Genomic DNA, 54,507 nt, shown 5'->3' with positions numbered 1-54,507 from the left:
GGTATAACCTGGCCAGAAGGAGGCAATATCAATATGATGCACGGCGACAGCAGGGTGATGGTGGTGGTGTGTTTGGAGACAGCCAGTTTACCAGCACCCTGTCTGTCAACTTCCACTTCCCCAAGATCCCGCGAAGAACCTTTTTTCATGGTGTGTCTGGCGAGAAGAGGGCCATGTCGGGGGTCGCCATCGGCCCTTCCTGCTCGTAAGATGAGGCAAACGATCCTGTGCCGCGCGCATTCTCAACAAGAGCCTTCATCATATGTCATCAACTGAACAGGCCTTCTGGTTCGTGCTGGGGGGCGATCACCTCGTCCTGCTGGATGAACAGGGGCGCATTCCACAAGGGCCCCGCGCCGTTTTGCCCACCCATCTGCACACCGCCCCCTTCGAGCGCTTCGACGAGTGGGACGGCCTGCCTTGCCATCTGCTGGATCTGGGGGGCGAGGCGGAGACCGGGGCCATGGCCCCGCTGCGCCAGCTCATGGTGGCGGGGGACGAAGAGGGCTTTCGCCTCGCAGGACGGGCCTGGCAGCTCGCCACTTTTCGCCGAACCCATCGTTTCTGCGGTGAGTGCGGCGCCCCCATGACCCCGAGGGAAGGAGAGTGGGCCCAGGGGTGTCATCACGGCCATGTCGTCTATCCGCGCATCTCCCCTTGCATCATCGTCGCGGTGCGCAAGGGGCCGGCCATCTTGCTGGCAGCCCACCGCCGTCACTATCAGGCGGATGATCCCATGTATACCGTGCTGGCCGGCTTCGTGGAGGCAGGGGAGAATCTGGAGCAGTGCGTGGCGCGGGAGGTGTTCGAGGAGAGCGGCATCCGGGTGACCAATGTGCGTTACGTGGCGAGCCAGCCCTGGCCCTTCCCCCACAGCCTGATGATGGGCTTCACCGCCGACTACGAGAGCGGCGAGATCCGGGTGCAGGATGACGAACTGGTGGCGGCCGATTTCTTTGCCGCCGACCGGCTGCCGCGCTTGCCCCCTCATGGCACCATAGCGCGCCGGCTCATCGAACAGTGCCTCGCCGAGGCGCGTTGAGGGAAAACGGGGGCGCTTGTATGCGCCCCCTCACATCTTTGCACTCCTGCGGCGAAGTGCGGCGTCAGGGTCGCCCTCAGCCTTGCACAAAGTGGTATCATGTCCGCCATTTTATGCGTGACATGACTCAGGAACTGGGATGAAAGAGCTGAAAAACGATCGATACCTGCGTGCCCTGCTGCGCCAGGAAGTGGACATGACCCCGGTATGGATGATGCGTCAGGCTGGCCGTTATCTGCCGGAATACAAGGCGACCCGCGCCGTTGCGGGGGATTTCATGTCCCTGTGTCGCAACGCCGAGCTGGCCTGTGAAGTCACCTTGCAGCCCCTGCGCCGCTATCCGCTCGATGCCGCCATTCTCTTCTCCGACATCCTGACCGTGCCCGATGCCATGGGGCTGGGCCTCTACTTCGAACAGGGGGAAGGCCCGCGCTTCGAGCGCCCGATCACCTCCATGGCCGACGTGCAGGCCCTGCCCATCCCGGATCCGGAAGACGAGCTCGGCTACGTGATGAATGCGGTACGCACTATCCGCCGCGAGCTCAAGGGCGACGTGCCGCTCATCGGCTTCTCCGGCAGCCCCTGGACCCTGGCCACCTACATGGTGGAGGGGGGCAGCTCCAAGGCCTTCACCAAGATCAAGAAGATGATGTATGCAGAGCCGCAGACCCTGCATCTGCTGCTCGACAAGCTGGCGGACAGCGTGATCAGCTATCTCAACGCCCAGATCAGGGCGGGTGCCCAGGCGGTCATGGTATTCGACACCTGGGGCGGCGTGCTCACCCCGCGCGATTACCGCGACTTCTCCCTGCAGTACATGCACAAGATCGTCGATGGCCTGATCCGTGAACATGAGGGCCGCCGTGTGCCGGTCACCCTGTTCACCAAGAACGGCGGCCAGTGGCTGGAGCAGATCGCCGCCACCGGCTGTGATGCCCTGGGGCTGGACTGGACCACCGACATCGCGGACGCCAAACGCCGGGTCGGCGACAAGGTGGCGCTGCAAGGCAACATGGACCCCTCCATGCTCTACGCCACCCCGGAGCGGATCCGCGAAGAGGTCGCCACCATTCTGGCCGGTTTCGGTCATGGCAACGGTCATGTCTTCAACCTGGGGCACGGCATCCATCAGGATGTGGACCCGGAACATGCCGGCGTGTTCGTCAACGCGGTGCATGAGCTCTCCGCCCGGTACCACGGTCGCTGAGCGCGGCAAACAGCGTGATGAACGGGGCCTGCGGGCCCCGTTTTGCTGTCCGTGACACAGGGGGCTGCATCCTGGTTGCGGCTCGGGTTACACTGCACCCCCATGTTGGCAGTTGTGGCCGGGATGGGGTCGTTGAGGGGCAGGAGGCTGGATGGAGAAGCAGGCGTGGGATTGGGGGATCGACCTTGGCGGGACCAAGTGCGAGTGCGTGGTGCTCGATGGCGACGAGGTGTTGCTGCGCCACCGCATTCCCACTGAACGGCACGGCGGCTACCAGCACATGCTGGGCCAGATCGCCAAACTGGTGGACGAGTGTGCCGCCAAACTCGGTCAGCGTCCTGCACTCATCGGCATGGGGACGCCGGGGGCCCGGGACCCCCAGACCGGGCTGCTGAAAAACAGCAACACCACCGAGTTCAACGGCAAGCCGCTCAAGGAAGATCTGGAGCGCAGGCTGGGCGTCCCCGTGCTCATCGCCAACGACGCCAACTGTTTCGCCCTGGCGGAAACCCATCTGGGGGCGGTGCGCCAGCATCATCCCGATGCAAAAGTGGTGTTCGGCATCATCATGGGCACCGGGGTCGGGGCCGGCATCGTCATCAACGGCCAGATCCTCAACGGTCACCACGGCATCGCCGGGGAGTGGGGGCACAACGTCCTGTTGCCGGAGGGGCCAGAGTGCTACTGCGGCAAGCGCGGCTGCGTCGAAACCCTCATCAGCGGCCCGGCGCTGGAGGCCTGGTACGAGGCCAGGACCAAACGCCGTCTCTCGCTCGCCCAGATTGCTGCGGCCAGTGCCCATGATCATGTCGCCAGGCTCACCATGGACAGGTTGCACCTGTTGTTCGGCCAGGCCCTCGCCAACGTGATCAATATTCTCGATCCGGACGTCATCGTCATCGGTGGCGGCGTGGGCAATGTGCAGAGCCTCTATCGCGCCGGGCGCGAAACGGTATTGCCCTTCCTGTTCAACCCCCGCTTCGCCACCCCCATGGTAGCGCCGGCTCTGGGGGACAGCGCCGGGGTATTCGGTGCCGCACTGCTGGCCCGCGGCGTCTTTCGCGAGGCACTGCTCTCGTGAGTCGCCCCTTCCTCCCATCCCTTTGTCGCAGCTAAGGACACAACGTTTCCATGATCAAGATTGCCATCAACGGCTATGGCCGCATCGGCCGCAACGTGCTGCGGGCCCTCTACGAGAGCGGCCGCGACAAGACCATCAAGATAGTGGCCATCAACGAGCTGGCGGCCCCCGAGGCCATGGTGCACCTGACCCGCTTCGACACCAGCCACGGCCGGTTCCGCTATCCGGTGCAACTGGCGGGCAACAGCATGCAGGTGGGGGAGGATCTCATCGCCCTGTTTGCCGAGCGGGATCCGTCGAACTTGCCGTGGCGGGCGCTGGGGGTGGACGTGGTGCTGGACTGCACCGGGGTGTTCGGCTCCCGGGCCGATGCCGAGCTGCATCTGGGGGCGGGAGCGGGCAAGGTGCTCTTCTCCCATCCGGCGGACGCGGATGTGGACGCCACCATCGTCTACGGGGTCAACCACCAGGTGCTGACCGGGCGGGAGCGGATTGTCTCCAACGCCTCCTGCACCACCAACTGCGTGGTCCCCGTCATCGAAACATTGCATCGAGAATTTGAGATAAATTGTGGTACTATTACGACAATTCATTCGGCCATGCACGATCAGCAAGTCATCGATGCCTATCACGGCGACTTGCGCAGAACCCGGGCAGCCAGCCAGTCCATCATCCCGGTGGACACCAAGCTGGCAAAGGGGTTGGAACGTATCCTTCCCCACTTTGCCGGCAAGTTCGAGGCGATTGCGGTGCGGGTACCGACCATCAATGTAACCGCCATGGATCTGAGCATTACTGTTCGTAAAAAAGTGACAGTTAGTGACGTAAATCAAGCCCTGCAACGGGCATCCAGAGGTACATTACACGGTATTCTGGACTACACGGAAGAGCCACTGGTCTCCGTAGACTTTAATCATGATGCACACTCCTGCATCATTGATGGTACCCAGACCCGGGTCAGCGATGCCAACCTCGTCAAGATGTTGATGTGGTGCGATAACGAATGGGGCTTCGCCAACCGCATGCTGGATACTACCCGGGCCATGATGGCCGCAGGCTGAAAGTCTGCACCGGGCGCAAGGTTACTGTTTTTTTAACATTACCTGAAAATATATAGAGGACTGAATATGTCTGTTATCAAGATGACCGACCTGGATCTGGCGGGCAAACGCGTTCTGATCCGTGCTGACCTGAACGTGCCGGTAAAAGACGGCAAGGTCACTTCCGATGCACGTATCGTTGCGACTCTGCCGACCATCAAGCTGGCTCTGGAAAAGGGCGCCAAGCTGATGATCACCTCCCACCTGGGTCGTCCGACCGAGGGTGAATACAACGAAGAATTCTCCCTGGCTCCGGTTGTCAACTATCTGAAAGACGCACTGTCCTGCCCGGTTCGTCTGGCCAAAGACTACCTGGATGGCGTAGACGTCGCCGCCGGTGAGCTGGTTGTGCTGGAAAACTGCCGCTTCAACAAAGGCGAGAAGAAGAACACCGAAGAGCTGGCCAAAAAATACGCCGCCCTGTGTGACGTCTTTGTAATGGATGCGTTCGGTACTGCTCACCGCGCCGAAGGTTCTACCTACGGTGTGGCCCAGTTCGCGCCGGTTGCCTGTGCAGGCCCCCTGCTGGCCGGTGAACTGGAAGCCCTGGGCAAAGCCATGCTGAAGCCCGAGCGCCCCATGGTTGCCATCGTGGGCGGCTCCAAGGTCTCCACCAAGCTGACCGTACTCGAATCCCTCTCCAAGATCGCTGACCAGCTGGTGGTCGGTGGTGGCATCGCCAACACCTTCATCGCTGCTGCCGGTCACAACGTCGGCAAGTCCCTGTGCGAGCACGATCTGATCGACACCGCCAAGAAACTGGCTGCCGAAACCAACATTCCGGTGACCACCGACGTGGTTGTGGGTGCCGAGTTCTCCGAATCCACCCCGGCCACCATCAAGTCCGTGTCCGACGTGACTGACGGCGACATGATCTTCGACATCGGTCCGGATTCCGCCAAGGCCCTGGCCGACATCATCATGAACGCCAAGACCATCCTGTGGAACGGCCCGGTCGGCGTGTTCGAGTTCGACCAGTTCGCTGAAGGCACCAAGGTGATCGCCGAAGCCATCGCCGCTTCCCCGGCCTTCTCCATCGCTGGCGGTGGTGACACCCTGGCTGCCATCGACAAGTTCGGCATCGCCGACAAGGTCTCCTACATCTCCACCGGCGGCGGCGCCTTCCTGGAGTTCGTAGAAGGCAAGGTACTGCCGGCTGTCGCGATTCTCGAAGAGCGCGCCAAAGCCTAATTGACCCGGGACGGGGGGCAAAAGCCTCCCGTTTCGTTTATCATGTGGCCGCTGTGCCGGTTCATGATGAACCCCCCACTTTTTATTAACGGCATACGAGACAGGACGATTAAACATGTCTAAGAAAATTTTCGACTTCGTAAAACCCGGCGTGATCACTGGTGATGACGTTCAGAAAGTGTTCGCCATCGCCAAGGAAAACGGCTTCGCTCTGCCGGCCGTCAACTGCGTCGGTACCGACTCCGTGAACGCCGTGCTGGAAGCTGCTGCCAAGGTCAAAGCCCCGGTTATCGTACAGTTCTCCAACGGTGGTGCCGTGTTCACCGCCGGCAAGGGTCTGAAGCTGGAAGGCCAGCAAGCTGCCATCCTGGGTGCCATCTCCGGTGCCAAGCACGTGCACGCCGTTGCCGAAGCCTACGGTGTACCGGTGATCCTGCACACCGACCACGCCGCCAAGAAGCTGCTGCCGTGGATCGACGGTCTGCTGGATGCCGGTGAGAAGCACTTTGCCGAAACCGGCAAGCCGCTGTTCTCCTCCCACATGCTGGATCTGTCCGAAGAGTCTCTGGAAGAGAACATCGACATCTGCTGCGAGTACCTGACCCGCATGGCCAAGATGAACATGACTCTGGAGCTGGAACTGGGTTGCACCGGCGGTGAAGAAGACGGCGTGGACAACAGCCACCTGGACCAATCCTCCCTGTACACCCAGCCGGAAGACGTGGCCTACGCCTACGAGCGTCTGTCCAAGATCAGCCCGCGCTTCACCATCGCTGCCTCCTTCGGCAACGTACACGGTGTATACAAGCCGGGTAACGTCAAGCTGACTCCGAAGATCCTGGACAACTCCCAGAAGTACGTCTCCGAGAAGTTCGGTCTGCCTGCCAAGTCCCTGGACTTCGTGTTCCACGGTGGCTCCGGCTCTACCCTGGAAGAGATCCGCGAATCCATCTCCTACGGCGTGGTGAAGATGAACATCGACACCGACACCCAGTGGGCGACCTGGGAAGGCGTGCTGAACTTCTACAAGTCCAACGAAGCCTACCTGCAAGGCCAGCTGGGCAACCCGGAAGGTGCCGACAAGCCGAACAAGAAGTTCTACGATCCGCGCGTATGGCTGCGTGCCGGTCAGACTTCCATGATCGCGCGTCTGGAGAAGGCCTTCTCCGACCTGAACGCCATCGACGTACTGTAACTCGCAGCACCTTGATTGCATGAAAAGGCGCCCTTCGGGGCGCCTTTTGCATTTCTGTGATCCTGACGGGCTGGATTGGGGATGGGGGGCTGGGTATTATCGATGACACCCGTTTAATTTAGTAAACGAATGCAACCAGGCAGGATGCTGAGCATGCAGACAGGAAGACAGGGACATCAGGAACACACGGCCTCCTATTACGCGGCCACTCGCAACGACCATCGGCAGTGGCCCGAGCTCAGTGGTGAGCTGGATGCGGACGTCTGCGTCATCGGTGGCGGTTTCACCGGCCTCAACACCGCCATCAACCTGGCCGATGCCGGTTACAAGGTGGTGTTGCTGGAGGCCAACCGCATCGGCTGGGGAGCGTCGGGGCGCAACGGCGGCCAGCTGATCCGCGGCATCGGCCACGATACCAGCCAGTTCGCCCGCTGGATTGGCGAGGCGGGCGTGCGGGAGCTGGATCTGATGGGGATCGAAGCGGTGCAGCTGGTGCGCGAGCGGGTCGAGCGTTTCAATATCGAGTGCGATCTCACCTGGGGCTATTGCGATCTCGCCACCAAGGCGCGTCACCTGAAGGGGTTCGAGGAGGATGCCGAGCACCTGGCGAGCCTGGGTTATCGGCACGCACTGAAAATGGTGGCGCGGGAGGAGATGCACACCGTGGTCGGGTCGGATCGCTATATCGGCGGGATGATCGACATGGGCTCCGGTCACCTGCATCCTCTCAACCTTGCCCTCGGCGAAGCGCGTGCGGCAGCCAGTCTCGGGGTCTCCCTGTTCGAACACTCAAGGGTGATCCACATCGATTACGGCGAGCGGGTCGAGGTGACCACGGCCCACGGCCGGGTCAGCGCGGACTACCTGGTGATCGGCTGCAACGCTTACCTGGGCGACCTCCAGCCCGATCTCGGGGGCAAGGTGCTGCCGGCTGGCTCCTACATTCTCGCCACCCAGGTGCTGGAGAAGCGCCTGCGCCAACGCTTGCTGCCACAGAATATGGCGGTGTGTGATCAGAATGTGGCGCTCGACTACTATCGGCTGTCGGCGGACGGTCGCCTGCTGTTTGGCGGGGCCTGCAACTATTCGGGCCGTGACCCCCGCGATATCAAGGCCTTCATGCTGCCCAAGCTGCTGCGGGTTTTCCCCGAGCTCGCGGGTACCGCCATCGAGTTCCAGTGGGGGGGCATGATAGGCATAGGCGCCAACCGGCTGCCCCAGATAGGCCGCCTCGAGCAGCATCCCAACGTCTTCTATGCCCAGGCCTATTCGGGCCATGGCCTCAATGCCACCCACATGGCGGGCAAGCTGGTGGCGGAGGCGATCAAGGGGGAGAGCCGGGGCTTCGATCTCTTCAGCCGCGTCCCCCACATGACTTTCCCGGGTGGCCCGGCGTTGCGCTCTCCGCTGCTGGCGCTCGGGATGCTCTGGTATCGGCTGAAGGATCTGCTCTAGGGGGAGGGCGGGGTTCGGGCTTATCCCTGCTGCGTCGCGTCTGGCTCGGCCAGGCGCCAGCCCTGCTCCGTCTTCATCATCCAGACCTGGGTCTCCTGCGCCAGGGCCTGGCCAGCCTCGAAGTCGCCATATTTGCGCTCGAGCTCCATCAGCCCCATCTCCTGCTGGAAGGGGCCGACCCTGTCATAGACGAGATCCTCGTCGTGCAGCACCTGCAACTGATCCAGTCCCTGCTTGAAGTGGAGCTGGTAGCTCACCTTGACCAGATAGACCCCCTCCATCCGCTCTTCCTTGCCGAGCACGGCGAAGTCGCGGATGTCGAGCAGGTCAGCATCTGTGCCCGCCTGCAACCTGGCGGTGACCTGGCTCTGGATGGTCTCTTCACCGGGACCTGCGTTGCAGCCATAAAGCCAGAGGGCCAGCAGGGGGATGAACCACTTTTTCATCAAAACTCCGGACGAACGAGACGGGAAAGGGCAAATTCTGCCACGGCGTCGGTCATATACAAGGGATTGCCGGAAAAATGGCGGTCAAACCGGGGGCCCACACGGTTGCACGGGCCACCCGGTATCAGCGCAGCTTGTCCAGCTGGCCGAGAAATTCGACAGGCCCCATGAAGCCGGTCACCCGCTGGCCGTTCACCTCGTTGCCATCGCGATCGAAGAAGAGGAGGGTCGGCAATCCCAGCACGTTGAGGCCGTTGAGCAGATCCACGTCGGCGTCGTCGTTGGCGGTGACGTCCGCCTGCAGCAGCACCATCTCGCTGAAGCGCGCCTGCACATCGGGGTCGCTGAAGGTCTTGTGCTCGAACTCCTTGCAGGCCACGCACCAGTCGGCGTAGAGGTCCAGCAGCACCGGCTTGCCGCGGGCGGCGGCGAGCTGCACCTTGAGATCGTCCAGGGTCTTGATTCGGATGAATCGGGGGGCCTGGGTCTGGGCGGCGGCATTGGCCCCCTCGGGTGGCAGCAGCAGATCCTTGCCCACCACCACCAGACCCATGATCGCCAGCAGCAGAACGAAGCCGCCAAGGCTCTTGCCCACCGAATGGGCGCGATGCTGGTTGTGGTGATAGAGATAACCGCACAGCACCAGCCCCCAGCCGAGCCAGAGCAGGGTGGCCACCTGATCGCTCAGGAGCCTTGAGAGCAGCAGGATGGGTACCGCCAGCAGCGCAAAACCGAAGAGTTGCTTGATCACATCCATCCAGGCGCCGGCCCTGGGCAGCAGCTTGCCGCCAGAGGTGCCGAGCAAGAGCAGCGGCAGCCCCATGCCCAAGGAGAGGGCATAGAGGGCCGCACCGCCGAGCCAGAGGTCGCCACTCTGGGCCACGTAGATAAGGGCCCCGGAGAGCGGCGCCGTGGTGCAGGGGGAGCAGACCAGTCCCGAGATCATGCCCATGATGGCAACGCCGGCCACGGATCCGCCCTGCTGGCGGTTGGAGAAGCCCGAGAGACGGGTTTGCAGGCTGCTCGGCAGTTGCAGGGTGTAGAGCCCGAACATGGAGAGGGCGAGCAGCACGAACATCACCGAGAGGCCGATGAGCACATAGGGGTGCTGCAGGGTCGCCTGGAATTGCAGGCCCGCCGAGGCGACGACGAGCCCGAGCAGGGTATAGGTGACCGCCATCCCCTGCACATAGACAAAGGAGAGCAGGAAGGCGCGACGGGTGGAGAGGCGATGTCCGGCCCCGGCGATGATCCCGGTCAGGATGGGATACATGGGGAAGACGCAGGGGGTGAAGGCGAGGCCGAGACCCAGGGCGAAGAAGGCGGCGACGCTGATCCAGAACCCCTGGCTGCCGAGGGCGGCCGCCAGCCTGTCCTGCTGGCTGCCCGGCACGTCGGTGCCCTGAAGGCTGGCCGGCGCTTCCGCCCGGGCGGGGGCGGCGAGGGGCTCGACGGCGATCCGCTTGTCGGTCGGTGGGTAGCAGAGTCCCTCGGTGCAGCCCTGGTAACTCAGAGTGAGGCTGGCCGCGTCCCCGACCCGGGTCAGCGCCACGGGGATCTGCACCTCCTGGTAATAGACCCGGCTCTTGCCGAAGAAGTCATCCTCGTGCTCGGTGCCGGGGGGCAGGACGGGCTCGTCGAAGGCGAGGTTCTCTCCCTTCACACGGATGCTGTGGCGATAGAGGTAGTAGCCGTCGGCGATGCGTATCCGGAGCAGCAGCCGATCACCCTGTTGTTCGCTCTCGAGGGCGAAGGCCTGATCCACCTTGAGGAATCTGGGTTGGGTCTCGATGCCGAGGCTGCCGAGCAGATCCTGGCTGCTGGCCCGGGCGGGGGCCGTCGTCAGGACGCAGAGCAGGCCCAGCAGCATCAGCAGGAAGGAGAGGGGGCGAGAGGCGGTCATGAGGTCTCCTGTGTCAACCAGTCGAGATAGGCAGGGTGGCCCTGGCTTGCCGGGAGCGCCAGGATCTCCGGTACCTCGTAGGGATGGTGGGCGAGAATGCACTGGCGCAGGGGCTCGAACAGAGCGGCCCGACTCTTGATGACGAGCTGGATCTCCCGGGTTCGTTCCGTCTTGCCCTGCCAGCGATAGACGGAGGTGACCCCGGGCAGCTGGTTGATGCAGGCGGCGAGGCGCTGGTCGAGCAGCTGCTCGCAGAGGCGGTCTGCACTGGTCTCGTCGGGGCAGGTGCAGAGCACCAGAATGGCGTCGGTCATAAGGATGGACGGTCTCGGCAACGGGGCGCACGGGCCCCCTGGATCAGCCGTTACTATACCGGGCCGGGGGGCAAATAGCACCCGGCCCCCCGCACCCGGAATAAGTCATGCGCCCGAGATGGACGCTGTGAAAAGGACAGGGCAGAATGAGCGGGCTTGTTCCAATTCTACGTAAGGAAATGTATGACCCAACAGAATGAGCAGCAGAGAAACCGCATGTTGAGCCTGTTGCGTGAAGGGGAGCGCCGCATGCTGGTGCAACTGGCCGGTCTGCTGCGTACCAGTGTCGACGAGATCAATGCGGAGCTGGAAAAAGAGGAGCTGTTGTCGGCGTTGGAGCAACCCATCACGGTGGAGTACCTCAACGGCGTGGTGCAGCATCATCTGTTCGAGCGCCTGCACAAGGGGGACATGGTGGCGGCCCAGCGCATGCTGAACCAGTACCAGAGCGACCTCGAAGCCATGATGCGCCAGGAAACCAGGCAGGACGATACCCCGCCGGAAGAGGTCAAGGCACAGGCCTGACCCCGCGAGGCCCTCTTCAGCACCATCATGCCATCGCATGATGGTGCCTCGCCCTTACCCCTCGAATCGCTTATCCCAGCGCCTTCTGCACCTGTCCCATGGGAATGGGGAACACCTTGTCGTAACTCCAGTTGTAGACGAAGGCATAGACCAGGTAGAAGAGCACGAAGCCCATATCCAGCACCAGCGCCTCCAGTAGGCCGATGTCGAGCCACCAGGACATCACCGGCAGGGCCACGATCAGCAGGCCCCCCTCGAACCCCAGGGTGTGCAGCACACGCTGCCACAGCGCCTTGTGGGTGTGGCCCTGATAGCGCAGCAGCAGCTTGTCCACCCCGATGTTGTAGACATAGTTCCAGACGGTGGCGACCACCGAGAAGAACAGGGCCAGGGGGCCCATGTGGTTGAGCCCGACGCCGGTCACCCAGCTGGCCAGCGGAGCGGCGATCAGCAGGCCAATCAATTCGAAGCCGATGGCGTGGCGCAGGCGGTCACGGGTCGTACGCATGGTCTGTCTCTCTCTTTGGTCAGGGAATGGCGGCAATGTATCGCCAAAACCGGATAGATTCACGTTGGTATCTATCGCTAAAATAGATAGATGTGACGACACAACAGCACGGCGGAGCAGGCTCATGACCCCTTCACTGGAACACTTCAAGGCATTGCTGGCGACGGCCGAGACCGGGTCGTTCTCGGCGGCTGCGCGCAGGCTGGGCAAGGCCCAGTCGGTGGTGAGTGCCGCCATCGCCAACCTGGAGATCGATCTCGGCCTTGCGTTGTTCGATCGCAGCGGCCGCTATCCCGTGCTGACCGAGGCGGGTGCCCGCATCTGTCAGGAGGCAGGGGTGCTGCTGGCCCAGAGCGAGCGACTGCAGGCCATCGCAGGAGAACTGGCCAACGGCGTCGAGTCGCGCCTCACCCTGGCTATCGACGATGACTCCCACCTGCCCTGGCTTGGTTCCCTGCTGGAGGAGTTCGCCAGCCGTTACCCGGCGGTGGAGCTGGAGCTGCTGTTCCCGCTGATGGAGGACGTGACCGAGCTGCTCAAGAGCGGCCGTGCCCAGCTTGGCATCAGCTATCAGAAGGCGCACCCCGAGCGGGAGCTGGTCTCCCGCTCCCTGGGGACGGTCACCATGCCCCTGGTGGTCTCTCCGGATCACCCCCTGGCCCACAAGACGCCGTTGAAGGAGAGCGACCTGCAAGGGGCTCGCCAGTTGATGGTGACCGGACGGCGGGAGGGGACGGAGCGCCATCGCTTCCGCCTCTCGGCGCAAGTGTGGTGGGTGGAGGGGGATCTCGGGATCCTGGAGCTGGTGAAACTGGGGCTGGGATGGGCGGCGGTGCCCGAGTTTCTGCTGCACCGGCCCCTGGCGCGGGGGGAGCTGGTGGTGCTCAAGCCGGACTTCATCGCCGAGGCGGAACTGGCGCTGGAGTTGCAGTGGTATCGCGCCCGCCCGCTCGGGCAGGCGGGGCGCTGGTTGCAGGAGGCACTGCTGGCGCGGGTGCCTCGCTAGGGGGGATTCAGTCGATCAACGCATAGGGCAGGGGCTGCAGACTGAGGCTGGAGCCCTCTTCCAGCTTGAGGCGGAAGCGGGCGTCGGCCTCGGTGTCCTTGGGCAGCACGGCGGTGAGCCATACCTGACCCTGCTGCTGCCAGGCGTTGAGCACCAGACCGCTGCGGCGCCAGTTGTCACCGAGCTGGATCTCCAGGGTGTCACCGCTGGCCACCTGCGTTGCGGCAGTGCCGCTCAGCACGAAGAGGGCGCGGTTGTTGGCGCCGCGATACTTGGCGCGCGCCACCGTCTCCTGCCCCATGTAGCAGCCCTTGTTGAAGCTGATTCCATCAAGGGCTTGCAGGTTCAGCATCTGGGGGATGTATTCCCCCTGATGGATCGCTTCCAGATGGGGGAGACCGGCTTTGATTTCCAGCCCCCACCAGAGTCCTTCGTCGCCCACCGGCAGGTTCAGGGCCAGCGGGGATGTGCTCGCCAGCAGCCAGCGGTCCGCCTCCACCCTGACTGCCATGCCGCCCTCCACCAGGCCGGTGCCGGTCAGCGCGAAGTGCTGTGCCATCCAGTCGTCCGTCCCCTGACCGGCCAGTCCGGCCAGGCTGCCCTGAAACTCGCCGATCTCGACCTTGGCAAAGATCGCAAACTTCTTGAGCTCCGGCAGCTGGCGGGCCAGCACCGAGGGCTTGGTCAGCATCAGCAGGCTGTCTTCCAGGCAGAGCAGGCGAAAATCGCTCCACAGCTTGCCCTTGGGATCGCAGTGGCCGCCGAGGGTGCTCTGGCCCGGTTGCAGGGCGTTGACGTCGCAGGTGACCTGACCTTGCAGATACTTGGCGCGATCCGGGCCGCCGAGGCGGGTGATGGCCAGATTGGTCAGGGAAAACAGGGTCGGCTCGGCAGGAAGAAGAGGGGTCGGCAGGCTCACGATTGGATTCCAGAGACAGAAAGTATGTGACCTGCATGGTAAAGACGTAAGGAATGTTTGTCAGCCGGAAAATCCTGCTGCTACCATTCCCCGGTCTTTGTAAGGAGAGTTCCATGTTGAACCCAAGTGAGAAGTCCCGCCTGAAGTGGGCCTGCCGTCGCGGCATGCTCGAGCTGGATGTGATCTTTATGCCCTTCTTTGAGCACGAGTTCGATGGCCTCGGCGAGGCCGAACAGCGCACCTTCATCCGCCTGCTGGAGTGCGAGGATCCCGAGCTGTTCCGCTGGTGCATGGGTCACGGCGTGCCCGAGGATCCCGATTTTGCCGCCATGATCCCCCTGATCCTCGAGCGCAATCAGGCCCGCCACGACAGCCTGCGCTGAGCCCGACTCGCGACCGCCACCCCTCATGGCCAGCCTCGCGTCTCCCCAGCGGGTAGTGATGCCCGTGATCGCCTCCCGCCAGCAGCGTCTGCTGCTGTGCATCCTGTTTCTGTTGCTGCTCTTGCCCGTCGCCAGCCTGATCCAGGGCTGGCAATGGGGGCTGTTCCTCCCTGTCTGGGGGCTGAGTCTGTGGCGCGCGTTGCGCCGCCATCCGGCGGCGAGCGGCGTGCTCGTCTGGGACGGGGAGTGGCTCGAGTGGCAAGGGGCGCGCCATCGGCTGGATCCCCGCAGCCGCATCCTGCCCGGGGTGCTCTGGTTGCGGCTGAAGACAGTGGAGGGCTCCGAGGGGCAGCTCTGGCTCTTCTCCGATGCCCTGGCCCCTGCACACTACCGCGCCCTGGCCCGCGCCATTCACCTCGCTGTCCGCTAGGGGCGTCTCTCTACCTGCTACATCTGCCGCTCATAGCAGATGACCCCGCCTGGGCGGGGTCATCTGGGGGAGGGCATACGCCCGAATCGAACGCAACGGCCTTATTCCAGATCCGGCGTCATTCCCGATCCGGGGTCAGCACGGTTGGCTTGGAGTCCGGCTGCATGTCCGGATAATCCAGGTTGTAGTGCAAACCGCGAGACTCCTTGCGCTCCAGGGCGCAGTTGACGATGAGCTCGGCCACCTGCAACAGGTTGCGCAGCTCCAGCAGGTTGTTGGAGACCCGGAAGTTGGCGTAGTACTCCTGCACCTCCTGCTTGAGCAGATCGATGCGACGCTTGGCCCGGGCCAGGCGCTTGTTGGTGCGCACTATGCCCACGTAGTCCCACATCATCAGCCGCAGCTCGTGCCAGTTGTGCTGGATCACCACCTGCTCGTCCGAGTCATCCACCTGGCTCTCGTCCCAGGCCGGCAGGCTGGGGGGCGCCACGCTGGTGGGCAGCTTGGCCAGGATGTCGGCTCCCGCCTGGTGGGCATAGACCACGCATTCGAGCAGGGAGTTGGAGGCCATGCGATTGGCGCCGTGCAACCCGGTATAGGTCACCTCGCCGATGGCATAGAGGCCGGGGATGTCGGTCTGGCCGTTGTTGTCGATCATCACGCCGCCACAGGTGTAGTGGGCCGCCGGGACGATGGGCATCGCCTCCTTGGTGATGTCGATACCGACCGCGAGGCAGCGCTCATAAATGGTCGGGAAGTGCTTGATGATGAAATCCGCCGGCTTGTGGCTGATGTCCAGATACATGCAATCCGCCCCGAGGCGCTTCATCTCGTGGTCGATGGCGCGGGCGACGATGTCCCGCGGGGCCAGCTCGGCCCGCTCGTCAAACTCCGGCATGAAGCGGCTGCCGTCGGGACGGCGCAGATAGGCCCCCTCGCCACGCAGCGCTTCGGTCAGCAGGAAGTTGGGGTCGTCCGGGTGGAACAGGCTGGTGGGGTGGAACTGGTTGAACTCCAGGTTCGCCACCCGGCAGCCGGCGCGCCACGCCATGGCGATGCCGTCGCCAGAGCTGACGTCCGGGTTGGAGGTGTACTGGTACACCTTGGAGGCCCCGCCGGTGGCCAGCGCCACGAAGCGGGCGCGGATCACCTCGACCTGCTCGGCGTTGCGATTCCAGACATAGGCTCCCAGTACCTTGTTGCCCGGCAGACCCAACTTGCGGGTGGTGATGAGATCGACCGCGTTGAAGCGCTCCATCAGCTGGATGTTGGGGTGGGCGCGCACCTGGTCGATCAGGGTGAGCTGCACCGCCTTGCCGGTGGCGTCGGCCGCGTGGAAGATGCGGCGATGGCTGTGGCCCCCTTCCCGGGTCAGGTGATAGTGGGATTCCCCCTCGGCATCCTCTTCCTGATCGAAGGGGACCCCTTGCTGAATGAGCCACTGGATGGAGTCGCGGGCGTTGCGGGCGGTGAACTCCACCACCGCCGGGTCGCACAACCCGGCGCCGGCGTTGAGCGTGTCGCTCACGTGGGATTCGATGCTGTCGGTCTCGTCGAACACGGCAGCGATGCCTCCTTGCGCATAGAGAGTGGCCCCCTCACTGATGGGCCCCTTGCTCAGAACCAGGACTTTGGCCTGGTCTGCCAATCGCAACGCGAGGGACAGACCGGCGGCACCGCTGCCAATGATGAGTACGTCGCAAAGGTATTCAACACTTGCTTTCATAAGTATCATTGGCCTGGATTAAGAACTGGCCCCATGGTAGCCCAAGGGGGGTTGTGATGCAGCCCGCATCACATTTTTTTCAATGCAAGCGAACTTTCCCTGATTCCTCCTGTCTGAACTTGTGCGCTTAGAAGGGGCCGGAAAAGAAAAACGATAACCTGATGGGGGTTTTACGGCTCTGATGAGCGACCAGAATCTACTGGACGAACAGCTGGTTGAACGGGTCCAGCGTGGCGATAAAAATGCATTCAACCTGTTGGTACGCAAGTACCAGCACAAGGTGGTCAACCTGGTGGCCAGGTATGTCAACAATCCGGGCGATGTACCGGATGTGGCGCAGGAGGCATTCATCAAGGCCTACCGTGCGTTGCCGACATTCCGTGGCGAGAGCGCGTTTTACACCTGGTTGTACCGGATCGCCGTCAACACGGCTAAAAACTACCTGACGTCACAGGGGCGTAGACCGCCCAGCAGTGATGTCGAAGCGGACGAGGCTGAATATTATGGTGGTGGTGAAGCCCTGCAAGAGGTGGCCACCCCGGAAAACCTGGCGCTGACCGACGAGATCAAGCGCACCGTGTTTACCGCCATAGAAGCCTTGCCAGAAGATTTGAGAACGGCGATCACCCTTCGTGAAATGGAAGGGCTGAGCTACGAGGAGATTGCGGAGATCATGGATTGCCCGGTAGGTACGGTGAGATCCCGCATCTTCCGGGCGAGGGAAGCAATCGATAAAAAGCTGCAACCTCTGATCGAGCATTAACTGGGGAAAGACAGGCAAACTTATGGCAAATAAAGAGCAACTTTCAGCCCTGATGGATGGCGACCTCAGCGAAATCGAGGTACTGAACGAGCTGGGAACGGATCCCGCTCTGCAGGATACCTGGTCGCGTTACCATCTGATCGGTGATGCCATGCGGGGTGACCTGCCGGTCAATCTGCAACTGGATCTCAGCGACAGCATCATGCTGGCGCTGGAGGATGAACCCGCCATACTGGCGCCCAAGCCGGCACAGCCTGCTGCGCCCCAGGTGCAGCCCGCCGGCAAGGTGATCCCCTTCGTTCGCCGCTTTGGCCAGCAAGTGGGGCAGTATGCCATTGCCGCCTCCGTGGCTGCCGCCGTCATCTTCGGCGTGCAGCAGTACCAGGGCAAGGATGGTGTGCCGACCAGCCCGGTGCTCAATACCATACCCGTGGGTGGCAGTGCTGCGCCGGTGAGCGTGCACTATCCCCAGGATGGCAGCCGGACCGGTGTGCGTCAGCAAGGTCTGAGCGAGCAGCAGATGCAGGAGCAGCGCGAGCGCATCAATGCCTTCCTGCGCGACCATCAACTGCAACAGCGTCTGCTGCAAGACAAGCAGATTCAGGAATAACGCATTTTTAGGGATCAGATCGTGCGCCAGTCCAGCCGTATCCTGCTGGCCTCTCTCCTGTTGATTTGTGCCAAGGCCTCGGCCGACGATCTGTCGGCCGAGGCCTTGTTGCAGCAGATGCAGAGTGCCGTTTCGCAACAAAACTTCGAATTGTCCATGGTCAAGGCCCGCCAGGGGCGCCTCGAGCCTATCCGTTTCAGCCACGGGATCATCGATGGCAAGGAGGTGGCTCACCTGAGCTATCTCGACGGCAAGGCCGTGGAGTTCCTGCAACGCCAGAACGAATACACCTTCTTCGAAAACACCCATGAACCCTACACCCTTAAGGGGGCGCGTTTCCCCGGGGTCTGGTCGAGCCTGGTGAGGATGCCGCTGCCCCGGGTGATGGAGAGTTATGACCCCGTGCTGGCGGGCCGCAGCCGGGTGGCCGGCCTGGTGGCACAAGTGGTACGGCTGGTGCCCAAGGAGGCGGACAAGTACGGCTTCGTGCTCTGGATTGACGAACAGAGCCATCTGCTGCTGCGGGTGGACATGGTGGATCGGGAAGGAAATCTGGTGGAGCAGGTGCTGGGGGTGGATCTGGACAGGCAATCTGCGCCGGCCCCCTGGCTGGTCACCCTGGCACGCAGCAAGCTGCCGGATGCGCTGGCGCTGGAAGATGCCTATCCCGCTCCCCAGCAGACCCTTAACTGGCACCTGACCTGGTTGCCCGATGGCTTCAAGGTGCTCTCTCAGGATCGGCATCAGCTGGTCAGCACCAGTCTGCCGGTGGATTACATGATGCTCTCCGACGGGCTGGTGGATCTCTCCGTCTATGTTTCCCGGGTCGATCCCAAGCAGGCGGTGCGCCAGCAGTTGATTCGCCAGGGGGCCACCTCGCTGGTGAGCTTCGTCAACGAGGTCGGGGTAGAGATCACCGTGGTGGGCGAGGTGCCCGCCGAAACCGCCAAGCGCATCGCCGAGGCCGTGCAGCCGCTGGCCCGCAACGAGGCGGTGCAGTGAGTCTTTGCCGTGAGACTTGCCCTGAGGGTGCCGTCGTGCTGAGATCTGGAGCATCCACCGCCCCCTGTGAGGAGTCATCAGGTGAGTAACATGAGTGAAGAGCTGGCCACAGTAGTGGCCATCGACGGCAATCACGCCTGGGTGGAGTGCGAGCGGCGATCCGCCTGCAGCGGTTGCCACCAACAATCCAGCTGCGGGACCGGCACCGTCGCCAAGGCCTTTCCCATGAAGGCGCAGCGGCTGCGGGTCGCCCTCACCGGCGATGTAGCGGTGGGCCAGCAGATCCGCCTGGGCATCCCTCAGGCCAGCATCCTGCGCGGTGCGGCCCTGGTGTACGTGCTGCCGCTCTTCTGTCTGCTGCTGGGTGCCCTGCTCGGCCAGCTCTGGCTGGTGCCGCTCTTGTCGGCGGGAGAGGGGGTGACCATCCTCTGCTGTCTGCTGGGCGGCGCCATCGGATTTTTACTGGTTCGTTACTTTTCTGACCGGCTCGAGCAGGGGGAATACGGTCCCCGCATGCTCGGGGTGGTGCTCAATACCCGTCATCTCTCTTGAGGGGCCGGGTCTGGCGGAGGGCATCCAGGTGCCCAACGCCCGCCAGACAAGGCGCTATTTGTGGGGCCCGCCGACTAAAGATTGGCCGTCGACCGGGTTATCCAGTAAAATCCTGCCCTCATATCCGACCCTAACTTAATTTTGAGTGATTCTTGCTCGATGAAACACATTCGTAACTTTTCGATTATTGCGCACATCGACCACGGTAAGTCGACCCTGTCGGACCGTCTGATCCAGACTTGCGGCGGCCTGTCCGATCGCGAGATGCAGGCCCAGGTGCTGGACTCCATGGATCTGGAGCGCGAGCGCGGCATTACCATCAAGGCACAGAGTGTGACCCTGAACTACCAGGCACAAGACGGTAACACCTATCAGCTGAACTTTATCGACACCCCGGGCCACGTGGATTTCTCCTACGAGGTTTCTCGCTCCCTGGCTGCCTGTGAAGGGGCACTGCTGGTGGTGGATGCCGGTCAGGGGGTTGAGGCACAGACTCTGGCCAACTGCTACACCGCCATGGAAATGGAGCTGGAAGTGGTGCCGGTGCTGAACAAGATCGACCTGCCGGCCGCAGAGCCCGAGCGGGTTGCCGAGGAGATCGAGGACATCGTCGGCATCGACGCGGTGGACGCGGTGCGCTGCTCCGCCAAGACCGGCCTCGGTGTCGATCTGGTGCTGGAAGAGATCGTCGCCAAGATCCCGTCCCCGGAAGGGGATCCGGAGGCGCCGCTGCAGGCGCTGATCATCGACTCCTGGTTCGACTCCTACCTCGGGGTCGTGTCGCTCGTGCGGATCAAGAACGGTTCCCTGAAAAAGAACGACAAGATCAAGGTGATGAGCACCGGTCAGGTATGGGGTGTGGATCGCATCGGTATCTTCACGCCGAAGCAGGTGGACACCGACGGCCTGGGTTGTGGCGAGGTAGGTTGGGTCGTCTGCGGCATCAAGGACATCCACGGTGCGCCGGTGGGGGATACCCTGACCCTGGCCAAGCACGGTGCCGAGAAGGCGCTGGCCGGCTTCAAGAAGGTGAAGCCCCAGGTCTATGCGGGCCTGTTCCCCATCTCCAGCGATGACTACGAGTCCTTCCGCGATGCGCTGGAGAAGCTCTCCCTCAACGACGCCTCCCTGTTCTACGAACCGGAGAGCTCCACGGCGCTGGGCTTCGGCTTCCGCTGCGGCTTCCTCGGGATGCTGCACATGGAGATCATCCAGGAGCGTCTGGAGCGTGAATACGATCTGGATCTCATCACCACCGCACCGACCGTGGTCTACGAGATCGAGCTGAACGATGGCTCCACCATCCACATCGACAGCCCGGCCCAGATGCCCGCCATCAACAACATCAAGGAGATGCGCGAGCCCATCGCTGAGTGTCACATCCTGCTGCCGCAGGAGTACATGGGCAACGTCATCACCCTCTGCATCGAGAAGCGCGGCGTACAGACCAACATGGTCTACCACGGCAAGCAGGTGGCGCTGACCTACGAGATCCCGATGGCGGAAGTGGTGCTCGACTTCTTCGACCGTCTGAAGTCCACCAGTCGCGGCTACGCCTCCCTGGACTACGGCTTCAAGCGTTTCGAAACCTCCGACATGGTCCGTCTGGACATCATGATCAACGGCGAGCGGGTCGACGCCCTGGCCATCATCACCCACAAGGAGAACGCCCAGTATCGCGGTCGCCAGGTGGTGGAGAAGATGCGCGAGCTGATCCCGCGCCAGATGTTCGACATCGCCATCCAGGCCGCCATCGGCAACCAGATCATCGCCCGCAGCACCGTCAAGGCATTGCGTAAAGACGTCACCGCCAAGTGCTACGGTGGTGACGTGAGCCGGAAGAAGAAGCTGTTGAACAAGCAGAAAGAAGGCAAGAAGCGGATGAAGTCTCTGGGCCGTGTGGACGTGCCGCAAGAGGCCTTCCTCGCCATTCTCCACGTCGGAAAGGATTAATCGATGGCAAGCACCTTTTCCCTGATCCTCGTCGTCGTCACCCTGCTGACCGGCATTATCTGGACGCTCGACAAGCTGGTCTGGGCCAAGCAGCGGGCGGCCAAGATTGCCGCCGCCCGTGCCAATGCCGGTCCGGATGTGGACGAGAAGACACTGGCCAAGGTGGCCCCCATGCCGGTCTGGATCGAACAGACCGGCGGGGTTTTCCCGGTGATCGCGCTGGTGCTGATCCTGCGCTCCTTCATCTTCGAGCCGTTCCAGATCCCGTCCGGCTCCATGATGCCGACCCTGCTGGTGGGCGACTTCATCCTGGTGGAGAAGTTTGCCTACGGCCTCAAGGACCCGGTGACCAACACCAAGTTCCTCGAGACCGGTGAGCCGAAGCGCGGTGATGTGGTGGTCTTCAAGTATCCGCTGGATACCCGGGTGGACTACATCAAGCGGGTGGTCGGCATGCCCGGCGATCGGGTCATCTATCGCAACAAGGAGCTGATGATCCGGCCCAAGTGCGATGAGCAGGAAGGGAAAACGTGCCCCGGCTTCCAGAAGCTGGACGTCAAGTTCGAGCAGCGCGGCGAGTTCAGCCAGATGGGGATCCCGCTGGATCGCTACACCGAACAGCTGGGCGATGTCTCCCACGAGACCTTGCGCAACCCGCTGATGCCGGACCTGGTGGACCGCTACTATCGCCAGCCCGGCACCTACCCCGACGAGTGGGTAGTGCCGGAAGGCCAGTACTTCGTGATGGGTGACAACCGCGACAACAGCACCGACAGCCGTTTCTGGGGGTTCGTGCCCGAGCAGAACCTGGTGGGCAAGGCGGTCGCCATCTGGATCAGTTTCGAATTCGAGCGCGAGGAAGGGTCCAGCTTGCCGAGCTGGGTGCCGACCGGTGTGCGCTTCAACCGCATTGGCGGAATCAAGTAAATGAATATCAAGATGAACAGACTGCAGTCCCGTCTCGGGCATGTCTTTCAGGATCCTGAGCTGCTGACCCGGGCACTGACCCATCGCAGCGCAGGGTCCCGTCACAACGAGCGCCTGGAATTTCTGGGGGACTCCATCCTGAGTCTGGTGATTGCCGATGACCTCTTCCACCGCTTCCCGCAGGCGGCGGAAGGGGATCTCAGCCGGATGCGCGCCACCCTGGTGCGCGAGAAGACGCTGGCCGAGCTGGGCCGGGAATTCGACCTCGGGGATCACCTGATCCTGGGGCCGGGGGAGCTGAAAAGCGGCGGTTTTCGCCGCGAGTCCATCCTGGCCGACACCGTCGAGGCGGTGATCGGCGCCATCTATCTGGACACGGATCTGGAGCGGGTGCGCAGCCTCCTGCTCGGCTGGTATGCCAGCCGCCTTGGCGAGATCAAGCCCGGGATCGAACAGAAGGATCCCAAGACCCGTCTGCAAGAGATCCTGCAGGGCAGCCGCAAATCCCTGCCGACCTACACGGTGACCAACGTCAAGGGCGAGGCCCACAACCAGGAGTTCACCGTCCAGTGCGAAGTGGATGGGCTGGATGGCCCCCTGGTCGGGATCGGCTCCAGCCGCCGCAAGGCCGAACAGGCCGCGGCGCAGCAAGCACTGGAACGGCTGTCATGAGCACCATGACGGATCCGGCACTGTGCGCTCTTTTCACTCCATCAGCATTGGGAACGCGGTCATGACAGATACCACCTATTGCGGCTTTGTCGCCATCGTGGGCCGCCCCAACGTGGGCAAGTCCACCCTGCTCAACAAGTTGCTCGGCCAGAAGGTCAGCATCACCTCGAAGAAGCCCCAGACTACCCGTCACCGGATCCTGGGGATCGACACCGAGGAGAACCATCAGACCATCTATGTGGATACCCCGGGTCTGCACATCGAGGAGAAGCGGGCCATCAACCGCCTGATGAACCGCGCCGCCACCAGTTCCCTGGGGGACGTGGCCATGGTGGTGTTCGTGGTGGACGGCACCCACTGGACCAAGGATGACGAGATGGTGCTGGGCAAGCTGCGCCACCTCAAGTGCCCCGTGGTGCTGGCGGTCAACAAGATCGACAACGTCAAGGAAAAAGAGGATCTGCTGCCGCACCTCGAGTGGCTGGGTCAGCAGATGAACTTTGCCCACATCCTGCCCATCAGCGCCGAGAAGGGCACCAACGTGGAGAAGATCCGCGAGTGGGCCAAGGATCTGCTGCCGGAGAACGTCCACTTCTTCCCGGAAGATTACGTGACCGACCGCTCTTCCCGCTTCATGGCCTCCGAGATCATCCGAGAGAAGCTGATGCGCTTCACCGGCGAGGAGCTGCCCTATTCGGTGACGGTGGAGATCGAGCGCTTCAAGGTGGAGGATACCGGTCTCTACCACATCCACGGGCTCATCCTGGTGGAGCGCGAAGGCCAGAAAAAGATGGTCATCGGCAACAAGGGCGAGAAGATCAAGACCATCGGCACAGAGGCGCGCATCGACATGGAACGGCTGTTCCAGAACAAGGTGCATCTCGAGCTGTGGGTCAAGGTCAAGTCCGGCTGGGCCGACGACGAGCGGGCCCTGCGCAGCCTCGGGTATGGCGACGACTGATTGCTGACCCCGGCTTTCGTCATCCACAGTCGGCCCTATCGGGAGACCAGCCAGCTGGTCGAGGTCTTCACCCAGGATAGCGGTCGATTCACCCTGGTGGCTCGCGGTTCCCGCGGGCCACGCTCCTCTCTGAAGGGGCTGCTTCAGCCCTTCACCCTGCTCACCATTGCCTGGCGCGGCAAGGGGGATCTCAAGAACCTCACCCAGGTGGAGTGCCCGGATCACTCGTTGCGCCTCGGCGGGGATCGTCTCTTCTACGGCCTCTATCTCAACGAGCTGGTCTACTACCTGCTGGAAGCGCACACCCCCTTCCCCGAGGTGTTCGACGCCTATGCCCGTGCCATCATGGCCCTGGCGGACGGCGAGACCCCGGAGCTGCCCCTGCGCCGCTTCGAGTTCCTGCTGCTGCAGGCCCTGGGCTACGCGGTGGACTTCGAATATGCCGCGGACGACGACTCCCCCATCGACCCCACCCTGCTTTACGGCTTCGAGCGGGAGCTCGGCTTTGTCGCTTGCGAGCGGGCGCCGGATCCCCGTACCCTGTTCCTCGGTGCCCACCTGCTGGCCTTCGCCGAGGGGCGTTTCGACACGCCTCCCTTGCTGCAGGCGGCCAAGCGTTTCAGCCGGCTGGCGCTGCAGCCCTATCTCGGCAAGCGTCAACTGAAGAGCAGGGAGCTCTTTTTGAAGCGAAAAGGCAGTGTTTCAAGCTGATTTTTATTATCTGGTGATGTTTTGTGTTTATGACATCGCTTTTGATGAACAATAATGCTGTCGCCGTGGCCATAACCGGGCTGCGGCGGCACATGGACAGAGGGGCGGGCTCCACCCGCTCCGGCATTCACAGATGACCTGTATCAAGGAGTAAGCAATGAGCGAGATCTACCTGGGTGTGAACATCGACCATATCGCCACCCTGCGCAACGCCCGCGGCACCCAGTATCCGGATCCGGTACAGGCCGCCTTCGTGGCCGAGCAGGCCGGTGCCGATGGCATCACGGTCCACCTGCGGGAAGATCGCCGCCACATCACCGACCGGGACGTGGAGATCCTGCGCCAGACCATCCAGACCAGGATGAACCTGGAGATGGCGGTGACCGAGGAGATGATCGGCATCGCCTGCCGCATCAAGCCCCACTTCGTCTGCCTGGTGCCGGAGAAGCGCACCGAGGTGACCACCGAGGGTGGTCTGGACGTGGCGGGCCAGCTGGACAAGGTGACCGATGCGGTGACCCGCCTGGCCGCCGTGGGCGCCCAGGTGTCGCTCTTCATCGATGCGGATCCGCTGCAGATCGATGCGGCCGCCGCGAGCGGTGCTCCCTTCATCGAGATCCACACCGGCCGCTACGCCGATGCCACCACGGATGCCGAGCGCAACGCCGAGTTCAAGCGCATCGCCGCCGGTGCTTCCTACGCCGCTGGCAAGGGCTTGAAGGTCAATGCGGGCCACGGTCTGCACTACCACAACGTCAAGGCTATCGCCGCCATCCCCGAGCTCTATGAGCTCAACATCGGTCACGCCATCATCGGCCGCGCTGCCTTCGACGGTCTGGCCAAGGCGGTCAGCGACATGCGTACGCTGATGCAGGAAGCCCGTCAGGGGATCTGATGCCGCTTCGCAGGTATGAAAACGACAAGGGACGCTTCGGCGTCCCTTGTCGTTTTCAGGAATGGAAGTCGGGGTGAACCCCGTGCTCATCTGGCATGGGGCTGGGCATCCGTGTGCAGAGGGGGAAAGGGAAGGGGCGTCTCAGCCTGGTTCCGGGAAGTAGCGCTCCAGCAGGGCGGTGAGGATGGCCTGGCACTCGGCATCCGGCTCGCCGGTGACCAGGGCGGGGCGAAAGTGAAGCTGGAAGGCGCGCAGGACGGCGCGGCTCTGCTCATCCCAGGCGCCGTGCTGGGGGAGGCCGTAGCCGTAACGGGCAAGCTGCTGCTGCCATTGCAGCGCATCCCAGGGGATGAGCTGCGTCTGGCGCAGCTCGGCCACCCGGGCCTCGTCGGGCCAGGCGCCGACACCGTAGCGCAGGGCGAGCTCGCGCCAGGGGAACCGGGGGCCGGGATCCTGCTTGCGCTCGGGGGCGACGTCGCTGTGGGCCAGCACCTGGGTGGGGGGGATCTGGTAGCGTTCGACCAGATCCCGGGCGAGTGCGCCGAGGGCGGCGATCTGGGCCGGGGAATAGGGTTGCCAGTGTCTCAGATGGGCGGGCAGGGCCGCGTCTTTCTCGTCATACCCGAGATTCACTATCTCGATGCCGAGCGAACTGGCGTTGAGCCCGGCGTAGTGATGCCAGCGACTGCGTCCGGCGTGCCAAGCCCGCTGGCTGTCGGGCACCAGCTGGTAGACCGGGAACGGTTGCTCGTCGGTGTCGCGGGGGATCAGGTAGTGGGCGCTCACCTTGTGCTCCGGCTCGGTCAGCAGGCGCAGGGAGCGGGCATCCTCTTCATCCGTGTAGTGCAGGATGAGAAAGGCGATGCGCTCATTCTGGCTGGCGCTTTGATGCTCCTGATTGAGACGATAGGGCGCAGGCTGGCAGGCGCCGAGCAGCAGGATGAGGGGCAGTGACCAGAACCAGCGCGCCGCGAACCGGCACGCGCCGCCGCTCGCCGACGGGCGTGGAGCCAGCAGGCGGCGCCAGCCCATGGTCTAGCCTCGCACCTGGCCGGAGGCGGTCATCAGGGCCCGGGCCTGTATTTGGCGGTGAGGCCAATCAGGAAGTTGCGCAGGATCTGATCCCCGCAATCCTGATAGTGCTTGTGATCCCTGGCGCGGAACAGGGCGCTCAGCTCGGACTTGGAGAGGTTGAAGTTCGCGAGCTTGAGGGTGCCCAGCATCTCCTCTTCCTTGTAGTTGAGGCCGATGCGCAGCTTGCGCAGGATCAGGTTGTTGTTGATCCGGTTCGGGATCACCTGGGGCGGGGCATCTTCCCGCACACCGCGGCGCAGGGCGATGAAGCCGTCGAGGAACTGGCTCAGTGCCGAGTCCGGGCAGGCGGCGAAGCCCGCTTCCTGTGCCTCGCCCTCTTCGGCCTCTTTCATCAGCCAGCCGTGCAACTGGGCATGGGTGATGGCCAGATTGCCCTTGGCAAAGATCTCGACCATCTGGTCGTTGCTGATGCTGAGGGCATAGCGCAGGCGGCGCAGAATATCGTTGTTGGTCATGTTGACTCCTGTGGAAACGGCGCAGATGTTACCACCTGCCGCCTGTCCAGTCAGAAAAAGCGCCTCAGTCGGTCAGGGCCAGGTAGCGGGGGGCCTCTTGCCTCACCTGCTCCAGGGCATCCTGCAGCTCCAGCAATTCGGGTTCCAGATCGCTCACGGCGACCCCGTCGCGCAGCTGCTGTTCGAGCTGGGAGAGCAGGCGTTGCAGACCCGGCACCCCGGAATAGGCGCAGCCACCGTTGAGGCGGTGGAGCTGGGCCAGCACGTCTGCATCGTCGGCACTCCCTTCCAGCGCCGCCGCCAGGATGGGCTCCACCTCGTCGAAGCTGGCCAGCAACATGGTCAGCATCTCCCGGGCGAGGGCTGGCTTGCCGGCGGCCTGACGCACGGCGAGGGGCCAGTCTATCTGCTGATCCCCGTGATTCTGGTGCCGTCGGTGGGCGAAGTCGGTGATGAGCTGCGCCAGCATCCCCTCGTCGATAGGTTTGGCCAGGTAGTCGTCCATGCCCTGGCGAATGAGGCGCTCCCGCTCACCGGGAATGGCATGGGCGGTGACCGCGACGATGGGGGTCTCGGTGTTGAGGGAGTGGTGGCGGATCGCCTGGGTGGCGCTGATGCCGTCCATGACGGGCATCTGGATATCCATGAAGATGATGTCGAACGGCTGGCTCTGGGCCAGGTTGACCGCCTCCTTGCCGTTCTTGCACACCACCACCTCGGTCACCATCTCTTTGAGCATGGCGGCGATGAGCTTGAGGTTAGCGGCGTTGTCATCCACCGCCAGCACCTTGACCGCCTGCACGCTGCGCGGCATCGGCGCGGGCAGGGGGGCACGGCGTACCGCCTCGGGGGAGAGCAGAGCGTGCAGCAATTTGCGATGGTTGATGGGCTTGGAGAGGCAGTGGACGGCGCCGTGGGACAGCATGGCGTCGTAGAGGGCCGGCTCGTGGCTGCTGAGCAGCACTATGGTGTTCTGCTGGCCGTCCAGTCCGTCGAGACGGGCAATCACCTGCTGCGGGCTGTGCAGGGTGCTGCTGCCGATGAGCACCATGTCCTGGCTGCTCATCGGGGGCCACTCCTCGTCCACCGTCAGGGAGTGCACATCCAGGTGCCACTCTCCCAGCAGGGCGAGCAGGGAGGCGTGAGTAAAGGGATCCGGCTCCAGCAGCCAGACCCGCTTGCCCTGGATGCGATCCAGCGGAAGCCGCTCGCTCTGGGGCAGGGGCGAGACATCCAGATCCAGGTGGAACGAGAAGACCGACCCCTTGCCGAGTTCGGATTCGAAGCGGATCTGGCCCCCCATCTGCTGCACCAGCTTCTGGGTGATGACGAGCCCGAGCCCGGTGCCCCCATAGCGGCGGGAGATGGAGGAGTCTGCCTGGTTGAAGGCCTGGAACAACTGGCGCTGCTGCTCTTCCGAGATGCCGATGCCGGTATCGCGAATCAGCACCCGCAGGCGCACCTTGTTGCCGCTGGATTCCCCGGTCTGCTCGACACGCACGTCCACGTTGCCGCGCTCGGTGAACTTGATGGCGTTGCCGGTGAGGTTGGTGAGCACCTGCTGCAGGCGCATGGGGTCGCCGGTGAGGTAGTCCGGCACGGCGGCATCCACCTGGAGGGAGAGTTCGAGCTGCTTGTCGTGGGCGCTCGGCCCCAGCAGGTGCATGCTCTCGTTGAGGGTGTCCCGCAGGCTGAAGGGGATGTGCTCGAGCTGCAGCTTGCCCGCCTCCAACTTGGAGAAGTCGAGGATGTCGTTGATGATCCCAAGGAGGTTGCGCGCCGACTTCTCGATGGTCTGCATGTAGTCGGTCTGGCTCGGGGTCAGGCTGGTCTTGAGCAGTTGGCGGGTGAAGCCGATGACCCCGTTGAGCGGGGTGCGTAGCTCGTGGGACATGTTGGCGAGGAATTCGGACTTGACCCTGGCGGCCTCCTGAGCGCGCTTCTTCGCCATGTCGAGCTCGACGTTCTGGATCTCGATCTGCTCGAGGGTCTCCCGCAGATCCGACGTCGCCTGATCGATATTCTGCTGCATCTCCTCGTGATATTCGGAGAGCGCCTTGGCCATGGCGTTGATGCCGTTCTTAAGCATGTCCAGCTCGCCGGTGAGCTGGCCGCTGACCCGGGTATCGAGTCGCCCCTCCCTGATCCGGTGCACCGCCTGCACCATGTCGGTGATGGGCTGGGTCACGCTCTTGACCAGACGGAAGCCGAACAGGGCGCTGATGGCCAGCCCGATGAGCACGATGATGACCGCGAAGAAGGCGTCGCGGTACTGCAGGACGATGGCCCTGTCCGTGGCGAGTTGCATGGAGATGTAGCCGATGACCGGCGGCTCCAGATCGCTTGGCAGCGGGAAGCCGTCCAGGCTGGTCTCTGCCTGGATGGGGGTGCGCAGTATGATGTCATCGCCGTTGACGGAGACGCTGGTCAGGGCCGGGATGACGCTGCCGTCCGGCAGACGAAGCTGGCTGAAGTCCCTGTGGTAGTTGGACGTCACGAACAGCTGGTTCTCCTGGGTGAAGACGGCGATGGACTTGATGAAGGGCGAGTTCTTGCGATGGGTGAGCCCGATCAGCCGCTTGAGGGATTCGCGGCTGTGCTGTGTCATGCCGTATTCGCTGGCGATGGCCAGGGGCTCGATGATGTTGATGCCCTGATCGATGAGGTTGTTTTCCAGCTGCTGATAGCGGTGGAAAGTGAAATAGCCGGCGATGAGGCCGCCGATGATGAGGGTCGGCAAGATGGTGAAGGCCAGCACCCGGGCCCTGAGACCGTACTTGGTCATGCCGCCGACCCGCCTTTCGCAAGAGAAGCCATGACCCGGGGCGCATGCAGGCACCGGGGTCGGGCAGGCAATACAGTCATTGTCGCTGTACGGGGTCTCAGGCCGTATCCGGTCATATCAATGGGCCACTTTTGGTCAGAATGGACGATGGGGCGGATGCCGCGGCTGGGGCCCTCAGGCCGTATTTGGTCATACGATTATTCTTGTGGGACAATGGTCTGCCGCAGATTCCACAATCATGACATAGCCACCTATAGGCACCAAGTTTTATGGCCCAGTTTTTCAAGCCCCAAAAGAAATCCACCCAGCCCCAACGTATTGAATTTACGGTAGACAGTCTGGATCACCACTGTGTCGGTATCGGCCGTCATCAGGGCAAGGCCATCTTCGTCGAAGGGGCGCTGCCCGGCGAGGCCATCAAGGCCCGTATCATCGACGACAAGAAGCACTATGCCCACGCCTCCCTGCAACAGGTGGTGACGCCGGCGGCCAACCGGGTAGCCCCCTTCTGCGACCACTATCGCGAGTGTGGCGGTTGCAGTGCCCAGCACCTGGGAGAGGGAGATCAACTGGCGGCCAAGGAGGCGGGACTGGTCAGCCTGTTCGAGCGCCTTGGCAACATCCAGGCGCCAGCGTTGGCACCTGCGCTGACGGGGGAGTCCCGCGCCTACCGCCGGGTCTGCCGTCTGGCCATCAAGTTTGACAAGAACGGTCGCTGCACCCGGGTGGGCTTTCGCCGTCGCCAGTCTAACGATCTGGTAGAGATTGCCGGCTGTCCTGTGCTGGCCGAGCCCCTCTCCGCCCTTATCGCCCCTCTGCGCGAATGCCTCAACCGGCTGAAGAGCCAGCGCGAACTGGGCCATGCGGAACTCATTCAGGGGGAGCAGGGCATTCTGATGCTGCTGCGCCACACCGGTCGCCCCACCGAGGCGGATCGGGCGCACTTGACCGAGTTTGCCACCGCCCAGGGGATAGACCTCTATCTGCAGGCGGCGGACGAGCAGATCGAACCTCTGCGTCAACAGTCTCAGCCAAGTTACACGCTGGATGGCCTGTCTCTTGCATTCGCTCCCGGCGACTTCATCCAGGTCAACGGGCCCGTCAACCAGCGCATGGTGGAGCAGGCATTGAGCTGGCTCGACGCAGGCAAGGATGACAAGGTGCTGGACCTCTTCTGCGGCATCGGCAACTTCACCCTGCCGCTGGCCCGTCAGGCCTGCGAAGTGGTGGGGGTGGAAGGGGAGCTCGCCATGGTGACGCGTGCACAGGAGAATGCCCGCCGCAACGGCATCGACAACGCCCGCTTCTACAAGGCGGACTTGAGCGGCGACATCGTAGGCATGTCCTGGGCCCGGGAAGGGTTCGATCTGGTACTGCTGGATCCGGCCAGACCCGGGGCGCTGGAGGTGATGAGCCACGTGGTGGCACTTTCCCCCAAACGGGTGGTCTATGTTTCCTGTAACCCGGTCACCCTGGCCCGTGACAGTCAGGTGCTGGTGCAGGGAGGCTACAAGCTGACCCGTCTGGGGATGCTGGACATGTTCCCCCACACCGGTCATCTGGAGTCCATGGCGCTGTTCGAACGGGGCTGAGTCGAGGCGACCGCATTATTCTGGATGAATCAAGATGCGGTCGTGATGATTTTTCGATGTGCATGATGCTGCCAGAGTGAGGTAAAACAGGTGTTTTTCGCTGCCTTCAACGGGCAGGGCAGAATGCGGTTATCTTGGTTTTCCAGCGGCGGCAGCGCTGTTTGAGCGGGAGTGATTAGGGTAATCTAGGTCGTCGATAGTGGATCGGATGCGGGGAAGAGCCCTGTCACCTTGCGCGGTGACATGCCTTGAAAACTCTTTCATGCATCCCCATTTGAGGCAGTCATCAGTTGATGAGGGGATGAGGAGAGCATCGGCTTTCGACCCCACACTTTTAAGGATTGATACCATGGTTGCGGTGCGCGATATTCATTTGAAAGACAATTTCACTCTGGATGAGTGGGTCAGTTCCCTTACCCTGAGTGAAAGTGACAAGAATCAGCTGCGAACCGTCTACCAGTATTGCCTGACCCTGGGTGACGAAGCGCTCACCAACCGCCTGCTGGTGCGCGGGGTCGAGATGGTGGGCATCCTGCTGATGCTCAGCATGGATCTCGCCACCCTCAAGGCCGCCATTCTCTATCCCTTCGTCGAAGCCGGTCTCATCAGCCAGGAAAAGGTGAACGAGGACTTCGGCCCCAAGATCGCCAAGCTGGTGGAAGGGGTGCTGGAGATGGAGGCCATCCGCTCCCTGCAAACCCTTCACCGCAGCGAAACCTCGCCGGAGCAGGTGGACAACGTGCGCCGCATGCTGCTCGCCATGGTCGAGGACGTGCGCGCCGTGGTCATCAAGCTGGCGGAGCGCATCGCCTGCCTGCGTGAGGCGAAGAAGGCGGATGAGGAGACCCGGGTGCTGATGGCCCAGGAGATCACCAACATCTATGCCCCCCTTGCGAACCGCCTCGGTATCGGTCAGCTCAAGTGGGAGCTCGAGGATCTCGCCTTCCGCTACCTGCACCCGGACACCTACAAGCAGATCGCCAAACAGCTGGACGAGAAACGGCTCGACCGCGAGCGCTACATCCGTGAATTCGTGCAGTCTCTGCGCGATGCCCTGGCCGAGGCCGGCGTCGAGGCCGAGGTCTATGGCCGACCGAAACACATCTACAGCATCTGGCGCAAGATGCAGAAGAAGCACCTCGAATTCAACGAGCTGTTCGATGTGCGCGCGGTGCGGGTGATCACCAAGCGGCTGCAGGATTGCTACGCGGCGCTCGGTATCGTTCACACCCATTTCCACCATATTCCCCGCGAATTTGACGACTATGTCGCCAACCCCAAGCCCAATGGCTACCAGTCCATCCACACCGTGGTGGTGGGGGAGGAGGGCAAGACAGTGGAGATCCAGATCCGTACCGAGCAGATGCATCAGGATGCGGAGCTCGGTGTGGCTGCGCACTGGCGCTACAAGGAAGGTGCACAGGCCGCTGCCAAGACCAGCACCTTCGAAGACAAGATCGAATGGCTGCGCAAACTCCTCGCCTGGCAGGAGGATCTCTCGGAGAGCGGCTCCTTGCTGGACGATCTGCGCAGTCAGGTGTTCGAGGACAGGGTTTATGTCTTCACTCCCAAGGGCGATGTCATCGACCTGCCGGCAGGGGCGACGCCGCTCGACTTCGCCTATCACGTGCATAGCATGATCGGTCACCGCTGCATCGGCACCAAGATCGACGGTCGTATCGTGCCCTTCACCTATACGCTGCAAACCGGTGATCAGGTGGAGGTGATCACCCAGAAGGAGCCGAACCCGAGCCGCGACTGGATGAACCCGAACGCCGGCTTCCTGCGCTCCAGCCGGGCGCGGGCCAAGGTGGCCACCTGGTTCAGAAAGCTGGACCGGGACAAGAACATCGCCGCCGGCAAGGAGCTGCTGGAGAAAGAGCTGGACAGACACAACCTCACCCTCTCCAAGGTGGACAAGGTAGTGCTGGAGCGCTTCCATGCGGAGGAGCTGGAAGATTTGCTGGCCGGTATCGGCAGCGGCGACATCCGCATCAACCAGCTGCTCAATTATCTGGACACCCGCTACAACAAGCCGACGGCGGAAGAAGAAGATCGCCGTCTGCTGGAGAAGCTGGAGCAGAAGGCCAATGTGCCCTTCCGCCCCAAACCCAAGGATCACATCGTGGTGGAAGGGGTGGGCAACCTGATGACTCACATCGCCCGCTGCTGCCAGCCCATCCCGGGGGACGCCATCCAGGGCTTCATCACCATGGGACGGGGGGTTTCCATCCACCGGGAGGATTGCGAGCAGCTCAAGGAGCTGTCGCGTCGCAACCCGGAGCGCTTGATCGATGCGGTCTGGGGGGAGAACTACTCCGGCGGTTACGGTCTCACCATCCGCATTCTCTCCAACGACAGATCCGGCCTGCTGCGCGACATCACCACCGTGCTCGCCAACGAGAAGATCAACGTGATGGGAGTGCGTTCGCGCTCCAACGTGCGCGAGCAGACTGCCGAAATAGACATGGAGCTGGAGATTTACAACATCAACGCCTTCAACCGGGCGTTGGCCAAGCTCAGTCAGCTCAACGACGTGATCAGCGCCAAGCGGCTGTAATGCTCAACCGACCGGCCCCAGTGGCCGGTCTGCATTTTCTCCCTCCTTGTAGAGCATTGAAGACGGATATCACGCGCCCCATCTCCGGCCGCCATGGCTCCACAGCATGTGGAGCAGTGGCGTGAGCGGATATTCATGAACCCATTTACTGAATCGAAAGTGAGTTGCCCATGTCCCAACGCTACGACCTTCCCCAACTGCTCGACATCATGGCTAGATTGCGTGACCCGAACGGGGGCTGTCCCTGGGATCTCAAGCAGAGCTTCCAGACCATAGTGCCGCACACCCTGGAGGAGGCCTACGAGGTGGCGGATGCCATCGAGAGCGAAGATTGGCAAGGGCTGAAGGGGGAGCTCGGTGATCTGCTGTTCCAGGTCGTGTTCTATGCCCAGCTCGGCAAGGAGCAGGGATTGTTCGACTTTGCCGACATCGTCGATACCGTGAGCGAGAAGCTCATTCGCCGCCACCCCCATGTCTTCTCCGATGCCGACCTGGGTGACGAGCAGGCGGTCAAAGCGAACTGGGAGGCGGAAAAGGCCAAAGAGCGGGCCGCGCTCGACAAGGAAAGCGTGCTGGACGATATCCCCCTCTCCCTGCCTGCCCTGACCCGGGCAGCCAAGATCCAGAAGCGCTGCGCCACCGTCGGTTTCGACTGGAAGACGCTGGGGCCTGTGGTGGACAAGATCCACGAGGAGATCGACGAGGTGATGGAAGAGGCGCTGATGGTCGACGTGGACGAGGCTCGGGTGAGCGACGAGCTCGGCGATCTCTTGTTCGCCACCGTCAACCTGGTGCGCCATCTGGGCAAGGATCCCGAGCAGGTGCTGCGGGCTGCCAACACCAAGTTTGAGCGTCGTTTTCGTCAGGTTGAACACTTTATTGCCGCAGAAGGTCTGAAAATGACGGATTGCTCCCTGGAGAAGCTGGACGAGGCCTGGAACAAGGCCAAGGAAACCGAGCAAAGTTGATTTGGCGCAAGACGGGGCGGCGGGGAGCCTGATAGATTTTTGTTCATTGTTTGGGAGTGGGGGTTTTGGTATACTGTTTCCCCGTCCTGCTTCATCCCCGAAGCACCCCTTAAAATTCCCTAAACTTCTTTCAGGTTCAGCATGACGACCAAATATATTTTTGTGACTGGTGGCGTTGTTTCATCCCTCGGCAAAGGCATTGCCGCAGCTTCTCTGGCAGCCATTCTGGAAGCCCGTGGTCTGGATGTGACCATCATGAAACTGGACCCGTACATCAACGTGGATCCGGGCACCATGAGCCCGACCCAGCATGGTGAAGTGTTTGTAACCGAGGACGGGGCCGAAACCGATCTGGATTTGGGCCACTACGAGCGTTTCATCCGCACCAAGATGACCCGCCGCAACAACTTCACCACCGGCCGCATCTATGCAGACGTGCTGCGCAAGGAGCGTCGTGGTGACTATCTGGGCGCCACCATCCAGGTGATCCCGCACATCACCAACGCCATCAAGGAACGGGTGATTGCCGGTGCCGAAGGCCATCAGGTTGCCATCGTCGAAGTGGGCGGTACCGTGGGCGACATCGAGTCCCTGCCGTTCCTTGAAGCCATTCGTCAGCTGGCGGCCATTGTGGGTCGCAACAATGCCATGTTCATGCACCTGACCCTGGTTCCTTACCTGGCCGCCGCCGGCGAGGTGAAGACCAAGCCGACCCAGCACTCCGTGAAGGAGCTGCTCTCCATCGGTATCCAGCCGGATGTGCTGATCTGCCGCTCCGACCGCGCCATTCCGGCCAACGAGCGTGCCAAGATCGCCCTGTTCTGCAACGTGCCCGAGCGCGCCGTCATCTCCATGAAGGATGTCGACTCCATCTACAAGATCCCGGCGCTGCTGAAATCCCAGGGGCTGGACGGCTACATCACCGAGCGCTTCGGCATCGAGTGCAAAGAAGCCGACCTGGCCGAGTGGGAACAGGTCATCTATGAAGAGGCCAACCCGACCGCAGAAGTGACCATCGGCATGGTCGGCAAGTATGTCTCCCTGCCGGACGCCTACAAGTCCGTCAACGAAGCGCTCAAGCACGGTGGCCTGAAGACCCGTCTCTCCGTCAACATCAAGTACATTGACTCCCAGGACATCGAGACCCGTGGCGCCGAGCTGCTGGAAGGTCTGGATGCGATCCTGGTACCGGGTGGCTTCGGCGAACGCGGCGTGGAAGGCAAGATTCTGGCCGCCAAATATGCCCGCGAGAACAAGATCCCGTACCTCGGTATCTGCCTGGGCATGCAGGTTGCCTTGATCGAATACGCCCGCAACGTGGCGGGCATGGAAGGGGCTCACTCCTCCGAGTTCAAGAAAGACAGCCCGTTCCCCGTGGTCGGTCTCATCACCGAGTGGGTGGATGATGAAGGCAACGTCGAGACCCGGACCGAGAAGTCCGATCTGGGCGGCACCATGCGTCTGGGCTCCCAGCTCTGCCACCTGGTGGAAGATTCCAAGGTGCGTCAGATGTACGGCAGCCCGACCATTTACGAGCGCCACCGTCACCGTTATGAAGTGAACAACAAGCTGCTGCCGCAGATTGAAGCGGCAGGTCTGAAGGTGACCGGTCTCTCCGCCGACAAGAAGCTGGTGGAAATCATCGAGATCCCGGATCACCCCTGGTTCGTGGCCGCGCAGTTCCACCCGGAGTTCACCTCGACTCCCCGTGATGGCCACGCCCTGTTCGCCGGTTTTGTGAAGGCGGCGGGCGAGTATCAGAAGCGTAATTTGAAGTAATTGAAAATAAATGCGGTTGGGGCTCTGTGCCACAGCCGCTTTTTTTGGCATATTTTTGTTGTTTTTTTACGAAACCTGAGGAAATACACATGTCCAAGATCGTTAAAGTGATCGGTCGTGAAATCATCGACTCCCGTGGTAACCCGACCGTTGAGGCCGAAGTTCACCTGGAAGGTGGTTTTGTTGGTATGGCAGCCGCTCCGTCTGGCGCGTCCACCGGTTCCCGCGAAGCGCTGGAACTGCGTGACGGCGACAAGAGCCGTTTCCTGGGTAAAGGCGTGCTGAAAGCCATCGACGCTGTCAACGGCCCGATCGCTCAGGCTCTGCTGGGTAAAGATGCCAAGGACCAGGCCACTGTCGACCAGATCATGATCGACCTCGACGGTACCGAGAACAAATCCAAGTTCGGCGCCAACGCCATCCTGGCTGTTTCCCTGGCCAACGCCAAAGCTGCCGCTGCTGCCAAAGGCATGCCGCTGTACGCCCACATCGCCGAGCTGAATGGCACCCCGGGTGTCTACTCCATGCCGCTGCCCATGATGAACATCATCAACGGTGGTGAGCACGCCGACAACAACGTCGACATCCAGGAGTTCATGATCCAGCCGGTTGGCGCCAAGACCCTGAAAGAAGCCGTTCGCATGGGCGCAGAAGTGTTCCACAACCTGGCCAAAGTGCTGAAGTCCAAGGGCTACAACACTGCCGTCGGTGACGAAGGTGGTTTCGCTCCGAACCTGAAATCCAACGCCGAAGCGCTGGAAGTGATCGCTGAAGCCGTTGCCGCTGCCGGTTACAAACTGGGCACCGACATCACCCTGGCCATGGACTGCGCTGCGTCCGAGTTCTACGACGCAGAGAAGAAAGAGTACAACCTGAAGGGCGAAGGTCGTATCTTCACCTCCAACGGTTTCTCCGACTTCCTGGCTGACCTGACCACCAAGTTCCCGATCGTCTCCATCGAAGATGGCCTGGACGAGTCCGACTGGGAAGGCTTCGCCTACCAGACCGCCGAACTGGGCAAGAAAATCCAGATCGTGGGTGACGACCTGTTCGTAACCAACACCAAGATCCTGAAGCGCGGTATCGACAACGGCATCGCCAACTCCATCCTGATCAAGTTCAACCAGATCGGTTCCCTGACCGAAACTCTGGCTGCCATCAAGATGGCCAAAGACGCTGGCTACACTGCCGTCATCTCCCACCGCTCCGGTGAGACCGAAGACGCGACCATCGCCGACCTGGCTGTGGGTACCGCTGCTGGCCAGATCAAGACCGGTTCCATGAGCCGTTCTGACCGTGTTGCCAAGTACAACCAGCTGATCCGTATCGAAGAAGCCCTGGGTGCCAAGGCTCCGTTCCGTGGTCTGAAAGAAGTGAAGAACCAGGCTTAATTTTCGCCTGCGCTCATGCTTCACAAAGCCCCGCCATCTGGCGGGGCTTTTTCGTTCTGCGCTTATGGGCGTGTGCGAACTGCATTTTTTATTCCGACCAACCCATCCGGCACACAGGCTTTCTTTTGTCTTGCCTGCGAATATGGGAAACTAGGCCGCTTGAAGGAGACTCAGTGCATGCGGCTACTCACTCTTATCCTGCTCCTCCTGTTGGGAGGGCTGCAATATGACCTCTGGCTGGGGAAAAACGGCCTCTCCGACTATCGGGAACTCTCCACCGCCATCGAGCGGCAGCAACAGGACAACCTGGTACTCAAGGATCGCAACAGTCTGATTTACCGGGAAATCGACGATCTTACCTCTGGCCTTGAGGCCATCGAGGAGTTGTCGCGCAACGATCTTGGCTATATCAAGCAGGGCGAGACCTTCTACCGAATCATTCCCAAAGAAAAGGATCAGGTGACGGAGCCTGATGGTGCCCCCTACGATGACTGATAGCCTGAGCGGCCTGACCGCTATCGTCCCGGCTGCCGGTATTGGTAGTCGCATGGGGGCCAGTTGCCCTAAGCAGTACCTTTCCCTGGCAGGGAAATGCATTCTGGAGCACACCCTGGAGCGTCTGCTCTCCCATCCCGCCATCGCCCGTGTGATCGTGGCGCTGGCGCCCCACGACCGCTGGTTTGAGACCTTGACCGTGGCAACCGATCCGCGGGTGCTGCGAGTGCAAGGGGGAAGCGAGCGTGCCTACTCCGTGCTCAATGCGTTGCACGTTGCAGAAGGGGAGTGGGCACTGGTGCATGACGCGGCCCGGCCCTGTCTGACCCACGAGGATCTCGATGCGCTCATTGCTGCCGCCATGGCCTCTGGCGGTGCCATCCTCGGCAGCCGGGTGCGCGATACCATGAAGCGCACCGATGCGGCCGGCAATATCCTCGCCACCGTGGATCGCGAGCAGCTCTGGCATGCCCTGACGCCCCAGATGTTTTTGGTTCGCCCCCTCAAGCGGGCGCTGGAGGAGGGGCTGGCGCTCGGCGCCGCCATCACCGATGAAGCCTCCGCCATGGAACGCGCCGGTCTCCCCGTGCGCATGGTGGAAGGGCGGGCCGATAACATCAAGGTGACCCGGCCGGAAGATCTCTCCCTGGCCGGGCTCTATTTACAGCAACAACGTGCGTGCCGGTCGGCACGACCCGATTCATCCCCAGAGGAGCAGGCATGATCCGCACCGGACATGGTTTTGATGAGACAGATTTCCGTGTATTGAGGAGGGCGCAGGCATGATGCGGATCGGACATGGTTTTGATGTTCACAAGTTTGGCGGGGTCGGTCCCTGCATGCTGGGCGGGGTGGCAGTGCCCTATGAACAGGGCCTGCTGGCCCACTCCGATGGTGACGTGGTGCTGCATGCGGTGAGCGATGCCCTACTGGGGGCTATCGGCGCTGGCGACATCGGCCGCCACTTCCCCGATACCGCCGCCGAATTCAAGGGCATCGACAGCCGCATCCTGCTGCGGGATGTCTTTGCCCGCGTGCAGCTCGCAGGTTATGCCATCGGCAACCTGGATGTGACCATCATCGCCCAGGCCCCCAAGATGGCCCCCCATATCGACGCCATGTGCGCCGTGCTGGCCGCGGATCTGCAATGTGATTTGAACCGGGTGAACGTCAAGGCGACCACCACCGAACAACTCGGATTCACGGGGCGCAAGGAAGGGATCGCCACCGAAGCCGTCGTCTTGCTGGTGAAACAATGATGCTTGAACAACTTGCCTATCTGCACGGGACGCCCACTGCTCGCGGCATCCTCAAGGCCGAGGCCGCCGACTTCGTGGTCAATGAAGATCTCGGGTTTGCACCTTGCGGCGAGGGGGAACACATCTTCGTCCGGGTACGCAAAACCGGCGAGAATACCGCCTGGGTGGCTGGCCTGCTGGCCGATGCGGCCGGGGTTGCCCGCAATGCGGTGACCTGGGCTGGTCTGAAAGATCGCCATGCGGTGACCGAACAGTGGTTCGGCATCCATCTGCCGGGCAAGGGCGAGCCGGATCTCTCGGTCATCGAGAACGACAACATCCGGATCCTTGAGGTGAAGCGCCACAACAAGAAGCTGCGGGTCGGCTATCTCAAGGGCAACCACTTCACCCTGCGTCTCACCGGGCTGGAGCAGGCCGACGGGTTGGAATCCCGTCTGCAGGCGATAGCAACCCAGGGGGTGCCCAACTACTACGGCGAGCAGCGTTTCGGCCGAGGTGGCAACAACCTGGAGGCCGCCAAGGCGATGTTCGCCGGCAAACGGATCAAGGATCGCAACAAGCGATCCCTCTATCTGTCCGCCGCCCGCAGCATGCTGTTCAATGCCATCGTCAGCGCCCGCATCGAGCAGGGACTGGCCCATCAGCTGCTGGCAGGCGACTGCGTGATGCTCAAGGGCAGCCACTCCATCTTCAGCGAAGAGAGCGTGACTCCCGAGCTGGAGGCTCGCCTTGCCTCCGGAGACGTGCAGCTGACCGCTCCCCAGTGGGGCCGTGGCCGTCTGGCGAGCCAGGGCGCTGCTGCCGAGTTCGAGCAAGAAGTGCTGGCTCCTTATGGTGACTGGTGCGAAGGACTGGAGAAAGCCGGGCTGGATCAGGACAGGCGCCCGCTGCTGCTCAAGCCGGAGCAGATGAGCTGGCAACGGGAGGACGAGGTGCTGACCCTGTCGTTCTTCCTGCCTGCCGGCGCCTTTGCCACCAGCGTGGTACGAGAGTTAATGCAGGCCGAAGAGGCCGATCACGGTTTCAGGAACTCAACCGATGCGAATTCTGGTCAGTAATGACGATGGGGTACACGCCGAGGGCATTCGCGCCCTCAGCGAGGCGTTGCGTGCCTGTGGCGAGGTCGTGGTGGTGGCTCCGGATCGCAACCGCAGCGGTGCCAGCCACTCCCTGACGCTGGAAGTACCGCTGCGGGTCACCCGCCTCGATGCGTCCAGTTTTCACGGCATCAAGAGTTATGCGGTCAAGGGGACGCCGACCGACTGCGTTCATCTGGCGGTCAACGAACTGCTGCGCCCTGAGCCCGACATGGTGGTGGCCGGTATCAATCACGGGGCCAACCTGGGGGATGACGTCATCTACTCGGGGACGGTGGCTGCCGCGACGGAAGGGCGTCATCTGGGTTTCCCCTCCATCGCCGTATCGCTGGTGGGAAAGACTCATTTCGCCAGTGCGGCCCACTACGCCGCCCAGCTGGTGCGGGGGCTGATGGTGCATCCGTTGCCTGCGGATCAGATCCTCAACGTGAATGTGCCGGACCTGCCGCTCGAGCAGATCAAGGGGATCAGGGTGACCCGCCTTGGCAATCGCCACCGGGCGGAGTCGGTGATCCGCACCGAGGATCCCCGTGGTCAGCCGGTCTACTGGATTGGTCCCCCCGGCAACCAGCAGGATGCGGGAGAGGGAACGGACTTTGCCGCCATCGAGCAGGGTTATGTCTCCATCACTCCCCTGACCATCGACATGACGGCCTACGGCAGTCTGTCGACCCTGGGCGCGTGGCTGGATCTGCAGGGATGACGTTGTGATAGTACAGCGCCTGTTGAATCAACTGATTGCCCAGGATGTCCGCGATTTCCGCGTATTGGCGGCGATCGCGAAGGTGCCGCGCCAGCTGTTTGTGGACGAGGCCATGGCCCACAAGGCCTGGGACAATACGGCCCTGCCCATCGGCCATGGGCAGACCATCTCCCAGCCTTACATCGTGGCGCGCATGACCGAGCTGCTGATCCAGAACGATCCGGCCCATGTGCTGGAGATCGGGACGGGATCGGGCTACCAGACGGCGGTACTGGCCCACCTGGTGGAGCATGTCTACACCATGGAGCGGATCAAGTCGCTGCAGTTTCAGGCCCGGCGCAGATTGCGCCAGCTTGATCTGCACAATGTGTCGGCCAAGCACGGCAATGGGTGGCTAGGTTGGCCCAACAAGGGCCCTTTCGACGCCATTCTGGTGACGGCGGCGGCCAGTGAGGTCCCCAAGGCCCTGACCGATCAGCTGGCTGATGGTGGTCGTCTGGTGTTGCCGGTGGGTGATGGCCAGCAGACCCTGCAGCTCATCGAGCGATCGGGCTCCCAGCTCACCAGCCGGATCCTGGAGCCGGTACGTTTCGTTCCCCTGATTGACGGAGATGTCGAGTGAAGTTGTTTTCCCGCCTTTATGTTCTGGTGATGCAGTGGGCACGCCACAAGTATGCCCCCTGGTATCTGGCCATCACCGCCTTTATTGAATCCATCTTCTGGCCCATTCCGGTGGATGTGATGCTGGCGCCCATGGCGCTCGGCAAACCTCATCGCGCCTGGCACTATGCCGCGCTGGCCACTCTCTTTTCGGTGCTGGGCGCCCTGTTTGGTTATCTGCTCGGCTATGCCCTGTGGGAGCCAGTGGTGCAGCCGCTGGTGACCTCGGTTGGCTATGAGGACAAGATTGCCCTGGCCGAGCAGTGGTTCGCGCAGTGGGGCATCTGGGTTATTTTTATTGCCAGCTTCACGCCGATCCCCTACAAGGTGTTTACCGTCACGGCTGGCTTGCTCCACATGGCACTGTTGCCTTTCATCCTGACCTCGCTGATCGGTCGTGGCATGCGCTTCTTCCTGGTTGCAGGTCTGATGCGTTGGGGCGGCGAGAAGATGGAGCGCAAGCTGATGCACTATGTGGATGTGCTGGGCTGGCTCTGTATTGGTTTGGCCGTTGCGGCCTATTTCTGGTTTAGTCGTTAAGGATCCACTATGTGTTCGCGTGTTTGGCAAGGTAGCGGTGTCGTCGTGTTGTCATGGCTGCTGCTTGCCTGTTCCTCCAGCAAGACTGCGGCTCCGGTGCACAGCCTGGGCAATGATCAGGTCGCTTCGACCATCCCCGTGCGTCAAGGTATGACCAAGCCCGGCATTGCAGGCAACGGGTACACCGTGGTCAAAGGAGACACTCTCTACTCCATTGCATTTCGTTCTGGCATGGATGTGGCTTCGCTTATCAGCATCAATGGCATCACTCCCCCCTATAACATTTATCCCGGCCAGCAGCTCAGGCTCGATGGCGCTTCCGCCCCCATGGCGGTGGCAACCGTCGGCAGCCCTGTCAGTCGTGGCAGCGTGACGGGGTCTGGCAGTTACGAGGTGCGCCGTGGCGATACCTTGAGCAGCATCGGTCGCCAGTTCGGTCTCTCCAACCAGGCCTTGGCCCAGCGCAACAACCTTCAGGCTCCTTATGCATTGCACGTGGGTCAGGTGCTCAATGTGGGGGGCGCGGGTTCCTCGGGTGGTCAGATGGTGGCAGCAACCACACCGGTTGTGACCAGCACGGGGCCCAAACCCCTGGCCACGGCTCCGGCAGGTACGACCACACCATTTATTGCTCAGAAAACGATTGCTCCTGCCTCGTCAACAGCATACGCTCAGGCGAAAGAACAAAAAACCGTCAGTTCCTCGTCAACACTCTCCTGGCATTGGCCGACCAAAGGGCGGATCGTTGAAGGCTTCTCCGTTGCGGAACAAGGCAACAAGGGCATCGACATTTCCGGCCAGAAGGGCCAACCCATTTACGCTGCGAGCAGCGGCAAAGTGGTCTATGCGGGCAGTGCACTGCGAGGTTATGGCAAGCTGATAATTCTCAAGCACAACGATGACTATCTCTCCGCCTACGCTCACAACGATGAGTTGAGGGTCAAGGAGGGAGACACCGTGAAGGGCGGAGCGGTTATCGCCAATATGGGTAGCACGGATGCGCCGGATGTGCGCTTGCACTTTGAAATCCGGTACAAAGGCAAGTCGATCAACCCGATGGGCTATTTGCCAAAGCGTTAACTCAGAGAGCTGAGTCTTACTCTGGTGTAGGTCAGGGAGAGATATCATGAGCCAAGAACAACTGGTAATGCAGGATGCAGAGTTAGAGTTCGACGAGGAGCTGGAGGTTCAGGAGGAAGAAGAGGTTCAGGAAGTGGCGGCCGAAGCCGAAGAGACCATTTCCGATGAACTGATGGCGCCCGAGCTGAACAAGGTAATGGACGCCACCCAGCTCTATCTGGGGGAGATAGGCTTCTCCCCCTTGCTCACGGCTGAAGAGGAAGTCTACTACGCCCGCCGTGCCCTGCGTGGCGACAAAGCGGCGCGCAAGCGCATGATCGAATCCAACCTGCGCCTGGTGGTCAAGATTGCCCGGCGCTACAACAACCGCGGCCTGGTGCTGCTGGATCTCATCGAAGAGGGCAACCTCGGCCTTATCCGCGCCGTCGAGAAGTTCGACCCCGAGCGAGGCTTCCGTTTCTCCACCTATGCTACCTGGTGGATCCGCCAGACCATAGAGCGGGCCATCATGAACCAGACCCGTACCATTCGTCTGCCCATCCATGTGGTCAAGGAGCTGAACGTCTATCTGCGCACTGCACGCGAGCTTTCCCATCGTCTCGACCATGAGCCGACCGCCGAGGATATCGCCTCTGCACTGGATCGCTCTGTGGACGATGTGAATCGCATGCTCAAGCTCAACGAGAAGATCACCTCGGTGGATACTCCCATTGGTGGCGATCGCGACAAGGCGTTGCTGGATGTGCTTTCCGACGAGCGCGGAATGGGGCCCGAGCTGGAGTCCCAGGAAGATGACATGCGCAGCAGCATAGTGCACTGGCTGGAGGAGCTGAATCCCAAGCAGCGCGAAGTGCTGGCCCGCCGTTTCGGTCTGCTCGGCTATGAACCGGCCACCCTGGAAGACGTGGGCGCCGAGATTGGTTTGACCCGCGAGCGGGTGCGCCAGATCCAGGTGGAAGGGTTGCGCCGTCTGCGGGAAATTCTGCTGGGGCAGGGGCTGTCCATTGAGGCGCTGTTCCGCACCAACTAAACGGGTATGAATACCGTCATCAAGATGAAAAAGGGGCCGCAGGCCCCTTTCTTTTTGTCGTGGATCGTCAGGATCACACCGGATCCAGAGTGTCCAGCGGCCAGCGCGGCACGGCCTTGACGACGAGGGGTTCGAAGACTCCCGCCTTCAGGCGTTGCATGCCGGCATAGGCGATCATGGCGCCGTTGTCGGTGCAGTATTCGGTGCGCGGGTAGAAGACTTCACCTTTGAGGCTCTCCATCAGCTCGGCCAGCTGGGCGCGCAGATGACGGTTGGCACTGACGCCGCCTGCCACGACCAGACGATTGAGACCGGTCTCTTTCAGGGCACGGCGGCACTTGATGGCCAGGGTGTCGACCACAGCATCCTCAAACGCCCGGGCGATGTCGGCACGGGTCTGCTCGTCGTCGCCATTGGCTGCTATGGTATTGGCGGCAAAGGTCTTGAGGCCGGAGAAGCTCATGTCGAGCCCGGGACGGTCGGTCATGGGACGCGGGAAGGTAAAGCGTCCAGTGGTGCCCTTTTCTGCCAGCCGGGAGAGCAGCGGACCACCGGGGTAGTCCAGACCCATCAGCTTGGCGGTCTTGTCGAACGCCTCACCGGCGGCATCGTCGATCGATTCGCCCAGCAGCTGATAGCTGCCGATACCGTCGACCCGGACCAGCATGGAGTGGCCGCCGGAAACCAAGAGCGCCACGAAGGGGAACTCGGGGGCCTTCTCTTCCAGCATGGGGGCCAGCAGGTGGCCTTCCATGTGATGTACGGCGATGGCCGGCTTGTACCAGGCCATCGCCAACGAGCGGCCTATGGTAGCCCCGACCAGGATGGCACCAACGAGACCTGGCCCCGCGGTATAGGCGATGCCATCGATGTCATCTTTGCCAAGTCCGGCCTCTTTCAAGGCGGCCTGGATCAAGGGGATCGTCTTGCGTACATGGTCCCGGCTGGCGAGCTCGGGAACGACGCCGCCGTAGTCCGCATGCAGCTTGACCTGGCTGTACAACTGGTGGGAAAGGATCCCTTTTTGATCATCGAAGATCGCGATCCCGGTTTCGTCACAGGATGTCTCTATGCCCAATACACGCATTGCTAAAAAATTTCACTGCTAAAATGAGACGGCTATGGTAACCTTCGCGGGTTTTTTAAACCAGAGCGATCTCTGCGGGTTTACTTTCATTCCCTGTCCAGAGTATAATTTCGCACCATTTTAAGACATGCTGATCGATTGAAGGTCAGCTAACAATTTATCACTGAGGTGAAAGGCACATGCCAGTAATCAAAGTCCGTGAAAATGAGCCGTTTGACGTTGCTCTGCGTCGCTTCAAGCGTTCTTGCGAAAAGGCCGGTATCCTGTCCGAAGTTCGTAGCCGTGAGTTCTACGAGAAGCCGACTACCATTCGCAAGCGCGCCAAAGCGTCCGCTGTCAAGCGTCACGCCAAGAAGCTGTCCCGCGAAAACGCACGTCGTATCCGCCTGTACTAATCAAGGGATCATGCCGTGTCTCTGAAGGATCAACTCAAGGATCAGCAAAAGCTCGCCATGCTTGCCAAAGACAAGCCTCGGTTGGGTGCTATCCGCTTGTTGATGGCAGAAATCAAGCAGCGTGAAGTCGATACCCGTGTCGAGCTCAATGATGAAGAGATCCTCGCCGTCGTGACCAAAATGGTCAAACAGCGTCGCGATTCCATCAGCCAGTTTGAAGCTGCCGGTCGCCAGGATCTCGCCGACAAAGAGTCCGCCGAGATCGTTGTGCTGCAGGAGTTCCTGCCACAACAGCTGACCGCAGACGAAATTGCCGCCCTGATCGAGCAAGCCATCACTGAAAGTGGTGCTGCCGTCATGGCTGACATGGGTAAAGTCATGGCTGTCTTGAAGCCAAAAATTCAGGGGCGTGCCGATGTCGGCGCCGTCAGTGCTCAGGTGAAAACCCGCTTGGCGTAACAGGCAACTCTCTTGTTTGGTCGAAGAAGCCGTGCTTCCCATTGGAATGCGCGGCTTTTTTATTTCCTATGCAATGAAACAGGACGGTTATGGCTGGCAGGATCCCGCAATCCTTTATCGATGATCTGCTCGTACGCACGGACATAGTCGAGTTGATCGACTCCCGTGTGCGGTTGAAGAAAGCCGGTAAGAACTACCAGGCTTGCTGCCCTTTTCATAACGAAAAAAGCCCCTCCTTTACCGTCAGCCAGGAGAAGCAGTTCTATCACTGTTTCGGTTGTGGTGCCCACGGCAATGCCATCGGCTTTGTCATGGAGTACGACGGCCTGGAATTCCCCGATGCCATCGAAGAGCTGGCAAGCCTGCACGGTATGCAGGTCCCCCGTGAGCAAACGGCGGGTGGATCAAGCCATAGCCAACCAGCCGTCAGTAAGGATCTGTTCGAGCTGATGAACCAGATTGCGCGCTTCTACGAGAGCAATCTCAAGAACGCGCCTCAGGCGGTGGAGTATCTGAAAGGCCGGGGCCTGACTGGCGAGGTGGTCAAGCGCTTCAACATCGGTTATGCCCCTGGGGACTGGGATCAGGTGCGTCGCCGCTTTGGCGCCAGTCGGGATCACGAACAACTGCTGATTTCGGGCGGTATGCTGATCCCCCGTGACAGCGGCCCGGGCAGCTACGATCGTTTCCGCGATCGCATCATGTTTCCGATCCGGGACAAACGCGGCCGGGTCATCGGCTTCGGTGGCCGAGTGCTGGGGGATGGCACGCCCAAGTACTTGAACTCCCCCGAAACCCCCATCTTCCACAAGGGGCGAGAGCTGTTCGGCCTTTATGAGGTCAAGCAGGCACACAAGGATCCGCGCCGGATCCTGGTGGTGGAAGGCTACATGGATGTGGTGGCGCTCGGCCAGTACGACATCGACTATGCGGTGGCGGCACTGGGGACTGCGACCACCAGCGATCACATCCACACCCTGTTCCGTACCACGGCAGAGGTGGTCTGTTGCTACGACGGCGACAACGCCGGTCGGGAAGCGGCCTGGCGGGCGCTGGATAACGCGCTCTCCCACCTGCAGGACGGCCGTGAACTCAAGTTCGTCTTTTTGCCGGATGGCGAGGATCCCGACTCGCTGGTACGCCAGATCGGCAAGGAGGGGTTCGAAGCGCTGCTCGACAAGGCCCAGTCGTTTGCGGATTTCATGTTCGAACGCCTCGGGCGCGATGCGGCTCTTTCCGGTGAGGCAGGCAAGTTTGAAGTGGCCAACAAGGCCGCCGAGCTGATTCGTCGGGTACCGGAAGGTTTCACTCGCGAGGGGTTGATTACCCGACTTTCCAGCATGATGCGCTGGGGAGAAAACAAGCAGCGGATTGCCGAGCTGTTTGCCCGCAACAGCCAGCCCAAGGTGGAAGTCAACAAACCCAAGGCGACCAAACTGACACCGATCCGCAGGGCTCTGGCCCTGATGGTGCAGTATCCGGCGATCACCGCCGAGCTGCCGGCCATGCCCGAGTTGGCCGGGCTGCGCCTGCAGGGGATCCCTTTCCTGCTGCAACTGCACCAGCAGATCCTGATCCAGCCGGGAGTGACAACGGGTATCCTGCTGGAGCATTGGCGCGGCACAAAAGAGGGAGAAATACTTGCCCAACTGGCGATGCATGACCTGTTTGAAGAGGTAAAGCTCGACCAGGAGCCCGATATTCTGGGAGAATTGCAGGATACCTTTGTCGGTTTCATCAACCTTTTCCTGAAGCAACGGATCGAAGAATTGCAGGCCAAGGTGGCGCAGGAAGGGCTAAGCTCTGAGGAAACTCAGGAGCTGATGATGCTGATCAGAGAGGTGCAGATTGAGAAAAGAAATGAGAGTGGGGCTTGATATTTGAGTGAGCAGTCCCAATATGAATAGCGTTGCCCGAATCGACGGGATTGAAAGCAAACACTTTATAACCACCTGGCCCCGACAACACTGCGGGCAGGGGTTTCTCATGACCGACGCCGCAACCAGACATAGCATGTCTGGCGGTTTTCTATTAGAATTGGCTATTTGCGCAGCAGCGCACTGTACGCGCAACCTAGCAACACCAACCGGATGAGTTCTATGGAGCAAACCCCGCAGTCTCAGCTTAAACTCCTCGTTGCCAAAGGTAAAGAACAGGGCTACCTGACCTATGCCGAGGTGAACGATCACCTCCCGCAAGACATTGTCGATTCAGACCAGATCGAAGACATCATCCAGATGATCAACGATATGGGCATTCAAGTGGTTGAAAACGCTCCGGATGCCGATGACCTTATCATGGCTGAAGGTGGTACCGCCGATGAGGACGCTGCCGAAGCAGCGGCCCAGGCTCTGGCATCTGTTGAATCTGAGATTGGTCGCACGACCGATCCCGTCCGCATGTACATGCGGGAAATGGGTACCGTCGAACTGCTGACCCGCGAAGGCGAGATCGACATCGCCAAGCGGATCGAAGACGGTATCAACCAGGTACAAAGCTCCGTCGCCGAGTACCCTGAAGCCATCACCTATCTGCTCGAACAGTACGACAAGTACGAAGCCGAGCAGCTTCGCCTGTCCGACATCATCTCCGGCTTCATCGATCCGAACGAAGTGGATGACGTGGCACCGACCGCCACTCATATCGGCTCCGAGCTCAGCGAGGACGACCTCGCCGACGAAGACGAAGATGAGGACGAAGACGAAGACGAAGACGGTGACAACTCCGACGATGATGGCGACGGTGGCCCGGATCCGGAAGTCGCTCGCGAGAAATTCGGCGAACTGCGTGCCCAGTACGAGGTGACTCGTCTCTCCATTCAGCAGAATGGCCGTGCCCACGACGACACCCAGAATGCCATCGCCCAGCTGGCCGATGTCTTCCGTCAATTCCGCCTGATGCCCAAGCAGTTCGATCGCCTGGTCAACAACATGCGGGAGATGATGGAGCGTGTCCGCGTGCAGGAACGCATCATCATGAAGCTCTGCGTTGAGCAGGCCAAGATGCCGAAGAAGACCTTCGTCGCGGCCTTCACCAACAACGAGTGCGAAACTGCCTGGTTCGAATACCAGAAGCAGGCCGGCAAGGCGTGGTCTCCCCGCCTGCTCGAGATGGACGAAGAAGTACTGCGTTCCATCGGCAAGCTGCAGCAGATCGAAGAAGAGACCGGTCTGTCCATCGCCCAGATCAAGGACATCAACCGCCGCATGAGCATTGGTGAGGCCAAAGCCCGCCGTGCCAAGAAAGAGATGGTCGAGGCCAACCTGCGTCTGGTTATCTCCATCGCCAAGAAGTACACCAACCGCGGTCTGCAGTTCCTGGATCTGATCCAGGAGGGCAACATCGGTCTGATGAAGGCGGTCGACAAGTTCGAATATCGTCGCGGCTACAAGTTCTCGACCTATGCCACCTGGTGGATCCGTCAGGCCATTACCCGCTCCATCGCGGATCAGGCCCGTACCATCCGTATCCCGGTGCACATGATCGAGACCATCAACAAGCTCAACCGTATCTCCCGCCAGATGCTGCAGGAGATGGGTCGTGAACCGAACCCGGAAGAGCTGGCCATGCGCATGGGCATGCCGGAAGACAAGATCCGCAAGGTACTGAAAATCGCCAAGGAGCCCATCTCCATGGAGACGCCCATCGGTGATGATGAAGACTCCCACTTGGGCGACTTCATCGAAGATACCACCCTGGCTCTGCCAGCGGATGCGGCCACCAGCGAGAGCCTGCGCAACGCGACCCGCGAAGTGCTGGCCGGGCTGACCGCACGGGAAGCCAAGGTACTGCGCATGCGCTTCGGTATCGACATGAACACCGACCACACCCTCGAGGAAGTGGGCAAGCAGTTCGACGTCACACGTGAGCGTATCCGTCAGATCGAAGCCAAGGCCCTGCGCAAACTGCGCCATCCGAGCCGCTCGGAAGTGCTGCGCAGCTTCCTGGACGAGTAGTCCCGGGTTCTGTCAGCCTGACATTGCAACAAAAAGCCCCGCCATGCGGGGCTTTGTTTTATCCGTGCTGGCATGGGCGTGAAGAGGGGTCATGGAACCGCTTGAATATGGATGAAATCTCGCCAAGTGGTTGATCTGACTATGGACGGGGTATCCGCCATCCCCTATAATCCACGCCGCTAACCAGCATCAATGGCCCCTTAGCTCAGTTGGTCAGAGCAGTCGACTCATAATCGATTGGTCGTGGGTTCAAGTCCCCCAGGGGCCACCATTTTCAGACAAAGCCGCTCTTTTGAGCGGCTTTGTCGTTTCTGGCGCTCACCAGCGTCTGTCCAGATCCTCGGCATAGAGTGCCATGGCGCGCGGGTAGGGAAGCAGGGCGGGATCCGTGGTGGTGGTCGCGAGGATCCCCAGCAGCGTCTCCACCCCCTCCTTGTTGCGCCCCAGGTTGTAGCAGGTCATGGCACGAAACACCTTGAACTCCACGGCATCGGGGAAGCGGGACAGGGCCTCGTCAAAGGTGGCCAGCGCCTCGGCATGACGGCCCGTGGTGCGATAGGAGCTGCCAAGTCCAAGCAGGGCTCCGCGCAGCGACGACTCGCCAAGCCCCAGCGACACGGCCTTCTGATAGAGCGGAATGGCCTCGGCCTCTCGCCCCAACATGTCGTGCAGTCCGGCCACTTCGTAGTGCAGCTGGGCGTGGGCCGGGTGCGCGATGAGTTGCAGCAGACCGTGCTGACGGGCTTCCTCGATCTGTCCCTCTGCCTTGAGGGCGTTCAACTGTTTCATATGCGCTCCTGCATGGGGATGAAGGATCAGTATGCCTGCCGACAGGCTGGCGGGGAACGGGTCATGGGGCCATGAAAAAGGCCTCCCGCCGATGGCGGGAGGCCTGGCTCGGCGCCGGGGCGCAATCGCCCTGGCGTGTGTCCAGCCTTACTGGGCGCTCAGGCTGTAGGCCAGGGTCTGGTCGTTGAAGCGCACCACATAGGCACCGACCACTGCCGTGGTGATGTCTGCCCCGGCCAGCTCGGCCACGCCATCCTTGTTGGTGTCGCCGTAGTTCTGGGTCCAGTCCCCCTTGACGTCGAACTTGAAGCGCTGGCTGCCGTTCCTATCACCGCTGCCGGTGAAGGTGACGCTGGCCTGCCAGAGGTGATCCCCGACCAGGGACATGGGGGTGGTGCCCCAGTTGTTGGTGGTGCCGCGAATGTTGAGGCTGGCGACATTCTTGGCATAGGTGACGCTCACCGGAGTCAGGCTGTATTGCAGGGTCTGATCGTTGAAACGTACCCGGTACTGGCCGATGACCGGGGTGAGGATGTCACTGCCGGTCAGTTCGGCCACGCCGTCCTTGTTGGTGTCGCCGTAGTTCTGGGTCCAGTCCCCCTTGACGTCGAATTTGAAGCGCTGGTTGGTCTGACCGTCGAAGGTGACCAGGGCTTCCCACTGATTGTCGGCGATCAGCGTCATGGCAAGGGATCCCCAGGCATTGGGGGTGCCGCGGAAGTTCAGGGTGGGCAATACGCTGGCGTAGGTGCCGTTGTCGTCGGTGACGGTCACGGTGGCGCTGGCACTGGCGGTCAACCCTTCCGCATCGGTCACGGTGACCGTCACGGTATGGGTACCCGGGGTATCGAACCGGACGGTCTCGGTGGCGGCGGTGCCCCCGCTGGACCAGCTGTAGCTCACCACACCGCCATCATCGCTGGAAGCGGAGGCGTCGAACACCACGCTCTCGCCCGCCTTGACGCTGAGGGTTTTGGGAGAGAGGGCGGCGACCGGTGCCTGGTTGCTGGTGAGGGGGGTGACCGTGTAGCGCAGATCGCTCTCGCTCAGGGTGATGCGGTAGGTGCCCGCCCCGCTGACCAGGATATCCTTGCTGCTGCCCTTGTCGGCGATGCCATCCCCTTCGTTGTCGCCGTAGTTCTCGGCCCAGTTGCCGAAGACGTCGAACTTGAAGCGCTGGGCACCGGTGGCGTCACCGTTGCCGGTCAGGGTGAGGGTGGCGGACCAGACACGGTTGGCATCGACGGTCATGGGGGTGTTGCCCCAGGCGTTGTGGGTGCCGCGCAGGTTCATGCTGCTGAACTTGTTGCCCGGCAGGACGGAACCGCCGCAGGGGCTGGCCTTGGTGCAACCGGCGATGATGGCGGCCGCCTTCATGCCGGGGACGTTCAGGCTGGCCTTGCCACTGCCATCGACGGTGACATAGCCGCCGCTGCAGTAGTCATTGCCCCCCAGGAGGTTGCAGTACTCGCCGGCCGGCAGGCCGGTCTGCACCGAGGCCACCAGGCTGCCGCTCTCGTTGTTGATGGCGACGAAGCCCTTGTCACCGCGGCTGAAGGCTATCTGATTGTTGCCGTTGTCCCACCAGTTGCTGACGGGCTGGCCTTCGGTCCGGTTGTGGAACAGGGCCATGTTCATGATGGTCGGTCGGCGCTGTTCGCAGTTCCACTGGCTGTCCGTGCAGGGCGTGCTGCCCGGCGCCCCCTTGTCGGTTTCATAGGTGCCCATGTTTTCAAAGCGATAGCCCGACATCACCTGCTTCCAGCCATAGGGCCAGGCCATCATGAAGGTGTTGGCCAGATCGTAGCGGGCACCGCTCATGAAGGTGAGCATGCCGCCACCGCCGTGGCCGCGTTCGCGGTCGTGGTTGACCACGAAGACGAAGGCCTTGTTGGAGGGGAGCAGGCCCCAGCTCTCGCCCAGGGTCTTGAGGTTCTTGATCTGGCCGTTGAAGTTGGCGGCGAGATCGGTGCCGTATTTGAAGTCGGTGACGGTGTCGATATAGGTGTAGCGGCCCGGCTGAATGTCGGGGGACTCCCCGCCTGCGCCGATCACCTCCAGGTAGGCCCTGGGGCTGCCCGCCTTGTCGAGGATGGCCTTCACATCGGCCGGCGCCATGTGCTTGGCCGCATCGATGCGAAAGCCCGCCACGCCCCAGCCGAGCAGGGTCTTCATGTAGGTGGCGATCTGATCCTGGACGTAGGATGAGCCGGTATTGAGGTCCGGCATGCCGTAGAGGGCGCCGTTCCAGACGTTGTTGCTGTCGCCGTAGTTGGTGATGTCGCCGCTGTGGTGGAAGTCGTTGTAGCCGAACTGGGGATATTGGTATTGCCCCGAGTTGTAGCTGCCGCCGCCGGTGGCGGTGCCGGAACCCGATGCCAGCTGGTTGAAGACGGCGTCGGCATAGACCTTGACCCCGGCCGCGTTGCAGCGGGCGATCATGCTCCTGAGCTCTGCCTCGCTACCGCCGAAGCTGTTGAAATTCTTGAAGCTGACCGGTTGATAGACGGTCCACCAGACCTGGCTGCCCTGCTTGTGCTCGGCGGGTGGGGTGATCTGGACGCCACCGAACCCCTTGGGCCCGAGCACGGTCTCGCACTCGTTGGCGATGTCGTTGAACTTCCATTGGAACAGGTGAACCATGACCCCTTCGGCGCTGGCAGTGTGGCTGAAAGAGCCGAGTGCCGCCGCCAGCAGGGCGGTTCGAAACCAGGGCGGGAGCACACTTTGTTGATATTTTAACCAAAGAATAACTGAGCCCGATAGTCGTCATTCCAGCCGGCTCTTTTTAGCTTGTTTCTCTGACTTCGAGCACCACAATTGCTCTGTTTTACGATATTCAATACGAACCGCCG

At 61.7% G+C, this 54,507-nt stretch carries 52 protein-coding genes, 1 tRNA gene and 1 pseudogene; 41 read left to right on the top strand and 13 right to left on the bottom strand.

Translation table 11 applies throughout. The annotated features are described in order from the left end of the window. The 8 genes from J9889_RS03010 to J9889_RS02975 form a co-directional block, all read left to right on the top strand. On the top strand, nucleotides 1-209 hold a 209-nt coding region (locus J9889_RS03010), incomplete at its 5' end, for a hypothetical protein (RefSeq protein ID WP_210555958.1). A 53-nt stretch (nucleotides 210-262) separates the two neighbouring features. Then, complete coding sequence (nudC, locus tag J9889_RS03005) at nucleotides 263-1,042, top strand: NAD(+) diphosphatase (RefSeq protein WP_210555957.1); 780 nt, start codon at nucleotides 263-265, stop codon at nucleotides 1,040-1,042. A 139-nt stretch (nucleotides 1,043-1,181) separates the two neighbouring features. Continuing rightward, nucleotides 1,182-2,249: a uroporphyrinogen decarboxylase gene (gene hemE, locus J9889_RS03000; protein WP_043154833.1), complete on the top strand. Its 1,068-nt coding sequence runs from the start codon at nucleotides 1,182-1,184 to the stop codon at nucleotides 2,247-2,249. A gap of 151 nt (nucleotides 2,250-2,400) precedes the next feature. After that, nucleotides 2,401-3,330, top strand: a complete 930-nt coding sequence (locus tag J9889_RS02995) for an ROK family protein (protein WP_045522010.1) — start codon at nucleotides 2,401-2,403, stop codon at nucleotides 3,328-3,330. Nucleotides 3,331-3,380: 50 nt separating this feature from the next. Then, nucleotides 3,381-4,391, top strand: coding sequence for an erythrose-4-phosphate dehydrogenase (gene epd, locus J9889_RS02990; RefSeq protein ID WP_041211676.1), 1,011 nt, complete (start codon nucleotides 3,381-3,383; stop codon nucleotides 4,389-4,391). A 66-nt stretch (nucleotides 4,392-4,457) separates the two neighbouring features. Continuing rightward, entirely contained in the window at nucleotides 4,458-5,621 is a 1,164-nt protein-coding gene (locus J9889_RS02985) for a phosphoglycerate kinase (RefSeq protein ID WP_052815671.1), read from the top strand. Nucleotides 5,622-5,736: 115 nt separating this feature from the next. Continuing rightward, the gene (gene fbaA, locus J9889_RS02980; RefSeq protein ID WP_010675658.1) at nucleotides 5,737-6,816 is read left to right on the top strand and encodes a class II fructose-bisphosphate aldolase; all 1,080 of its coding nucleotides are present in this window, start codon (nucleotides 5,737-5,739) and stop codon (nucleotides 6,814-6,816) included. Between the two features lie 153 nt (nucleotides 6,817-6,969). Then, a complete protein-coding gene (locus J9889_RS02975) occupies nucleotides 6,970-8,271 on the top strand; it encodes an FAD-binding oxidoreductase (RefSeq protein ID WP_103858322.1) in 1,302 nt (433 codons plus the stop codon). A gap of 20 nt (nucleotides 8,272-8,291) precedes the next feature. Here the strand turns inward: J9889_RS02975 and J9889_RS02970 are convergent, their stop codons facing one another. From J9889_RS02970 to cutA, 3 genes are all read right to left on the bottom strand, one after another. Continuing rightward, nucleotides 8,292-8,717, bottom strand: a complete 426-nt coding sequence (locus tag J9889_RS02970) for a hypothetical protein (RefSeq protein WP_103858323.1) — start codon at nucleotides 8,715-8,717, stop codon at nucleotides 8,292-8,294. A 124-nt stretch (nucleotides 8,718-8,841) separates the two neighbouring features. Next, nucleotides 8,842-10,620: a protein-disulfide reductase DsbD gene (locus J9889_RS02965; RefSeq protein WP_210555956.1), complete on the bottom strand. Its 1,779-nt coding sequence runs from the start codon at nucleotides 10,618-10,620 to the stop codon at nucleotides 8,842-8,844. Beyond that, nucleotides 10,617-10,934, bottom strand: coding sequence for a divalent-cation tolerance protein CutA (gene cutA, locus J9889_RS02960; protein WP_010675653.1), 318 nt, complete (start codon nucleotides 10,932-10,934; stop codon nucleotides 10,617-10,619). Before cutA ends, J9889_RS02965 begins: the two co-directional genes overlap by 4 nt. 183 nt (nucleotides 10,935-11,117) lie before the next feature. On the opposite strand from cutA, the gene J9889_RS02955 reads away from it, so the two are divergent. Next, nucleotides 11,118-11,459, top strand: coding sequence for a hypothetical protein (locus tag J9889_RS02955; protein WP_010675652.1), 342 nt, complete (start codon nucleotides 11,118-11,120; stop codon nucleotides 11,457-11,459). Nucleotides 11,460-11,529: 70 nt separating this feature from the next. On the opposite strand, the gene J9889_RS02950 is transcribed toward J9889_RS02955, so the two are convergent. Further along, nucleotides 11,530-11,967: a PACE efflux transporter gene (locus J9889_RS02950; RefSeq protein ID WP_039040541.1), complete on the bottom strand. Its 438-nt coding sequence runs from the start codon at nucleotides 11,965-11,967 to the stop codon at nucleotides 11,530-11,532. 124 nt (nucleotides 11,968-12,091) lie between these two features. Between J9889_RS02950 and J9889_RS02945 the strand changes: the two genes are divergently transcribed. Then, nucleotides 12,092-12,973 carry a LysR family transcriptional regulator gene (locus J9889_RS02945; RefSeq protein WP_010675650.1) on the top strand — a complete coding sequence of 294 codons (882 nt, stop codon included), beginning with the start codon at nucleotides 12,092-12,094 and terminating at the stop codon, nucleotides 12,971-12,973. A 7-nt stretch (nucleotides 12,974-12,980) separates the two neighbouring features. Here the strand turns inward: J9889_RS02945 and ygfZ are convergent, their stop codons facing one another. After that, nucleotides 12,981-13,892, bottom strand: a complete 912-nt coding sequence (gene ygfZ, locus J9889_RS02940) for a tRNA-modifying protein YgfZ (protein WP_210555955.1) — start codon at nucleotides 13,890-13,892, stop codon at nucleotides 12,981-12,983. Between the two features lie 113 nt (nucleotides 13,893-14,005). Here ygfZ and J9889_RS02935 point away from each other — a divergent pair, with 113 nt between their 5' ends. Together J9889_RS02935 and J9889_RS02930 are read left to right on the top strand one after the other, a co-directional pair. Continuing rightward, entirely contained in the window at nucleotides 14,006-14,275 is a 270-nt protein-coding gene (locus tag J9889_RS02935) for a succinate dehydrogenase assembly factor 2 (protein WP_041213909.1), read from the top strand. Nucleotides 14,276-14,333: 58 nt separating this feature from the next. Further along, nucleotides 14,334-14,705 (top strand): protein YgfX, encoded by a 372-nt coding sequence (locus J9889_RS02930; protein WP_043154867.1) that lies wholly within the window; start codon nucleotides 14,334-14,336, stop codon nucleotides 14,703-14,705. A gap of 118 nt (nucleotides 14,706-14,823) precedes the next feature. On the opposite strand, the gene nadB is transcribed toward J9889_RS02930, so the two are convergent. Then, on the bottom strand, nucleotides 14,824-16,431 hold the full coding sequence (nadB, locus tag J9889_RS02925; protein WP_048208412.1) for an L-aspartate oxidase: 1,608 nt from the start codon (nucleotides 16,429-16,431) through the stop codon (nucleotides 14,824-14,826). A 181-nt stretch (nucleotides 16,432-16,612) separates the two neighbouring features. On the opposite strand from nadB, the gene rpoE reads away from it, so the two are divergent. From rpoE to pdxJ, 10 genes are all read left to right on the top strand, one after another. Beyond that, a complete protein-coding gene (gene rpoE / locus J9889_RS02920) occupies nucleotides 16,613-17,194 on the top strand; it encodes an RNA polymerase sigma factor RpoE (RefSeq protein WP_010675645.1) in 582 nt (193 codons plus the stop codon). Nucleotides 17,195-17,216: 22 nt separating this feature from the next. Next, nucleotides 17,217-17,804: an RseA family anti-sigma factor gene (locus tag J9889_RS02915; RefSeq protein WP_041211670.1), complete on the top strand. Its 588-nt coding sequence runs from the start codon at nucleotides 17,217-17,219 to the stop codon at nucleotides 17,802-17,804. A gap of 21 nt (nucleotides 17,805-17,825) precedes the next feature. After that, nucleotides 17,826-18,806, top strand: coding sequence for a MucB/RseB C-terminal domain-containing protein (locus tag J9889_RS02910; RefSeq protein WP_010675643.1), 981 nt, complete (start codon nucleotides 17,826-17,828; stop codon nucleotides 18,804-18,806). 90 nt (nucleotides 18,807-18,896) lie between these two features. After that, on the top strand, nucleotides 18,897-19,358 hold the full coding sequence (locus J9889_RS02905) for a SoxR reducing system RseC family protein (RefSeq protein ID WP_039040538.1): 462 nt from the start codon (nucleotides 18,897-18,899) through the stop codon (nucleotides 19,356-19,358). Between the two features lie 159 nt (nucleotides 19,359-19,517). Continuing rightward, the gene (gene lepA, locus J9889_RS02900) at nucleotides 19,518-21,311 is read left to right on the top strand and encodes a translation elongation factor 4 (RefSeq protein ID WP_042016225.1); all 1,794 of its coding nucleotides are present in this window, start codon (nucleotides 19,518-19,520) and stop codon (nucleotides 21,309-21,311) included. 3 nt (nucleotides 21,312-21,314) lie between these two features. Then, a complete protein-coding gene (lepB, locus tag J9889_RS02895) occupies nucleotides 21,315-22,238 on the top strand; it encodes a signal peptidase I (RefSeq protein WP_103858326.1) in 924 nt (307 codons plus the stop codon). After that, entirely contained in the window at nucleotides 22,239-22,910 is a 672-nt protein-coding gene (gene rnc, locus J9889_RS02890; RefSeq protein WP_010675639.1) for a ribonuclease III, read from the top strand. Between the two features lie 61 nt (nucleotides 22,911-22,971). Then, complete coding sequence (era, locus tag J9889_RS02885) at nucleotides 22,972-23,871, top strand: GTPase Era (RefSeq protein WP_103858336.1); 900 nt, start codon at nucleotides 22,972-22,974, stop codon at nucleotides 23,869-23,871. Continuing rightward, nucleotides 23,872-24,582 carry a DNA repair protein RecO gene (recO, locus tag J9889_RS02880; protein WP_039040537.1) on the top strand — a complete coding sequence of 237 codons (711 nt, stop codon included), beginning with the start codon at nucleotides 23,872-23,874 and terminating at the stop codon, nucleotides 24,580-24,582. It abuts the gene before it with no gap. Nucleotides 24,583-24,739: 157 nt separating this feature from the next. Then, entirely contained in the window at nucleotides 24,740-25,477 is a 738-nt protein-coding gene (pdxJ, locus tag J9889_RS02875) for a pyridoxine 5'-phosphate synthase (RefSeq protein ID WP_103858327.1), read from the top strand. Between the two features lie 141 nt (nucleotides 25,478-25,618). Here the strand turns inward: pdxJ and J9889_RS02870 are convergent, their stop codons facing one another. The 3 genes from J9889_RS02870 to barA form a co-directional block, all read right to left on the bottom strand. Beyond that, nucleotides 25,619-26,509, bottom strand: a complete 891-nt coding sequence (locus J9889_RS02870) for an N-acetylmuramoyl-L-alanine amidase (RefSeq protein WP_210555954.1) — start codon at nucleotides 26,507-26,509, stop codon at nucleotides 25,619-25,621. Between the two features lie 32 nt (nucleotides 26,510-26,541). Further along, nucleotides 26,542-27,027 carry a DUF1456 family protein gene (locus J9889_RS02865; protein ID WP_010675634.1) on the bottom strand — a complete coding sequence of 162 codons (486 nt, stop codon included), beginning with the start codon at nucleotides 27,025-27,027 and terminating at the stop codon, nucleotides 26,542-26,544. A 64-nt stretch (nucleotides 27,028-27,091) separates the two neighbouring features. After that, nucleotides 27,092-29,812 (bottom strand): two-component sensor histidine kinase BarA, encoded by a 2,721-nt coding sequence (barA, locus tag J9889_RS02860; RefSeq protein ID WP_210555953.1) that lies wholly within the window; start codon nucleotides 29,810-29,812, stop codon nucleotides 27,092-27,094. A gap of 269 nt (nucleotides 29,813-30,081) precedes the next feature. Between barA and rlmD the strand changes: the two genes are divergently transcribed. From rlmD to rpoS, 14 genes are all read left to right on the top strand, one after another. Further along, complete coding sequence (rlmD, locus tag J9889_RS02855; RefSeq protein WP_103858330.1) at nucleotides 30,082-31,404, top strand: 23S rRNA (uracil(1939)-C(5))-methyltransferase RlmD; 1,323 nt, start codon at nucleotides 30,082-30,084, stop codon at nucleotides 31,402-31,404. Between the two features lie 349 nt (nucleotides 31,405-31,753). After that, a complete protein-coding gene (gene relA, locus J9889_RS02850; protein ID WP_010675631.1) occupies nucleotides 31,754-33,964 on the top strand; it encodes a GTP diphosphokinase in 2,211 nt (736 codons plus the stop codon). Between the two features lie 170 nt (nucleotides 33,965-34,134). Beyond that, the gene (mazG, locus tag J9889_RS02845) at nucleotides 34,135-34,932 is read left to right on the top strand and encodes a nucleoside triphosphate pyrophosphohydrolase (RefSeq protein ID WP_103858331.1); all 798 of its coding nucleotides are present in this window, start codon (nucleotides 34,135-34,137) and stop codon (nucleotides 34,930-34,932) included. Nucleotides 34,933-35,073: 141 nt separating this feature from the next. Beyond that, nucleotides 35,074-36,711 (top strand): glutamine hydrolyzing CTP synthase, encoded by a 1,638-nt coding sequence (pyrG, locus tag J9889_RS02840; protein ID WP_010675629.1) that lies wholly within the window; start codon nucleotides 35,074-35,076, stop codon nucleotides 36,709-36,711. A gap of 89 nt (nucleotides 36,712-36,800) precedes the next feature. Continuing rightward, the gene (gene eno / locus J9889_RS02835) at nucleotides 36,801-38,102 is read left to right on the top strand and encodes a phosphopyruvate hydratase (protein WP_103858332.1); all 1,302 of its coding nucleotides are present in this window, start codon (nucleotides 36,801-36,803) and stop codon (nucleotides 38,100-38,102) included. 177 nt (nucleotides 38,103-38,279) lie between these two features. Next, nucleotides 38,280-38,597: a cell division protein FtsB gene (gene ftsB, locus J9889_RS02830; RefSeq protein ID WP_010675628.1), complete on the top strand. Its 318-nt coding sequence runs from the start codon at nucleotides 38,280-38,282 to the stop codon at nucleotides 38,595-38,597. Further along, nucleotides 38,590-39,321 (top strand): 2-C-methyl-D-erythritol 4-phosphate cytidylyltransferase, encoded by a 732-nt coding sequence (gene ispD / locus J9889_RS02825; protein WP_103858333.1) that lies wholly within the window; start codon nucleotides 38,590-38,592, stop codon nucleotides 39,319-39,321. Before ftsB ends, ispD begins: the two co-directional genes overlap by 8 nt. A 58-nt stretch (nucleotides 39,322-39,379) precedes the next feature. Beyond that, entirely contained in the window at nucleotides 39,380-39,856 is a 477-nt protein-coding gene (gene ispF / locus J9889_RS02820) for a 2-C-methyl-D-erythritol 2,4-cyclodiphosphate synthase (RefSeq protein WP_010675626.1), read from the top strand. Beyond that, nucleotides 39,856-40,914 (top strand): tRNA pseudouridine(13) synthase TruD, encoded by a 1,059-nt coding sequence (gene truD / locus J9889_RS02815; protein WP_042865433.1) that lies wholly within the window; start codon nucleotides 39,856-39,858, stop codon nucleotides 40,912-40,914. The genes ispF and truD overlap by 1 nt, the downstream gene beginning before the upstream one ends. Beyond that, on the top strand, nucleotides 40,895-41,656 hold the full coding sequence (gene surE / locus J9889_RS02810; RefSeq protein WP_041211067.1) for a 5'/3'-nucleotidase SurE: 762 nt from the start codon (nucleotides 40,895-40,897) through the stop codon (nucleotides 41,654-41,656). Before truD ends, surE begins: the two co-directional genes overlap by 20 nt. Before the next feature lie 4 nt (nucleotides 41,657-41,660). After that, nucleotides 41,661-42,278: a protein-L-isoaspartate(D-aspartate) O-methyltransferase gene (locus J9889_RS02805; RefSeq protein ID WP_010675623.1), complete on the top strand. Its 618-nt coding sequence runs from the start codon at nucleotides 41,661-41,663 to the stop codon at nucleotides 42,276-42,278. Next, nucleotides 42,275-42,856, top strand: a complete 582-nt coding sequence (locus tag J9889_RS02800) for a YqaA family protein (protein WP_010675622.1) — start codon at nucleotides 42,275-42,277, stop codon at nucleotides 42,854-42,856. Before J9889_RS02805 ends, J9889_RS02800 begins: the two co-directional genes overlap by 4 nt. Nucleotides 42,857-42,865: 9 nt before the next feature. Next, a complete protein-coding gene (locus J9889_RS02795; protein ID WP_010675621.1) occupies nucleotides 42,866-43,936 on the top strand; it encodes a LysM peptidoglycan-binding domain-containing protein in 1,071 nt (356 codons plus the stop codon). Nucleotides 43,937-43,982: 46 nt separating this feature from the next. After that, nucleotides 43,983-44,966 (top strand): RNA polymerase sigma factor RpoS, encoded by a 984-nt coding sequence (gene rpoS / locus J9889_RS02790; RefSeq protein WP_010675620.1) that lies wholly within the window; start codon nucleotides 43,983-43,985, stop codon nucleotides 44,964-44,966. 73 nt (nucleotides 44,967-45,039) lie between these two features. Here the strand turns inward: rpoS and tsaD are convergent, their stop codons facing one another. Further along, nucleotides 45,040-46,053: a tRNA (adenosine(37)-N6)-threonylcarbamoyltransferase complex transferase subunit TsaD gene (gene tsaD, locus J9889_RS02785; RefSeq protein WP_210555952.1), complete on the bottom strand. Its 1,014-nt coding sequence runs from the start codon at nucleotides 46,051-46,053 to the stop codon at nucleotides 45,040-45,042. 179 nt (nucleotides 46,054-46,232) lie between these two features. On the opposite strand from tsaD, the gene rpsU reads away from it, so the two are divergent. From rpsU to J9889_RS02760, 5 genes are all read left to right on the top strand, one after another. Continuing rightward, nucleotides 46,233-46,448 carry a 30S ribosomal protein S21 gene (gene rpsU / locus J9889_RS02780; protein WP_005309452.1) on the top strand — a complete coding sequence of 72 codons (216 nt, stop codon included), beginning with the start codon at nucleotides 46,233-46,235 and terminating at the stop codon, nucleotides 46,446-46,448. A 15-nt stretch (nucleotides 46,449-46,463) separates the two neighbouring features. Next, nucleotides 46,464-46,907, top strand: coding sequence for a GatB/YqeY domain-containing protein (locus tag J9889_RS02775; RefSeq protein ID WP_010675618.1), 444 nt, complete (start codon nucleotides 46,464-46,466; stop codon nucleotides 46,905-46,907). Nucleotides 46,908-46,996: 89 nt separating this feature from the next. Further along, nucleotides 46,997-48,784 carry a DNA primase gene (dnaG, locus tag J9889_RS02770; protein WP_069784226.1) on the top strand — a complete coding sequence of 596 codons (1,788 nt, stop codon included), beginning with the start codon at nucleotides 46,997-46,999 and terminating at the stop codon, nucleotides 48,782-48,784. A 183-nt stretch (nucleotides 48,785-48,967) separates the two neighbouring features. Continuing rightward, nucleotides 48,968-50,863 carry an RNA polymerase sigma factor RpoD gene (gene rpoD / locus J9889_RS02765; protein ID WP_263639565.1) on the top strand — a complete coding sequence of 632 codons (1,896 nt, stop codon included), beginning with the start codon at nucleotides 48,968-48,970 and terminating at the stop codon, nucleotides 50,861-50,863. Between the two features lie 194 nt (nucleotides 50,864-51,057). Continuing rightward, nucleotides 51,058-51,134 (top strand) — tRNA-Ile (locus J9889_RS02760). Between the two features lie 47 nt (nucleotides 51,135-51,181). Here J9889_RS02760 and J9889_RS02755 read toward each other — a convergent pair. The 3 genes and pseudogenes from J9889_RS02755 to J9889_RS02745 all read right to left on the bottom strand — a co-directional run. Continuing rightward, nucleotides 51,182-51,652, bottom strand: a complete 471-nt coding sequence (locus tag J9889_RS02755) for a tetratricopeptide repeat protein (RefSeq protein WP_103858032.1) — start codon at nucleotides 51,650-51,652, stop codon at nucleotides 51,182-51,184. Between the two features lie 147 nt (nucleotides 51,653-51,799). Next, nucleotides 51,800-54,295, bottom strand: a complete 2,496-nt coding sequence (locus J9889_RS02750; protein ID WP_246878026.1) for an alpha amylase C-terminal domain-containing protein — start codon at nucleotides 54,293-54,295, stop codon at nucleotides 51,800-51,802. A 95-nt stretch (nucleotides 54,296-54,390) separates the two neighbouring features. Next, a pseudogene (locus J9889_RS02745) lies at nucleotides 54,391-54,507 on the bottom strand (ISAs1 family transposase); the annotation flags it as partial.

The organism is Aeromonas sp. PrichA-15 (genome assembly GCF_017939245.1).
GTDB lineage: Bacteria > Pseudomonadota > Gammaproteobacteria > Enterobacterales > Aeromonadaceae > Aeromonas > Aeromonas caviae.
The sequence above is the reverse complement of the archived record's forward strand: the minus strand, read 5'-3'. Positions and strand labels throughout refer to the sequence as shown.

Excerpts from the sequence above, each read along its gene's own strand:
- nudC (WP_210555957.1), top strand. The coding sequence starts at position 263 with ATGTCATCAACTGAACAGGCCTTCTGGTTCGTGCTGGGGGGCGATCAC.
- hemE (WP_043154833.1), top strand. The coding sequence starts at position 1,182 with ATGAAAGAGCTGAAAAACGATCGATACCTGCGTGCCCTGCTGCGCCAG.
- J9889_RS02995 (WP_045522010.1), top strand. The coding sequence starts at position 2,401 with ATGGAGAAGCAGGCGTGGGATTGGGGGATCGACCTTGGCGGGACCAAG.
- epd (WP_041211676.1), top strand. The coding sequence starts at position 3,381 with ATGATCAAGATTGCCATCAACGGCTATGGCCGCATCGGCCGCAACGTG.
- J9889_RS02985 (WP_052815671.1), top strand. The coding sequence starts at position 4,458 with ATGTCTGTTATCAAGATGACCGACCTGGATCTGGCGGGCAAACGCGTT.
- fbaA (WP_010675658.1), top strand. The coding sequence starts at position 5,737 with ATGTCTAAGAAAATTTTCGACTTCGTAAAACCCGGCGTGATCACTGGT.
- J9889_RS02975 (WP_103858322.1), top strand. The coding sequence starts at position 6,970 with ATGCAGACAGGAAGACAGGGACATCAGGAACACACGGCCTCCTATTAC.
- J9889_RS02970 (WP_103858323.1), bottom strand. The coding sequence starts at position 8,717 with ATGAAAAAGTGGTTCATCCCCCTGCTGGCCCTCTGGCTTTATGGCTGC.
- J9889_RS02965 (WP_210555956.1), bottom strand. The coding sequence starts at position 10,620 with ATGACCGCCTCTCGCCCCCTCTCCTTCCTGCTGATGCTGCTGGGCCTG.
- cutA (WP_010675653.1), bottom strand. The coding sequence starts at position 10,934 with ATGACCGACGCCATTCTGGTGCTCTGCACCTGCCCCGACGAGACCAGT.
- J9889_RS02955 (WP_010675652.1), top strand. The coding sequence starts at position 11,118 with ATGACCCAACAGAATGAGCAGCAGAGAAACCGCATGTTGAGCCTGTTG.
- J9889_RS02950 (WP_039040541.1), bottom strand. The coding sequence starts at position 11,967 with ATGCGTACGACCCGTGACCGCCTGCGCCACGCCATCGGCTTCGAATTG.
- J9889_RS02945 (WP_010675650.1), top strand. The coding sequence starts at position 12,092 with ATGACCCCTTCACTGGAACACTTCAAGGCATTGCTGGCGACGGCCGAG.
- J9889_RS02935 (WP_041213909.1), top strand. The coding sequence starts at position 14,006 with ATGTTGAACCCAAGTGAGAAGTCCCGCCTGAAGTGGGCCTGCCGTCGC.
- J9889_RS02930 (WP_043154867.1), top strand. The coding sequence starts at position 14,334 with ATGCCCGTGATCGCCTCCCGCCAGCAGCGTCTGCTGCTGTGCATCCTG.
- nadB (WP_048208412.1), bottom strand. The coding sequence starts at position 16,431 with ATGAAAGCAAGTGTTGAATACCTTTGCGACGTACTCATCATTGGCAGC.
- rpoE (WP_010675645.1), top strand. The coding sequence starts at position 16,613 with ATGAGCGACCAGAATCTACTGGACGAACAGCTGGTTGAACGGGTCCAG.
- J9889_RS02915 (WP_041211670.1), top strand. The coding sequence starts at position 17,217 with ATGGCAAATAAAGAGCAACTTTCAGCCCTGATGGATGGCGACCTCAGC.
- J9889_RS02905 (WP_039040538.1), top strand. The coding sequence starts at position 18,897 with ATGAGTGAAGAGCTGGCCACAGTAGTGGCCATCGACGGCAATCACGCC.
- lepA (WP_042016225.1), top strand. The coding sequence starts at position 19,518 with ATGAAACACATTCGTAACTTTTCGATTATTGCGCACATCGACCACGGT.
- lepB (WP_103858326.1), top strand. The coding sequence starts at position 21,315 with ATGGCAAGCACCTTTTCCCTGATCCTCGTCGTCGTCACCCTGCTGACC.
- rnc (WP_010675639.1), top strand. The coding sequence starts at position 22,239 with ATGAATATCAAGATGAACAGACTGCAGTCCCGTCTCGGGCATGTCTTT.
- era (WP_103858336.1), top strand. The coding sequence starts at position 22,972 with ATGACAGATACCACCTATTGCGGCTTTGTCGCCATCGTGGGCCGCCCC.
- pdxJ (WP_103858327.1), top strand. The coding sequence starts at position 24,740 with ATGAGCGAGATCTACCTGGGTGTGAACATCGACCATATCGCCACCCTG.
- J9889_RS02870 (WP_210555954.1), bottom strand. The coding sequence starts at position 26,509 with ATGGGCTGGCGCCGCCTGCTGGCTCCACGCCCGTCGGCGAGCGGCGGC.
- J9889_RS02865 (WP_010675634.1), bottom strand. The coding sequence starts at position 27,027 with ATGACCAACAACGATATTCTGCGCCGCCTGCGCTATGCCCTCAGCATC.
- barA (WP_210555953.1), bottom strand. The coding sequence starts at position 29,812 with ATGACCAAGTACGGTCTCAGGGCCCGGGTGCTGGCCTTCACCATCTTG.
- rlmD (WP_103858330.1), top strand. The coding sequence starts at position 30,082 with ATGGCCCAGTTTTTCAAGCCCCAAAAGAAATCCACCCAGCCCCAACGT.
- relA (WP_010675631.1), top strand. The coding sequence starts at position 31,754 with ATGGTTGCGGTGCGCGATATTCATTTGAAAGACAATTTCACTCTGGAT.
- mazG (WP_103858331.1), top strand. The coding sequence starts at position 34,135 with ATGTCCCAACGCTACGACCTTCCCCAACTGCTCGACATCATGGCTAGA.
- pyrG (WP_010675629.1), top strand. The coding sequence starts at position 35,074 with ATGACGACCAAATATATTTTTGTGACTGGTGGCGTTGTTTCATCCCTC.
- eno (WP_103858332.1), top strand. The coding sequence starts at position 36,801 with ATGTCCAAGATCGTTAAAGTGATCGGTCGTGAAATCATCGACTCCCGT.
- ftsB (WP_010675628.1), top strand. The coding sequence starts at position 38,280 with ATGCGGCTACTCACTCTTATCCTGCTCCTCCTGTTGGGAGGGCTGCAA.
- ispD (WP_103858333.1), top strand. The coding sequence starts at position 38,590 with ATGACTGATAGCCTGAGCGGCCTGACCGCTATCGTCCCGGCTGCCGGT.
- ispF (WP_010675626.1), top strand. The coding sequence starts at position 39,380 with ATGATGCGGATCGGACATGGTTTTGATGTTCACAAGTTTGGCGGGGTC.
- truD (WP_042865433.1), top strand. The coding sequence starts at position 39,856 with ATGCTTGAACAACTTGCCTATCTGCACGGGACGCCCACTGCTCGCGGC.
- surE (WP_041211067.1), top strand. The coding sequence starts at position 40,895 with ATGCGAATTCTGGTCAGTAATGACGATGGGGTACACGCCGAGGGCATT.
- J9889_RS02795 (WP_010675621.1), top strand. The coding sequence starts at position 42,866 with ATGTGTTCGCGTGTTTGGCAAGGTAGCGGTGTCGTCGTGTTGTCATGG.
- rpoS (WP_010675620.1), top strand. The coding sequence starts at position 43,983 with ATGAGCCAAGAACAACTGGTAATGCAGGATGCAGAGTTAGAGTTCGAC.
- tsaD (WP_210555952.1), bottom strand. The coding sequence starts at position 46,053 with ATGCGTGTATTGGGCATAGAGACATCCTGTGACGAAACCGGGATCGCG.
- rpsU (WP_005309452.1), top strand. The coding sequence starts at position 46,233 with ATGCCAGTAATCAAAGTCCGTGAAAATGAGCCGTTTGACGTTGCTCTG.
- dnaG (WP_069784226.1), top strand. The coding sequence starts at position 46,997 with ATGGCTGGCAGGATCCCGCAATCCTTTATCGATGATCTGCTCGTACGC.
- J9889_RS02755 (WP_103858032.1), bottom strand. The coding sequence starts at position 51,652 with ATGAAACAGTTGAACGCCCTCAAGGCAGAGGGACAGATCGAGGAAGCC.
- J9889_RS02750 (WP_246878026.1), bottom strand. The coding sequence starts at position 54,295 with ATGGTTCACCTGTTCCAATGGAAGTTCAACGACATCGCCAACGAGTGC.